The organism is Hydrogenispora ethanolica (assembly GCF_004340685.1).
GTDB classification, from domain to species: Bacteria; Bacillota; UBA4882; order UBA8346; family UBA8346; genus Hydrogenispora; species Hydrogenispora ethanolica.
This window is the reverse complement of the sequence record NZ_SLUN01000029.1, coordinates 1-57671: the sequence shown is the minus strand read 5'-3', so window position 1 is coordinate 57671 and position 57671 is coordinate 1. Positions and strand designations below refer to the sequence as shown.

At 55.6% G+C, this 57671-nt stretch carries 45 protein-coding genes (1 of these 45 running past the window's edge); 40 read left to right on the top strand and 5 right to left on the bottom strand.

Translation table 11 applies throughout. The features are described from left to right. The 7 genes from EDC14_RS19565 to EDC14_RS19535 all read left to right on the top strand — a co-directional run. On the top strand, positions 1-311 hold the final stretch of the coding sequence (locus tag EDC14_RS19565) for an energy-coupling factor ABC transporter ATP-binding protein (RefSeq protein WP_165908155.1). It extends 529 nt beyond the left edge of the window; 311 of the gene's 840 nt are visible here — the last part of the coding sequence; its start codon lies off the left edge, out of view; its stop codon occupies positions 309-311. Further along, positions 295-1083: an energy-coupling factor transporter transmembrane component T family protein gene (locus tag EDC14_RS19560; RefSeq protein WP_165908154.1), complete on the top strand. Its 789-nt coding sequence runs from the start codon at positions 295-297 to the stop codon at positions 1081-1083. Before EDC14_RS19565 ends, EDC14_RS19560 begins: the two co-directional genes overlap by 17 nt. 46 nt (positions 1084-1129) lie before the next feature. Further along, on the top strand, positions 1130-2926 hold the full coding sequence (iorA, locus tag EDC14_RS19555) for an indolepyruvate ferredoxin oxidoreductase subunit alpha (protein ID WP_132016007.1): 1797 nt from the start codon (positions 1130-1132) through the stop codon (positions 2924-2926). After that, positions 2923-3510, top strand: coding sequence for an indolepyruvate oxidoreductase subunit beta (locus EDC14_RS19550; protein WP_132016006.1), 588 nt, complete (start codon positions 2923-2925; stop codon positions 3508-3510). The genes iorA and EDC14_RS19550 overlap by 4 nt, the downstream gene beginning before the upstream one ends. Positions 3511-3851: 341 nt before the next feature. Further along, positions 3852-5159, top strand: a complete 1308-nt coding sequence (locus EDC14_RS19545; RefSeq protein WP_243663035.1) for a phenylacetate--CoA ligase family protein — start codon at positions 3852-3854, stop codon at positions 5157-5159. 724 nt (positions 5160-5883) lie between these two features. Further along, complete coding sequence (locus tag EDC14_RS19540; protein ID WP_165908153.1) at positions 5884-6210, top strand: LD-carboxypeptidase; 327 nt, start codon at positions 5884-5886, stop codon at positions 6208-6210. After that, the gene (locus EDC14_RS19535) at positions 6146-6691 is read left to right on the top strand and encodes an LD-carboxypeptidase (RefSeq protein WP_165908152.1); all 546 of its coding nucleotides are present in this window, start codon (positions 6146-6148) and stop codon (positions 6689-6691) included. Before EDC14_RS19540 ends, EDC14_RS19535 begins: the two co-directional genes overlap by 65 nt. Positions 6692-6762: 71 nt before the next feature. On the opposite strand, the gene EDC14_RS19530 is transcribed toward EDC14_RS19535, so the two are convergent. Further along, entirely contained in the window at positions 6763-6957 is a 195-nt protein-coding gene (locus EDC14_RS19530) for an aspartyl-phosphate phosphatase Spo0E family protein (RefSeq protein WP_132016003.1), read from the bottom strand. A gap of 183 nt (positions 6958-7140) precedes the next feature. Here EDC14_RS19530 and EDC14_RS19525 point away from each other — a divergent pair, with 183 nt between their 5' ends. From EDC14_RS19525 to EDC14_RS19500, 6 genes are all read left to right on the top strand, one after another. After that, positions 7141-7533 carry a helix-turn-helix domain-containing protein gene (locus EDC14_RS19525; RefSeq protein ID WP_165908151.1) on the top strand — a complete coding sequence of 131 codons (393 nt, stop codon included), beginning with the start codon at positions 7141-7143 and terminating at the stop codon, positions 7531-7533. Between the two features lie 180 nt (positions 7534-7713). After that, the gene (gene lipA / locus EDC14_RS19520; RefSeq protein ID WP_132016001.1) at positions 7714-8571 is read left to right on the top strand and encodes a lipoyl synthase; all 858 of its coding nucleotides are present in this window, start codon (positions 7714-7716) and stop codon (positions 8569-8571) included. A gap of 415 nt (positions 8572-8986) precedes the next feature. Then, positions 8987-10378, top strand: coding sequence for an argininosuccinate lyase (gene argH, locus EDC14_RS19515; RefSeq protein WP_132016000.1), 1392 nt, complete (start codon positions 8987-8989; stop codon positions 10376-10378). A 102-nt stretch (positions 10379-10480) separates the two neighbouring features. After that, positions 10481-11671 (top strand): aspartate kinase, encoded by a 1191-nt coding sequence (dapG, locus tag EDC14_RS19510; protein WP_132015999.1) that lies wholly within the window; start codon positions 10481-10483, stop codon positions 11669-11671. A gap of 104 nt (positions 11672-11775) precedes the next feature. Then, on the top strand, positions 11776-12300 hold the full coding sequence (locus tag EDC14_RS19505; protein ID WP_132015998.1) for an adenine phosphoribosyltransferase: 525 nt from the start codon (positions 11776-11778) through the stop codon (positions 12298-12300). Between the two features lie 240 nt (positions 12301-12540). After that, positions 12541-13767 (top strand): EAL and HDOD domain-containing protein, encoded by a 1227-nt coding sequence (locus EDC14_RS19500; RefSeq protein WP_132015997.1) that lies wholly within the window; start codon positions 12541-12543, stop codon positions 13765-13767. Between the two features lie 66 nt (positions 13768-13833). Here EDC14_RS19500 and EDC14_RS19495 read toward each other — a convergent pair whose 3' ends face one another. Both EDC14_RS19495 and EDC14_RS19490 read right to left on the bottom strand, forming a co-directional pair. Then, positions 13834-14676: an amidohydrolase family protein gene (locus tag EDC14_RS19495; protein WP_132015996.1), complete on the bottom strand. Its 843-nt coding sequence runs from the start codon at positions 14674-14676 to the stop codon at positions 13834-13836. 211 nt (positions 14677-14887) lie between these two features. Next, the gene (locus tag EDC14_RS19490) at positions 14888-15724 is read right to left on the bottom strand and encodes an AraC family transcriptional regulator (RefSeq protein ID WP_243663034.1); all 837 of its coding nucleotides are present in this window, start codon (positions 15722-15724) and stop codon (positions 14888-14890) included. Between the two features lie 341 nt (positions 15725-16065). Here EDC14_RS19490 and EDC14_RS19485 point away from each other — a divergent pair, with 341 nt between their 5' ends. From EDC14_RS19485 to EDC14_RS19465, 5 genes are all read left to right on the top strand, one after another. Continuing rightward, complete coding sequence (locus EDC14_RS19485; protein ID WP_132015994.1) at positions 16066-19407, top strand: DUF5107 domain-containing protein; 3342 nt, start codon at positions 16066-16068, stop codon at positions 19405-19407. A 166-nt stretch (positions 19408-19573) separates the two neighbouring features. Next, a complete protein-coding gene (locus EDC14_RS19480; RefSeq protein WP_132015993.1) occupies positions 19574-20575 on the top strand; it encodes a substrate-binding domain-containing protein in 1002 nt (333 codons plus the stop codon). 154 nt (positions 20576-20729) lie between these two features. After that, a complete protein-coding gene (araG, locus tag EDC14_RS19475) occupies positions 20730-22250 on the top strand; it encodes an L-arabinose ABC transporter ATP-binding protein AraG (RefSeq protein ID WP_132015992.1) in 1521 nt (506 codons plus the stop codon). Between the two features lie 221 nt (positions 22251-22471). Beyond that, positions 22472-23449, top strand: coding sequence for an L-arabinose ABC transporter permease AraH (gene araH / locus EDC14_RS19470; RefSeq protein WP_132015991.1), 978 nt, complete (start codon positions 22472-22474; stop codon positions 23447-23449). Positions 23450-24653: 1204 nt separating this feature from the next. Continuing rightward, complete coding sequence (locus EDC14_RS19465) at positions 24654-25322, top strand: hypothetical protein (RefSeq protein ID WP_132015990.1); 669 nt, start codon at positions 24654-24656, stop codon at positions 25320-25322. A gap of 1756 nt (positions 25323-27078) precedes the next feature. On the opposite strand, the gene EDC14_RS19460 is transcribed toward EDC14_RS19465, so the two are convergent. Both EDC14_RS19460 and EDC14_RS19455 read right to left on the bottom strand, forming a co-directional pair. Continuing rightward, positions 27079-28680 (bottom strand): response regulator, encoded by a 1602-nt coding sequence (locus EDC14_RS19460; protein ID WP_165908149.1) that lies wholly within the window; start codon positions 28678-28680, stop codon positions 27079-27081. 72 nt (positions 28681-28752) lie between these two features. Continuing rightward, a complete protein-coding gene (locus EDC14_RS19455; protein ID WP_132015988.1) occupies positions 28753-30597 on the bottom strand; it encodes a cache domain-containing sensor histidine kinase in 1845 nt (614 codons plus the stop codon). Positions 30598-30733: 136 nt separating this feature from the next. Here EDC14_RS19455 and EDC14_RS19450 point away from each other — a divergent pair, with 136 nt between their 5' ends. From EDC14_RS19450 to EDC14_RS19345, 22 genes are all read left to right on the top strand, one after another. Next, complete coding sequence (locus EDC14_RS19450) at positions 30734-32023, top strand: ABC transporter substrate-binding protein (protein WP_132015987.1); 1290 nt, start codon at positions 30734-30736, stop codon at positions 32021-32023. 87 nt (positions 32024-32110) lie between these two features. Beyond that, positions 32111-32995, top strand: coding sequence for a carbohydrate ABC transporter permease (locus EDC14_RS19445; protein ID WP_132015986.1), 885 nt, complete (start codon positions 32111-32113; stop codon positions 32993-32995). Then, a complete protein-coding gene (locus EDC14_RS19440; protein WP_132015985.1) occupies positions 32992-33828 on the top strand; it encodes a carbohydrate ABC transporter permease in 837 nt (278 codons plus the stop codon). Before EDC14_RS19445 ends, EDC14_RS19440 begins: the two co-directional genes overlap by 4 nt. A 38-nt stretch (positions 33829-33866) precedes the next feature. Beyond that, on the top strand, positions 33867-34796 hold the full coding sequence (locus tag EDC14_RS19435; RefSeq protein ID WP_132015984.1) for a dihydrodipicolinate synthase family protein: 930 nt from the start codon (positions 33867-33869) through the stop codon (positions 34794-34796). 33 nt (positions 34797-34829) lie between these two features. Then, positions 34830-37889: a glycosyl hydrolase gene (locus tag EDC14_RS19430; RefSeq protein WP_132015983.1), complete on the top strand. Its 3060-nt coding sequence runs from the start codon at positions 34830-34832 to the stop codon at positions 37887-37889. A gap of 408 nt (positions 37890-38297) precedes the next feature. Further along, positions 38298-40043, top strand: a complete 1746-nt coding sequence (locus EDC14_RS19425; protein ID WP_165908148.1) for a B12-binding domain-containing radical SAM protein — start codon at positions 38298-38300, stop codon at positions 40041-40043. Continuing rightward, positions 40040-40315 (top strand): hypothetical protein, encoded by a 276-nt coding sequence (locus tag EDC14_RS19420; protein ID WP_132015981.1) that lies wholly within the window; start codon positions 40040-40042, stop codon positions 40313-40315. Before EDC14_RS19425 ends, EDC14_RS19420 begins: the two co-directional genes overlap by 4 nt. A gap of 21 nt (positions 40316-40336) precedes the next feature. Beyond that, entirely contained in the window at positions 40337-41257 is a 921-nt protein-coding gene (locus EDC14_RS19415; protein ID WP_132015980.1) for a slipin family protein, read from the top strand. 172 nt (positions 41258-41429) lie between these two features. Continuing rightward, on the top strand, positions 41430-41705 hold the full coding sequence (locus tag EDC14_RS19410) for an FmdB family zinc ribbon protein (protein ID WP_132015979.1): 276 nt from the start codon (positions 41430-41432) through the stop codon (positions 41703-41705). A gap of 140 nt (positions 41706-41845) precedes the next feature. Then, a complete protein-coding gene (gene argS / locus EDC14_RS19405) occupies positions 41846-43522 on the top strand; it encodes an arginine--tRNA ligase (RefSeq protein ID WP_132015978.1) in 1677 nt (558 codons plus the stop codon). A gap of 93 nt (positions 43523-43615) precedes the next feature. After that, complete coding sequence (locus EDC14_RS19400; RefSeq protein ID WP_132015977.1) at positions 43616-44323, top strand: DUF624 domain-containing protein; 708 nt, start codon at positions 43616-43618, stop codon at positions 44321-44323. Between the two features lie 225 nt (positions 44324-44548). Then, positions 44549-46165: a CTP synthase gene (locus EDC14_RS19395; RefSeq protein WP_132015976.1), complete on the top strand. Its 1617-nt coding sequence runs from the start codon at positions 44549-44551 to the stop codon at positions 46163-46165. A gap of 117 nt (positions 46166-46282) precedes the next feature. Continuing rightward, positions 46283-46549 (top strand): hypothetical protein, encoded by a 267-nt coding sequence (locus EDC14_RS19390; RefSeq protein WP_165908147.1) that lies wholly within the window; start codon positions 46283-46285, stop codon positions 46547-46549. A 48-nt stretch (positions 46550-46597) separates the two neighbouring features. Then, positions 46598-47176 carry a hypothetical protein gene (locus EDC14_RS19385; RefSeq protein ID WP_132015974.1) on the top strand — a complete coding sequence of 193 codons (579 nt, stop codon included), beginning with the start codon at positions 46598-46600 and terminating at the stop codon, positions 47174-47176. Between the two features lie 275 nt (positions 47177-47451). Beyond that, positions 47452-48510: a protein-glutamate methylesterase/protein-glutamine glutaminase gene (locus EDC14_RS19380; RefSeq protein ID WP_132015973.1), complete on the top strand. Its 1059-nt coding sequence runs from the start codon at positions 47452-47454 to the stop codon at positions 48508-48510. A 262-nt stretch (positions 48511-48772) separates the two neighbouring features. Further along, positions 48773-49423, top strand: a complete 651-nt coding sequence (locus EDC14_RS19375; protein WP_132015972.1) for a hypothetical protein — start codon at positions 48773-48775, stop codon at positions 49421-49423. A gap of 761 nt (positions 49424-50184) precedes the next feature. Further along, positions 50185-51471 carry a transcription termination factor Rho gene (rho, locus tag EDC14_RS19370; protein ID WP_132015971.1) on the top strand — a complete coding sequence of 429 codons (1287 nt, stop codon included), beginning with the start codon at positions 50185-50187 and terminating at the stop codon, positions 51469-51471. 283 nt (positions 51472-51754) lie between these two features. Next, positions 51755-52636: a LysM peptidoglycan-binding domain-containing M23 family metallopeptidase gene (locus EDC14_RS19365; protein WP_132015970.1), complete on the top strand. Its 882-nt coding sequence runs from the start codon at positions 51755-51757 to the stop codon at positions 52634-52636. A gap of 234 nt (positions 52637-52870) precedes the next feature. Continuing rightward, on the top strand, positions 52871-53335 hold the full coding sequence (locus EDC14_RS19360) for a CtsR family transcriptional regulator (RefSeq protein WP_132015969.1): 465 nt from the start codon (positions 52871-52873) through the stop codon (positions 53333-53335). Between the two features lie 57 nt (positions 53336-53392). Further along, the gene (locus EDC14_RS19355; RefSeq protein ID WP_243663033.1) at positions 53393-53878 is read left to right on the top strand and encodes a UvrB/UvrC motif-containing protein; all 486 of its coding nucleotides are present in this window, start codon (positions 53393-53395) and stop codon (positions 53876-53878) included. Further along, a complete protein-coding gene (locus EDC14_RS19350) occupies positions 53878-54951 on the top strand; it encodes a protein arginine kinase (RefSeq protein WP_341540176.1) in 1074 nt (357 codons plus the stop codon). Before EDC14_RS19355 ends, EDC14_RS19350 begins: the two co-directional genes overlap by 1 nt. 72 nt (positions 54952-55023) lie before the next feature. After that, positions 55024-57486, top strand: a complete 2463-nt coding sequence (locus EDC14_RS19345; RefSeq protein WP_132015967.1) for an ATP-dependent Clp protease ATP-binding subunit — start codon at positions 55024-55026, stop codon at positions 57484-57486. Positions 57487-57671 lie beyond the last annotated feature (185 nt).

Sequence of the window (57671 nt, the reverse complement as noted above, 5' to 3'; positions counted from 1 at the left end):
TGGTCCGCCAGCTCCACGGGCACGGACACACGATTATTTTCGTGACCCACGACATGGAGTTGGTGGCCCGCTACGCCAAGCGGGTGATCGTGCTGAGCCAGGGTCGGGTGCTGCTGGACGACACCTGCCGGAATGTCTTCTATCAACCCCAAACCTTGCTGGCGACCAATCTTTTCCCGCCGCAGATCGCGCGGCTGGCCCAGAAATTCGACCGGTCGCCCCACGCTTTGCCGCCGGTGCTGAGCGTGGCCGAACTCCATGAAGCGATCCTGCGGCGCTGGGAGGGTGAGACGCATGTCGGTTGTCGCTAGCTATGTGCCCCGCGATTCCTGGGTGCACCGCCTGAATCCCCTCACGAAGCTCCTGTGGACCCTGGTGGTGATGACGCTCAGTTTCGTGGTGGAAGATCCGTTGGCGCTGGCCGGGATCTTTGTATCCATCGTCCTGGTGGCGGCCCTCGGCCGGATCCTCCGGGAGATGCTGCCGGCCTTCAAGGGGCTGCTCATTTTCGTGGGACTGTTCCTGATCTTGCAAGTCTTTTTCATCAGCGACGGAAAGACGCTGCTTACGCTGATCCCCGGCACGGACCTGCTGCGGATCACCGATCGCGGGCTCATGGGCTCCCTGGCCATGGGCGGCCGGATGCTGGTGATCGCCGCCAGTTTCCCGGTGTTCATGGGAACGACCCAGATCAAGGATCTCGTCATCACGCTGGTGGAAAAACTGAAGATCCCTTATACCTACGCCTTTATGTTTGTGACTTCGCTCCGCTTCATTCCCACCTTCATGCAGGAGATGGACCAGATCATCCAGGCGCAATGCTCCCGCGGGCACCGGCTGGACGAACGGAACGTCTGGAAGAAGTTCGCCGCCCTTTGCCCGCTGGCGATTCCGCTGATGGTAACCTCCATCAAGAAAGCGGAGGCGCTGGCGGTCTCCATGGAGACCCGGGGTTTTGGCATCGGCAAGCGGACCTATCTGCACCAAACGGCGTTCAACCGCCGCGATTGGCTGGTCTGCGCCGGATTGCTGGCCGCGGGAGCGGCGGGCGTCGTAATTTGTCTGAAAGGATTTCCGCTGTAGGTCACGAATGTATACGGGTGAATATTTCTGATTGAGGTGACCTCGGTTGGGTAAAAAACTATTGATGGGGAACGAGGCGATCGCCCGCGGCGCGGTGGAGGCCGGTTTGAACCTGGCAACCGCCTACCCCGGCACTCCTTCCTCGGAGATCATCGGAACCCTGGCTGAATGGTCAGGGGATTTTGACTATTATGTGGAATGGTCGGTCAATGAGAAGGTCGCCATGGAGGTGGCCGGCGGCGCCGCCTATGCCGGCGGCCGGGCGCTGGTCGCCATGAAGCAGGTGGGCTTGAATGTCGCCAGCGATCCCTTGATGAGCCTGGCCTATATCGGAGTCCAAGGCGCGCTGGTGGTGGTGGTGGCCGACGACCCCGGGCCGCACTCCTCCCAGACCGAACAGGATACCCGGGTCTTCGCCAAATTCGCCAAGCTCCCGGTCTTTGATCCTTCGTCGCCCGAAGAAGCGCTGGCCATGACGAAGGCCGCCTTCGAACTCTCGCACCGGTATCAACTGCCGGTCCTGCTCCGGCCGACCACCCGGGTCTGCCACGCCACCTCGGGCATTGAATTCGGCCCCAGGATCCCCAATGTGCCGGAGGGATTCGTCAAAGATCCCAAGTGGGTCATCTTCCCGCGGCTGTCCTACCAGCAACATCAGCTACTGGAAGAGACCCGTCTCCGGCTGGAGCGGGAATTCAGCGACGGCCCCTGGAACCCGCTGACACCCGGGGACCGGATCGGCATCGTGGCCGGCGGCGTTTCCTATCTCTACGCCCGGGAAGCAGTGGCCCGGCTGGGTTTGAATCCGACCATGCTCAAGGTGGGAACCCCGCATCCCTTGCCCACCGCCAAATTGGAGCAGTTTCTGAGCCGGGTCGATCGGGTCTTCGTCCTGGAGGAACTGGACCCGGTGCTCGAGGAAGGAATCATCGCCCTGGCCGGTCAGGTAGGCTTCAAAGGCCCGATCTACGGCAAGCGGTCCGGGCATTTTCCGTGGGCCGGAGAGTACAGCGCCGACCGGATCCAGAGCGTGCTGGCGCGGACCCTGGAGCTGGCCCCGGCAGCGCCCGAACCCGGCGCGCAGGATGTTCCGCCCGAATTGCCGGTCCGGCCGCCGGTCCTCTGCGCCGGTTGTCCGCACCGGGCTTCTTTCTATGCGGTCAAGCGGGGCAGCCGGGGCAGCAATGCCATTTATACCGGGGACATCGGCTGTTATACCCTGGGCAACGCGCCGCCGCTTTCGATGGTCGACACCTGCCTGTGCATGGGCGCGGGGCTGACCGTGGGCCAGGGACTGTTGCGGATGGAGCCCGGCCGGCCGGTCTTCGCCTTCATCGGCGACTCGACCTTCTTTCATACCGGCATTCCCGGCATTCTCAACGCCGTCTATAACCAGCATCCCATCAAGCTGGTGCTGCTGGACAACAGCACCACCGCCATGACCGGCCATCAGCCCCATCCCGGCATGGGCCGGACCGCCTGCGGCGGAGCAGTTCCGCAGGTCGACCCGGTGGCGGTGCTGAGGGCCTGCGGCGTGGAATGGCTGGAAGTGCTCGATCCCTTGGACCTGCCGGCGACGGAGGCGGCGGTCCGGCGCGCGCTGGAATATCCGGGAGTCGTCGCCCTGGTGCTCAAGTCGCCCTGCGTGGCGACGTTCAAGGCGACCCGGCGCTATCGGATCGATAGCGCGGCGTGCAGCAACTGCGGCCGCTGTCTTCGGGAACTGGGCTGCCCGGCTTTTTACCGCGAGGAGAAGCCGCAGATCGGCCCGTCCTGTTATGGCTGCGGCTTATGCTCCCAGATCTGTCCCAAGGGAGCCATTGGGGAGGTGGGCCGGTCATGAGGCTGGATATTGTCATTGCCGGAGTGGGCGGCCAGGGGACCGTCCTGGCCTCTCGGGTATTGGCCCAGACGGCGCTGGATGCCGGTTTCCCGGCGCGCACTTCGGAGATGATCGGAATGGCGCAACGGGAAGGCTCGGTCCAGAGCCACGTGCGAATCGGGACCGAATTCGGACCGGTCATCGGCAGCGGGGCGGCGGACATTCTGCTCGGCTTTGAGCCGGCCGAGGCCCAGCGCAGCGGCAATCTGTTGAAAAATGGCGGCATGCTCCTGGTGAACAGCCACCCCATTCATCCGGTCACGGTGGCGCTGGGGAGTTCCGCTTATCCGCTGGCCGAGATCCGGGCCTATTTAGACCGGCTGCCGGCGCGGGTGACTTGGGTCGACGGATTTGAGCTGGCATTGGCCAGCGGCAATTTTAAGACGTTAAACGCAGTGATGCTGGGAGTCCTGGCCAGCAGCGGCGCGCTGCCCTTCGGCCGCGACGCGGTGCTGCGGGTGCTCCTGGAGATGCTGCCGGAACGGGTCCGGGCCGTCAATGAACGGGCCTTCGCGCTGGGATGCCAGGTTGTAAAGGAAGGTTAACCGTTCCCGTCAAAGGTCGAAAGTCGAAGGTCCAAAGTTTTTGATAAGCGGGTCGAATGAAAACTTGGCTCCCGGTTCTGTTGCCTTTGGCTTTTGACTTTTGACCTTTAACTTTCGACTTTTCATTTTCGACTTTGAACTTTCGACTTTAAACTTTTGACTTTGAACTTTCGACTTTGAACTTTTAACTTTAAACTTTTGACTTTGAACTTTTGACTTTGAACTTTTAACTTTAAACTTTTGACTTTGAACTTTTGACTTTGAACTTTCGACTTTAAACTTTTAACTTTTGACCCTGCCTGACGATAAAGAAGAGCTAGTTTAGAGGAGGCGTAGCTGAGATGATGAACAAAGTGGTTTCCGAAGCGTTCAGCGATTTGCATAATGGAGAATATTTGCGGTTGGCCGGCCGGACCGACGAGTTTCTGGATCATTCCTTGCGCAAGCTGGTCGACCGGTTGGCCTATCACAGCCCGTTATATCAGCGGAAGTTTGCGGCGGCGGGGGTGAACCCGGCCCATTTCGGCGGTCTGTCGGACCTGGCGCGGCTGCCGTTCACCGAGAAGGAGGAGTTGCGCGAGGTCTACCCCTTGGGATTGCAGGCGGTTCCCGACCGGGAAGTGGTCCGGATCCATTCCTCCTCCGGCACCACCGGCAAGCCGGTGATCATTCCCTACACCGCCAAGGACGTGCGGGATTGGGCGGAGATGTTCGCCCGCTGTTTCGCCATGGCCGGAGTGGACCGTGAGGACCGGGTGCAGATCACCCCGGGCTACGGGCTCTGGACCGCCGGCATCGGCTTTCAGGCCGGCGTGGAGCGGCTGGGGGCCATGGCCATTCCGATGGGGCCGGGCAATACCGATAAACAACTGCAGATGATGGTCGACCTCCAGGCCACCGTGCTTTGCAGCACTTCGTCGTATGCGCTGCTGTTGGCGGAGGAGATCGAGAAGCGGAAGCTGAGAGACCAGATCAAGCTGCGGGTGGGGATCATGGGTTCCGAGCGCTGGGGCGAGAAGATGCGGGCCCGGATCGAGCGCGAGCTGGGAATCCTCAGCTACGACATTTATGGTTTGACCGAGGTGTACGGGCCGGGCATCGGCATTGACTGCCATTGCCATCAGGGGATGCATTACTGGTCCGATTTCCTTTACTTTGAGATCATCGATCCGCTGACCGGGACGGTGTTGCCCGACGGCGAGCTGGGCGAGCTGGTCATCACCACCCTATTCAAGGAAGGCGCGCCGTTGTTGCGCTACCGCACCCGCGATCTGACCCGGATCATCCCGGGCCGGTGCCCGTGCGGCAGCGTTTACCCGCGAATCGACCGGATTCTGGGCCGAAGCGACGATATGATCAAGATCAAGGGCGTCAACATCTATCCGGGCCAGATCGAGGATGTGTTGCGGGCGGTCCCCGGCGCCAGCAGCGAGTATCAGGTCCGGCTGACCCGGCACGACAGCCGCGACCGGATGCTGCTGCGGGTCGAAGGCGAGCGTGGCGCGGACCCCTGGGCGGTGGCCGAAGGAATCTGCCTGGAATTCAAGAAAAAGATCGGCGTCCTGATCGAGGCGGAGGTCCTGGCTATTGGCGAGCTGCCCCGCAGCGAGAAGAAGTCGAAGCGGGTCTTTGACGAGCGGGATATATAGTAATAAAAATTACATTTCCTCCAAAATTATTCTATGGCGTTTTGAGCGCCATGTGCCATAATAAGAAGCAGGAGCGACAATCATCAACACTCCTTTCTCAAACCCGCGACGGCGGGTTTATTTTATAGGTTCTTATCTGAAAAAGGCAGTTTCGGAAGGATCATAAAATAGATGAAGCGCCGCCGGGGGATCCGGCGGCGCCGGTCAAGGCTCGGGAAGACTTTCCGAAGCCTCCGGAAGGACTGCCGAGGCCCAAAGCGAATCGTCCGAAGCCCAAAGCGGATCGTCTGAAGCTCAAGGAGGACCGTCCCGAAGGAATGGACCAACCGCCGCAGAGTTGGGAAGGCCTGCCGAGGAGAAGAGACGACCTGGCGAAGGCTCAGGCCGGCATGACAAGGCCGGAGATTGTCTGGCGGGAAAGAAAGATTGGCGAGCGCGTTCCCGGGGAAGCGGGTTTTGAAACGGGGAGGAGGCTGACTCATGAAGGCATTGAAATTACAACGGGGGGACCGGATCGGCATCGTATCGCCCTCCAATCCGATTACAGCCGAGTTGATGCCGCAATTTGAAAAAGGAATGGCTTACTTAAAAGCCATGTGATAAAGTCTCTTTCCAATTGATTCGACTGGCAAGAAATTCCAAAACGACTTTATCACTTGCTTCTCTGAGCTTTTGTGTTCACCCTGGCCTTCGGACAGGGTTTATCACAACGCTTTTAAAAGGGTTGGGATTTGAGGTCGTCGTTGCGGAAAACGCCTTCGCCAATACGTTGGGGTATGCGGCGACTCCCGAGGAGAAGGCCGACGATCTCAACGCCATGTTCGGGGAGGCATCGATCAAAGCGATCATCTGTTCCCAGGGCGGCGCAACCGCGAATAGCTGTTTGCCGTACTTGGATTGGAAAATGATCGCCCAAAACCCCAAAATATTCATGGGGATCAGTGATATCACGGTTTTATTGAACGCTATCTATCAGCGGACCGGGGTTGATCACCTTTCACGGCAGCGATCTGATCTGGGATTTTGGCAGAGACGTCGGACCCTATGCTGAGCGTGAGCTGCTCAGCCGGCTGATGGAGGGGGTGATCGGCTTGATCCCCGGCAATGGTGAGCGAAGGACGATTCGGGGCGGGAAGGCGGAAGGGACACTCTGGGGCGGGAATTTGGAATGCCTGCTGAAATTGGCCGGAACGCCCTATTTCCCCGATTGCGCCGCGTCGCTCCTGTTTTTGGAAAGTTACGGCTTTTCGCCCGAAGGATGTTATTGCAAAGCGGTGCAATTGGAACAGATGGGTCTGTTTCGGAAGGTAAAGGGGATCATCGTTGGACACATTGAGGATGAGAATTGGGCGCAACGAACGGTTCACATGGAAGATATCCTGGTTCGCGTCACCGAGAGCTATAATCTACCAATCTTGAAAGTCAGCGATTTTGGTCACAACTGCTCCAATACTATTCTGCCGGTCGGAGTAAAGGCGAGAATGGATGCCGATCTTCGAACGCTGGAAATTTGCGAAGCATGTGTGATATAACGGGAGGGGTTGTTAACGAAAGGAATTGGAAGTTTCCAAAATCAAACTCATTATCAACCGCAAAGGAGGCATCATTTGTTTTTCAGCTTCTCGTACTCATTCAACGCTTCATCCAGTTCCACGCTGACCGCCAGAACATCCTCGTCCGTCCCGCCGCGCTCCGTATAGAGCCGTTGTAACTTATCCCGCAAGAATGCAATTCGTTGTTCCAAGATGGATACTTCATATCCTCCGGCAGTCTCCAGAATTTGGGCGACATAAACCATAATTTTATTCCTTATGGAAAAATGTTATAATGAACGAGACAAAATGAATAAAGCAAGTTCAAAGGCCGAATGAACGGCGCTTCGATTCATTTTGTCTCGTAGCGATGAAAGCCTTATATGGAATATTATTCTAATTATAATTATATATGCAATATTGGAAAATTGTCAAGGAGAAATTCAATATTGAAAGAAAAACCCGAAACCATCGGCGCCCGCTTGAAATTTGCCCGCAAGATTAAAAACCTCACCCTTCCGGAAGTCTCCCGGCGGACGGAAATTGCCCAGGGAAATCTGAGCGTCATGGAGAATGATAAAACCAAGCCCTCCGCCGACGCCCTGATTAAGCTCTCGGAACTCTATGAGGTCTCGGCGGACTGGATTTTGAAAGGCCAGACCGAGCCGACCTTCCACGGCCCTCCCGCGATATTGCCCGTCTTATCCCATAAAAAATTCAAGGCATTCCTCAGCGAGCTCGACGCCGAATGGACGCAAGGCGACATTGAGCTCAAAGGCTGGATCGTCGTGCAACTCCGCAAAGCGTTCCCGGAGATCGCCGCCAGGATTGAAAACGATTGACGATCGTCCCCCCGATTGGGAACGGATGGAGGCCCTGGCGGGGCTGCTTTTTGCCGCCGGGGCTGCTGCCCCGGGCGTCGTCCGCTTGAAAAGGCTAAAAAACCTTTCCTCTTACATCGACCGCCATTTTCCGCTATAATGAGATTCAGCACCGAATTTTTCAAAGGAGCGAGTTTCCTCATGCGCAACCGCCTGCCCGAATGGCTCCGCGGTCATTCCCCGCTGCGGGCCGCCACCAATCCCGTCCGGGAGGTCCTCGGCGACCTGCATCTGAACACCGTCTGTCTCTCCGCCCAATGCCCGAACCGGGGCCAGTGCTATGGGGAGGGCACGGCGACCTTTTTGATTCTGGGCAATGTCTGTACCCGGCGCTGCCGCTTTTGCGCGGTGGCCAAGGGCGAGGTCCGGGCGGTCGACCCCGGGGAACCGGCCCGGATTGTCACGGCCGGCCGGCGGCTGGGTTTGCGGCACATGGTGATCACCTCGGTGACCCGGGATGATCTGTCCGATGGCGGAGCGGGCTGGTTCGCGGCGGTGGTGCGCCTGATCCGGCAGGAGCTGCCGGGCGTCACGGTGGAGGTACTGACTCCCGATTTCCAAGGCATGCCCGAGGCCATCGGGACGGTGGCCGCCGCGGCGCCGGATATTTTCAATCACAACCTGGAAACCGTGGCCCGGCTGTATCCGGCGGTGCGGCCGCAGGCCGATTACCGGCGGTCGCTGGAGCTCTTGCGCCAGGTCAAGCGGATCGACCCGCAAATTCTCACCAAGTCGGGGCTGATGGTCGGCCTGGGGGAGAGCGGCGCCGAGGTCGAGCGGGCCATGGATGATCTGCGCGAGGCGGGCTGCGACTTTTTGACCATCGGCCAGTATCTGCAGCCGACCCGGGAGCATTTGCCGGTGGCCGAATATGTCCGGCCGGAGGTCTTTGAGGCGTGGGCCGAGACGGCTTACGGGAAAGGCTTCCGTTACGTAGCCGCGGGACCGCTGGTCCGGAGCTCCTTCCACGCCGGAGCTTTCCGGCAGTTGGCCCGGTAAGGAAAGATGGCCGCTTTCGCTGATGCGGTTCCGGGAAAAAGGGATTTTGCGTTTTTTGTGGAATGATCTTTCGTGGTCGTTTGATAGATAAGTTGAATTAAATTTCTAATAAGCATCATGTCCCTAAGACCGGCCATGATGGGAAATTTTAAAGGATTTAATTCAACTTATTACTGCTGTAATAGGATGAAATAAATTCCGCTTTGATTCATTTGCATTCGGCTTTAGGAATGCAAATCTTAAAAAGAAATTTATTTCATCCTATATAGATAGAGCCCTTCGTCGTTGCCGCTGCTGAAAGCTGGCGAAGCCGGCTTCGCTTTTTACTTCAGAGAATTGCAAATTGCCCGATTGTCCTTTGCCACAGTATCGGAAGGGACGGAATTTGCTATTCGTTTACTTAGGAGGATTGCCGATGAAAGCCTGGGGCGGGCGGTTTGAAAAAGAGACCGCAGCGGTCATGGATGATTTTCATTCTTCGATTCATTTTGATTGCCGGTTGGCGGAAGAGGACATCCGGGGCAGCATTGCCCATGCCCGGATGCTGGGCGACTGCGGAATTATCGGCGTGGACGAGGCCGGACAGTTGATCCGGGGGCTCCAGACCATTCTGGAGCGGGTCCGGGCCGGAGCGGTGAGCTGGGACCCCAAAGCCGAGGATATTCACATGAATGTCGAAAAGCTACTGGTGGCCGAGGTGGGCGAGGTCGGCAAGAAGCTGCACACGGCGCGCAGCCGCAATGACCAGGTGGCGCTGGACACCCGGCTGTATCTGCGGCGCGAGATCTATCACCTTCAAGGATTGATCGGCGAGCTCATCGAGATTCTGTTGGAGCGGGCCGAAGCGGAACAAGCGACGATCCTGCCCGGCTATACCCACTTGCAGCGGGCGCAGCCGGTGCTCCTGGGCCATCACCTGCTGGCCTACTTTGAGATGTTCCGCCGCGATTACCAGCGGCTGGACGATTGCTTGAAACGCACGGTCCTTTCGCCCCTGGGCTGCGGGGCGCTGGCCGGAACCGGATTCCCCATCGACCGGGACCGGGTCGCCCGGGAATTGGGCCTGGCGGGCGTGACCGGCAACAGTCTGGACGGCGTCAGCGACCGCGACTTCGCGGCCGAATTCATCTTCGACGCGTCGCTGGTGATGATGCATCTCTCCCGCTGCTGCGAGGAGCTGGTCCTCTGGTCCTCGATGGAGTTTCAGTTCGTGGAGATGGACGACGCCTACAGCACCGGATCCAGTATCATGCCGCAGAAGAAGAACCCCGACGTGGCCGAGCTGGTGCGGGGGAAGACCGGCCGGGTTTACGGCGATCTGATGGCCATCTTGACCATGATGAAAGGCCTGCCTTTGGCCTATAACAAGGATATGCAGGAAGACAAGGAAGCGCTCTTCGACGCGGTGGATACGGTGGTCGGCTCGCTCTCCATCTTCAATCCGATGGTCAAAACACTGCGCTTCAACCGCGACCGGATGCTCGCGGCGACCCGGGACGGCTTTTTGAATGCCACCGACCTGGCCGATTATCTGGCCGCCAAGGGGCTGCCGTTTCGCGAGGCTCATGCGGTGGTCGGCCGCTTGGTCCAGTACGGCATCAAGCACGGCAAACGCCTCGAAGACCTCAGCCTGGAGGAGTTCAAGGAGGCTTCGGAGCTGATCGCCGCGGATATCTATGAGACGCTGGACATGACCCGGGTGGTGAAGGTCCGCAATTCGGCCGGCGGGACCGCGCCGGAGCAAGTCCGGGAGCAGTTGGAAAGGGCCCGGGCCTGGTTCGCGACGCTGGAAGCTGCCAAGGGCTGAGCGGAGCGAAATGAGCATAAGCATAAGATTGTTTCGATCCGGGATACGGATATCGGAAATAAGCATGATCCACTCTATATTGACTTAAAGGACGGGGAACGGATGCAGATCATCGTACAGAAATTCGGCGGCACCTCGGTGGCCACGCCGGACGGCCGGGAGAAAGCGGCCGCCAAGATTATTCAGGCCAAGAATGAGGGAATGTCGGTGGTGGTGGTCGTCTCGGCGATGGGCCGCCAAGGTGAGCCGTACGCCACGGATACCCTGATCGGACTGGCCAAGGGGATCGAACCCGCCGTGGCGCCGCGGGAGATGGATCTGCTCATCGCCTGCGGCGAGATCATTTCCACCATCGTGATGGCGCAAACCTTGGAGAAACTGGGCCATCCGGCGGTGGCTCTCACCGGCGGCCAGGCCGGCATCCTGACCGATAATCATTTCGGCGAAGCCCAGATTCAGGGGATTAACCCCGACAACATCCTGCAGCACCTGGGAGAGGGCAAGATCGTGGTGGTCGCCGGATTCCAGGGAATTACCGCCGTCGGGGACATCACCACCTTGGGCCGGGGCGGCTCGGATACGACCGCCACGGCGTTGGGCGCGGCGCTCGATGCGGAAATGGTGGAGATTTACACCGATGTCGACGGGGTGATGGCCGCGGATCCGCGGATCGTGCCCGAGGCCAAGATTCTGCGGGAATTGAGCTACCAAGAGATCTGCGAAATGGCCAATCAGGGCGCCAAGGTGGTCCATCCCCGGGCGGTGGCGATCGCCCGCGACAAAAAGGTGCCGGTCAAGGTGAAAAGCACCTTCTCCGAGGACGGCGGCACGCTGATCTCGAACGGCCAAGCGTCCCGGGTGATCACCGGCATCGCCCATCAAGCCGGTTTGGGCCGGGTGCTGGTGAAGGCCAAGAGCGGCTCCCTCGAACCGGCGGAGGAGGTCAAAGTCTTCAAATTAATGGCCGAAGCGGGCATCAGTGTCGACATGAACGCCATCTCCGGCGGCCAGGTCAGCTTCGTGGTCAAGCAGGAACTGTTGGGCCAGGCCGGCGATTATCTGTTGGCCCAAGGGTTTCAGGTGGAGCTGGTGCCCCACTGCTGCAAAATCTCCTTGATCGGAGTCGGCATGACCGAGAGCACCGGCACGATGATGCGGGTGGTGGAAGCCCTGCATCATGGGCATATTAAACTGCTGCAGACGGTGGATTCGGAGATCACCATCTCCTGCCTGGTGCCGGAGGAGCAGATGGCCAATGCCATCAAAGTGCTGTACCGCGAGTTCGGATTGTAGTCCGAGATCCCGAATTGTCCGAATACCGTGTTGAAAGATGGTTTCGCAACATATATAAATAGCGGGTCCGGCAGGTTTGGACCGAATCAAAAGGGGGAATTACGATGGATCTAAAGTCATTAATCCGGGAAGTGCCGGATTTTCCGAAACCGGGAATCAGTTTCAAGGATATTACGACGCTGCTGAAGGACGGCGCGGCGTTGCGTTATGTGGTCGATCAGTTTGACGGGCATTTCCGGGCCGCCCGGCCGGATGTGATCGTCGGCGCCGAGTCCCGGGGCTTCATCCTGGGAGCGCCGCTCGCGTATCAATTGGGAGTCGGCTTCGTGCTGGTCCGCAAGCCCGGAAAATTGCCCGCGGCCAAGGAGCGGATCACCTATGACCTGGAGTACGGCCAGGATGCTTTGGAGATCCACGTCGACGCGATTCAGCCCGGCCAGAAAGTGGTGATTGTGGACGATCTGCTGGCCACCGGCGGGACCATCTCGGCCACCGCCGAATTGGTGAAACGGCTGGGCGGGGTGATCGTCGGTTTCGCTTTCATCATCGAACTGGATGCCTTAAAAGGCCGGGACCGTCTGGCCGGATATGATGTCCTGAGCCTGGTCCATTACGACGACGAGGAGTGACCGGTCCTTCCGGAGGGGAAGGATGGGGAAGCGCGTTCCCATGGTTCATTTCCGAACGAAGGTAAAAGACTGCCGGAGTGATTGCGGCGGCCTTTTATTATGCGGCGGGACCGCCGGGTCGGAACCTAGGTTTATGTATTTTTTCCTGAAAAATACTTTATGCTTTGGCGAATTTGCCGATATATCAATTAGGCGGATTAGCGGTTGAAGTTCATTACCGAAATAAGGGGAATTGGATCGATGGATGTATTCGTTGCCAGACAACCCATCTTCGACAGGCAACTCAAGGTTTACGGTTATGAACTTTTATTCCGGTCGGGGCTGGAAAATTTCTACACCGCGACGGACGGGGATCAAGCGACTTCCACGGTCATCGCCAATAGTTTCTTGCTGATCGGCATCGATAGCCTGGTCGGGAAGAAGCGGGCTTTCATCAATTTCACCCGGAACCTGTTGCTCAATGAGACCGCCACGATTCTCCCCAAAGAAACCGCTTTCATTGAAATCCTGGAGAATGTGACGCCCGATCCGGAGACGATCGCCGCCTGCCAAAGGCTGAAGCAGCTCGGCTACTCCCTGGCCATGGACGACTTTGTGTTCAAGCAGGAGATGACGCCGCTGATCGAGCTGGCCGACCTGATCAAGGTGGACTTTCTGACGACTTCGGTGGCGGAGCGCCGCGATCTGGTGCGGCGTTTCTGTTCCAAGCCATTGAAATTCCTGGCCGAAAAGGTCGAATCCCGGGCCGAATTCGAGGAAGCCCTCGACATGGGGTACGCTTATTTTCAAGGGTTCTTCCTGAGCAAGCCGGTGATCATCGCCGGAAAGGACGTGCCCGGCTACAAAGTCAACTACTTGCGGGTCCTGCACGAGCTGGGCCAAAGCTCACCCGATTTCGATCGGGTGGAATCTTTGATCAAGCAGGATATCTCGCTCACCTATAAATTGCTCAAATTCATCAATTCGGCGGCGTTCGGCTTCCGGACCCGGATCCAGTCGGTCCGCCAGGCCGTGGTGCTCCTGGGCCTGAAAGAGGCCATCAAATGGCTGTCGCTGATCGCCATCCGCGGCCTGGCCAGCGATCACCCGGACGAGCTGGTGGTGAGCTCGGTCTTTCGGGCGCGCTTCGCCGAACTCCTCGGACCCGCCGTCGGGCTGGAATCCCGTTGTTCGGAACTGTTTTTGATGGGCCTCTTCTCGATGATCGATGTGTTTCTGGGCAGGCCGATGGCGGATATCCTGGACGAACTGCCCATCACCGAAGAGGTGAAGGGAGCCCTGCTGGGAAAGGCCGGGGTCTATGGCAACGTTCTCCAGCTGGTGCAGGCCTATGAGAAAGGCGATTGGGAGCAGGTGCTTTTCCGGACCGACGCCCTGCGGATCCGGGATGCGCAACTCCCCGAACTTTTCCAGGACGCCCTGGAGCAGACCAAAGTATTCACCGCCATCAGCGCTGCCCACGCCTGATCCGCATCCGCCCCGTCCCCGTCCCCCGGAGCTTCCGTTCCCGCGCATGGAAAGATGGTGCCGCTATTACTTCCCGCTCGCGATCCCCAACAGCTCGGCGCAGTTGAGCCCCAAGATCCGCTCCCGGTCGCCGTCGCTCAGCCAATCCAGCTCCGCGAGGAGTTCCAGCTCCTGCCGGGGCGATTTCAGAGGATAATCGCTGCCGAAGAGGATCTTTTCCGTCCCGTGGCGATCGATGAGCCGCCGCAGCAGACCCCGGTCGATATACGACAGCGTGCTGGAGGTATCCAGGTAGACATCCCGCCCGGCCAGATCGGCCAGTGCCTCTTCCCAGAAACAATAGCCGCCCATATGCGCGGCGATCGCCCGCAGCTTCGGGAAACGGTCCAGAATGGCCGCCAGTTTGCGCGGGGTGCTGAAATTGGCCGCGGTCTTGACCGGATCGCCCATATGGACCATCAGCACGAAATCGGAGCAGACCTCCTCGAAGAAGGGTTCGAGCGCCGGATCGGCCAGATCGATCCCTTGAAACTCGGGATGCAGCTTGATGCCTTTGAATCCGGCCGCCCGCAGCCGGGCGATCTCCGCCGGCCAATTCGGGTCCCCGGGATGAAAGGTGCCGAAGGGGATGATCCGGGGTACCCGGGCCAAGCCGCTGAGGCGCTCCAGTTCGGCGGGGCTGAGGCGGGCGACGTCCAGAATCCAGTCATTGGCCGGCTTGACCTGTTCCGGCTTAGTGGCGGCCACCAGGAGGACGACCGCGTCCAGCCCGGCCTCGACCGCCACGCTCAGCAGATCGCCGAGTTTCCCCCCGAAGTCGGTCTGGATATGATAATAGTTGATGAGTTGGGCCACGGCTTTGTCGGCGATCTTATCCGCAAAGGCGTGGGTATGGCAATCGATGCGCATCACTTGGACCTCTTTCCCTTGTTTTCCGTTCGATTTTCAAATCTTGAAAGACTTCGACGCCGGCAAGGCCATTCCTGTCAGCCGAATCCGGCATGATGTTAAAGCGGCGTTAAAGGGATGGACACCGGCAAATGCGAACCGCCGTATACCGAATGGTCCGTACGGTGATGCAAGAAGCCGGTGAATGGAGCGATACCGCTTGCGCGACGATTTACCCCTTCTTAATTTTACGATAGGCGGAAGGGGACTGCCCCATGATTCGGTGAAATAGCCGCGAAAAATAATACGGATCTTTGAAGCCGAGTTTGGCGGCGATGGTTTCAATGTTCAAGACCGTGATGTCCAGATACTGGCAGGCCCTTTGAATCCTTAAACGCAGGAAATAATCGATGGGCGAATAACCGGTCTTGTTTTTAAACAGGTAAGAATAATGGGATACCGAAAGATTGGCGCGGGCGGCCAGTTCATGTAAAGCAAGATTTTCCGCCAAATGTTTGGCCATATATTGGATGGACTCTTCGATATCCTGATTACTGGCTTTCAATTGCAGCTGGTAATCGTGATTCATTAAAAAGATCAGGCCCAGCAAATGGGGGAGTATCTGCGAAGCGAGGATCATGTTGTCCAGAGTGAAGCCATTCTGCAGCACTTCATAAATTTCATTAAACAAGCGGACGATGTTGGGGGCTTTCTCCAGCGGGATCGGGAAGGCATGAAATTCCGGCAATAAATGCTGGAAATAGTATTCGGATTGACCGCCCAGGAAATGGAGCCAATAGATGGTCCAGGGATTGGCATCGCTGGAAGCGTAGATATGGGGCGTGCCCCTGGGGATGATCAGCAGGTTGTCCTGATGGAGCGGCTGGTTCTTGCCGTCAATGGTAAACCAGCCTTTTCCTTTCACGCAATAAATCATGATGTGCTGGTCGCAGCCTTCCAGCCGCTCGCGGTAATGAAATTGCGCCTCCGGGAAGTGGCCGATGTCGGTCGGGTAAAGCGGCCGAATCAGCGGATGTTCCGTAACTTCCTTCAGGAAATTTCGGGGCAAGACAATAATCCTTTGACCGGAAAAGCCTTCGTCTTTTCTGATAGTGTCCATGATTTAATTGTAATCGGGAAACCCGTTCTTTGCAATTGAAAATCGTAATATCGTCCAGGTTCTTAAGCGGATAGTGAATGGAGTTTTTCCTGAGCTTAAGCTATATTTAACCTATCGGAAATATGACTTTGTTCCCAAAGGGCCCTCGTCGTGGACGCGTTATATTCTGACGGTTCCTTTACCACTGCCATCGAAAAGTGTTGCGATGAACCCTGGCCGCGGGTCAGGGCGACCGCAAAAGCTTAGCGAAGCAAAAGGGATAAGGAATTCACATTCGAGGAGGACTGGGCATGAGAACAACGGATTTGGCAGTCAAAATATGGGAGGAAGATCTGGAGATACCCACTTATCCCGTAGGAAAGCCGGATAAGAACCCGATGTTTTTGGAGAAACGGGTATACCAGGGCAGTTCCGGAAAAGTTTATCCCTACCCCATCATTGATAAAATTGATGACCGGAAAGTGATTCAAAAATATCGCGCCGTGTTTCTGGAAAACCCTTATTTGTTGATCGTGATCTTACCGGAGCTCGGGGGCAGGATCCAAAGGGCGCTGGATAAGACCAATCAATATGATTTCGTTTATTACAACCGGGTCATTAAACCGGCGTTGGTGGGACTGGCCGGTCCCTGGATCTCCGGGGGGATCGAGTTCAATTGGCCCCAGCATCACCGACCCAACACCTTCGGCCCGGTCGAATATCTGTTGAAAGAAAATCCCGACGGCAGCAAAACCGTTTGGGTCAGCGAGATTGACCGGATGTACGGTACCAAGGCGACGACCGGATTTACGCTGTATCCGGATAAAGCGTATTTAGAGATTAAAACGCGGCTGTATAACAGAACGCCGGAGCCGCAAACTTTTTTGTGGTGGGCCAATCCCGCGGTGGCGGTCAATGAGCATACTCAATCGGTGTTTCCCCCGGATGTGCACGCCGTATTTGATCACGGCAAACGGGATGTTTCGCGGTTTCCCATTGCCACCGGGACGTATTATAAGATGGATTACTCGGCCGGGGTAGATATCTCCCGTTACAAAAACATTCCGGTTCCCACTTCGTATATGGCGTATCATTCCGATTACGATTTCGTCGGCGGTTACGACCACGAAAAACGGGCCGGCATTTTGCATATCGCCGATCATCATATTGCGCCGGGCAAAAAGCAATGGACCTGGGGCTGCGGCGATTTCGGCCAGTCCTGGGACCGCAACCTCACCGATGAAGACGGCCCCTATGTCGAATTAATGACCGGAGTCTATACCGATAACCAGCCCGATTTTACCTGGCTGATGCCGAACGAAGAGAAATCATTTACGCAATACTTCATGCCCTATAAAAACATCGGCATGGTGAAGAACGCCACCATCGACCTGGCGGTAAACCTGGAGACCCAAGCCGGTAAGGCGACGGTCGCCGTATATGCTACCGCCGTCCTGAAAGGGGCAGTCGTTGCGCTGCAAGGCAAGGAACAAAACTATCTTCGGACCGAGGTTAATCTTTCTCCTGAGAATTCCTGGACTCAGGAAGTGACTTTGGATCCGGCTGAACAAGAATATCATTTATCCTTAAAGGTGTTCGGGCCTAACGGCGAGTTGCTGATTGCGTATCAGCCGGCGGAACCCAAGATCGAGCGGATTCCGGACCCGGCGAAACCGGCCTTGCCTCCGGCCGCGATTCAAACTAACGAGGCCCTTTATCTACAGGCGTTGCATCTGGAACAATACCGCCATGCCACCTATGATCCGGATCCTTATTATTTGGAAGGATTAAAGCGCAATCCTGACGACATCCGTCATAACAACGGCTATGGTTCTTTGCTGCTGCGCCGGGGGCTATTTGAAGAAAGCGAAAGCTATTTCCGCAGGGCGATTGCCAGCTCCACCCGGTACAATCCCAATCCTTACGACGGCGAGCCCTATTATAATCTGGGATTGGCGCTGAAGTATCAGGGGCGGCTCGCTGAGGCGTACGACGCGTTTTATAAGTCGGTCTGGAGTGCGGCCTGGCAAGACAGCGGTTATTTTTCACTGGCCCAGATCGCCTGCGCGAAGGAAGACTACGGTAACGCTTGCGAGTTGATTGCGAAGTCGCTGGTCCGCAATGCCCATCATTACAAAGCCCGCCATCTCTATGGGGCCATCCTGCGCCAGCTGGGCCGTTATGAAGAAGCCGCCAGAATCGCCGCGGAGACCCTGGCTTTGGATCCGCTGGATTTCGGCGCCCGCCGGGAACTGCAGCTGTGCTTGGAGGCCTTAAATCAAAGCGAGCGTGCCGCGGCCATGAAACGGGAATTATTCGCTTTACTGGAAACCAATGAGCACAATGTGCTGGAGTTGGCGAGAGATTATGGCAACGCCGGATTTTTTAGCGAAGCCTGCCAGTTGCTTGAAGAAGGGATTGCCGCCCAAAAGCAGTTGGGGAAGGGTGTTTCGCCGCTTATTTATTATTACCTCGGCTACTATCTCTATCAGAAAGGGGAGACCGCCGGGGCGCTGGCTTATTTTAAAGAAGCCATGACCACCATGCCGGATTACTGTTTTCCCAACCGGCTGGAGGATATTCCAGTCCTGCAACTGGCCTGGGAACTAAATCCCGGCGATGCCAAGGCTCCTTATTATTTGGGCAACTTATGGTATGACAAAAAGCAGTCCGCTTTGGCGATAGAATGCTGGGAACAATCGCGGGCGATCGATGATACCTTCCCGACGGTCCATCGCAACCTGGCGCTCGCTTATTACAATAAACAGCATGATCCGGCCAAGGCCCGGGCCGCGCTGGAAAAAGCCTTTGCTCTCGATCCCGCCGATGCCCGGATCTTTCTGGAGCTTGATCAGCTCTATAAAAAAACCGGGGTGGAGCCGCAATTCCGGCTGGATTTGTTTAACAAGTACCGGAATCTGGTCCAATGCCGCGACGATTTGTATCTGGAGTATGTGACGCTCCATAATCAACTGGGCGATTGCGAAACTGCGCAAGAGCTCATTGCCGGCCGGCGGTTTCACCCTTGGGAAGGCGGCGAGGGAAAAGTCTCCGCCCAATATGTTTATTGTCGGGTCGAGCTCGCCAAACACTACATCCAACAAGGGGAATTTCAAAAAGCCATCGCCCAATTGCTGCAAGCGAGCCAGTATCCGGTCAATCTGGGCGAAGGCAAGCTGTATGGGGCGCAGGAAAACCACATCCATTACTATTTGGGCTGCGCCTATCAGGGATTGGGTTCCACGGAAAAGGCCAAGGAAGCTTGGGAAAAAGCGGCGGTGGGCCTCGATGAACCCGCCAACGCAATGTTTTATAATGATCAACCGGCCGACATGCTATTTTATCAGGGATTAGCCTTGGTAAAATTGGGCCGGCCGGACAAGGCCAGGAGCCGTTTTAACAAGCTGGTGGCATATGGCGAGCAACATTTGTTTGATCAAGTAACTATCGATTATTTCGCCGTTTCATTGCCGGATTTTTTGATTTTTGACGAAGATTTGACCAAAAGAAATGAAATCCACTGCCATTACTTGTTGGGCCTGGGGTATTTGGGTCTGGAACAGCGGGAACAGTCCCGCCAGGAGCTAAAACGGGTTCTGGAGCTTGATCCCAATCATTTGGGCGCCCTAACCCACTTGAAAATGGTAAACTAGCGCGCCTTTACCACTAAATTCTCATTTTTTATAAAGGGAAGTGGTTCCGGCTTTTGAGGATGACTACGTAGGAGTTTACTTGATAACTTGAAAGGGGGAATGAGCGGGAACGGAGAACGATAGTCAGCGGTGGCTTTGAATGACAAACAAAGGGGAGGAATTTGTAATGAAAAAGACCTGGTTTTCATTGCTTTTCGTTGGAGTGCTGCTCATTGCTTCGATGACAGTTCTTGCGGCTCCGGCCAGAATAAAAATCGGTTTTCTGGTCAAGCAACCGGAAGAGTCATGGTTTCAAAATGAATGGAAATTCGCCCAGAAGTTCGCCGATGAAAACAAAGTTGAACTGATTAAGATCGGTGTTTCCGACGGTGAAAAAGTGATGGCGGCGATCGATAATTTAGCGGCCCAAAAAGCGCAGGGCTTTGTAATTTGTACTCCCGACGTCCGCTTGGGACCGGCCATTATGGCGAAGGCCAATGCCAAAAAACTAAAAGTATTTACGGTCGACGATCGTTTTGTCGGAGCCGACGGCAAACCCATGACCAACGTACCTTATATGGGAATTTCCGCTACCCAGATTGGTTTTGATGTCGGGCAAGCTCTCTATGTCGAAATGAAAAAACGCGGTTGGAATGCAGCTGAAACTGCCGCAATGGCCGTCACCCATGATGAACTGGAAACCATCAAGCAACGCACCGACGGGAGCAAAAATGCCTTGATCAAAGCCGGCTTCCCCGCAGCCAAAATTTATGACGCGGTTAATAAAACGTTGGATGTTCCCGGCGCAATGGAAGGCGGGAATGTTGCCTTGACGCAGCATCCGGAGGTAAAACGCTGGTTAGTGTTTGGCGGTAATGAAGAATCGGTTATCGGCGTCATTCGCGCCATGGAAGGCCGTAACTTTAACGGTACCACCATTATCGGGATTGGCATCGGCGCCAGTATCGGCATCAGCGAATTTAAAAAGCCCGGTATGAATGGTTTCTTCGCCACCAGCGCCATTAGCCCGTACCGGCATGGCTATGAAACCACCAAACTGCTATACGGGTGGATCAAAACCGGCAAGAAACCGCCGTTATTGACTTTAACCGCAGGTTATATCGTGACTCGCGAGACTTATAAGAAGGTTATGGCTGACCTCGGGCTCGCCGATTCGATTGCAAATTGATTGAAAAGAAGTAAAAGAATCCGGGGCCGCTTCAAAGGCGCTTTGTTAGCGAAAGATAGAGAGTAGTAGCGGCATTGAGACAGCATGAACGATATCTTCGCCATGCAGGCACTTTTGGAGACGGCCCCGGATCACAAAAAAGAGGTGAGGCAGGATGCAAAGCGGTTATCTGCGGTTTGAAAACATTTCCAAGCAGTTTCCCGGGGTCAAAGCTTTGGATGGCGTAACATTCGAGGCGGACGAAGGAAGCGTTCACGCCTTAGTCGGCGAAAATGGCGCCGGAAAATCCACCTTATTAAAGATTTTGAGCGGCTTGTACCGGCCGGACGGCGGACATATTTCCCTGGGCGGAGTGGCGCAGCATTTTTCAAATACCAGCGATGCGCTTCATGCAGGGGTAGCGATTATTTATCAGGAACTCAATCTGGTACCGGACATGACGGTAGCCGAAAATTTGTTTTTAGGTCATATGCCTGCGAAAATGGGTTGGCTCGGCAAGAAGGCTTTACGGGAAAATACGCTGGAGATGCTAAAAACGCTCGAAGAAGCTATTGATCCCGATTGCAAGATTGGCAATCTTTCCATTGCCGAACGGCAAATGATTGAGATTGCCAAAGCCCTGGCGCGAAAGGCCAAGGTCATTGCCTTCGATGAGCCGACCAGCAGCCTTTCCGACCGTGAAGTGCAAAAATTATTTGCGATTATCGCTGAACTGAAACGTCAAGGGAAGGTAATACTATATGTTTCGCACCGCTTGTCAGAAATCTTTGCAATTTGTAATGCGGTTACAGTGTTCCGCGACGGTAAACATATTGAGACATTCACCGATATGTCCAAATTAACTCAGGATCAGCTCGTAACAAAGATGGTCGGCCGTTCCATTCATGATGTCTATCATTATGTCCGCCATCCCCATGGTGAAGCGGCTTTGGAAGTTGAAAACTTAATGGGCTATGGGCTGGCTGAACCTGCTACTTTAACGGTAAACCAAGGAGAAGTGGTAGGCATTTTTGGACTGGTCGGCGCCGGCCGAACCGAATTGCTTAAATTGATTTACGGCGCCACGAAAGCAAAAATGGGGAAAATCAAGGTCTTCGGCAGAGAAGTAAGGATTACCAAACCGAGTCATGCCATCCATCATGGCATCGTTTTTTGCCCGGAAGATCGCAAAAAAGAAGGCATTATTCCGATCCGTTCGGTGCGGGAAAATATCAATATCAGCGTACGCAGATTAACGGCGAAGATGGGTTTTATTCCTGAAAAACGCGATATTGAAAACGCTGAGCATTTTGTCGAGCAATTCAATATTAAAACTCCATCCATTGATAAGCTGGTCCGGGATTTATCCGGAGGGAACCAGCAGAAGGTCGTTTTAGCCCGTTGGTTATCGGAAAAAGTAAAAGTGGTTCTATTCGATGAACCAACCCGTGGAATTGATGTCGGAGCAAAAGCGGAGATTTACGGGATTATATCGAAATTGGCAGCGGAAGGCATCGGTGTTCTGATTGTATCCAGCGAGCTTCCGGAGATTCTTGGTATTTCGGATCGGATCATCGTTATGCGGCAGGGAAAACTGCAAGCGTCTTTAACTCATGATGAAGCAACTGAGGAGAAGGTGTTACGGCTGGCACTACCGGTCGTTGAAAATAAAACATCGATATATAGGATGCAATAAAATTCTTATTAAGATTTGCATTCCTAATGCAGACGACATTTAACAAAGCCGTTTGCATAGAAGGCCGAATGCAAAATGGAATTTATTTCATCCTATTACTGCGGTAATAAATTGAATTAAATTCCTTGATTTATCCATCATGGAAGGCTTACGGGACATGATGCATCGATGCATCATAGAAATTTAATTCAACTTATATAGCCTAAAAAGGAGTGAATCTGATGAGCAGCACTACTCTTGCCCCCGCCACGAAAGCCGTTACTAAACCCTTGTATAAACGAATCTGGGATCACGCCAGCATCTTGATTATTTACTTGATTATGTTTGTCATTTTGTCTCTGACGGTTCCTTATTTCTTCAGTTGGGAGAATATGGTCGGCCTGTCGCTTGCCATCTCAACCGTCGGTATTGTCGCCTGTACCATGCTGTTCTGCCTGGCTTCGGGAGATTTTGATCTTTCAGTCGAGAACATCGTAGCGACTTCAGGGGTCATCGCCGCAGTGGTGATTCGTAATACCGGTAGTGTGTGGCTTGGGATACTGGGGGGAATCCTGTCCGGCGGCATCGTCGGTTTGGTAAACGGCGTCATCATTGCCAAACTAAAAATTAACGCTTTAATCACCACCCTGGCCATGAGCCAGGTGGTCCGGGGACTCGGTTTCATTATTTCCGGAGGCGTTGCTGTGGGTATTTTAAAGCCGCAGTTTTACATCCTTGGCAACAACAACTTCCTGGGAATTCCGATTCCGGTATGGATTATGATTTTTTGCTTTATCGTTTTCAGTACCTTGCTTAACCGGACCACTTACGGCCGGAACACCATGGCCATCGGCGGAAACAGGGAAGCCGCCCGGCTCGCCGGCCTCAATGTGGATTTCATCAAAATTTTCATTTTTACAATCCAAGGCTTCATTTCGGGATTGGCCGGGGTGGTTTTGGCATCGCGGATGACCAGCGGCCAACCAAACTCTTCAGTCGGTTTCTCATTGGATGTCATTTCCGCATGCGTTCTGGGCGGCGTTTCCCTCTCCGGCGGCGTCGGCACCATGCTGGGCGTGATTGTCGGCGTAATTATCATGGGCACTGTCCAAAACGCCATGAATCTTTTGAATATTCCGACTTTCTACCAATATGTGGTCCGCGGAATCATCCTGCTGTTGGCGGTTTTGTTTGATCAGATAAAACAAAAACAAGGTTAATTTTTTACAGTGATAGAAGTTGCTGAAGTCCCGTTAGAATCGAACTATCGAACGGGACTTGTTTTTTTCCTCAGTTCATTTGGGCTCCTGGACCCCTTCCCGCTCCCGGGTCGCTTTTTGGAATTGCCGTCCGTGGCGGCGTTGCTTGCGAATGCTGCGCCGGCGACGTCAGGTGATGCGTCCCTGTATCAATTCCGCGCGTCCGGCTTCGTGCCGGACTTGGGTGGGGTCAAGTATTGCGGAATAATCAAATCCTTTTGTAGCAATGAGCGAAAGCCAGGATGAAAGAGATAAGGGGTTTTGAAGGTTCGAAAGGAAAGCAATATCGTTTCATGACAATTAGGATGACGCTTGCGGAAGCTTCCCTGAACTCCGGGGAAGCTTCCCGAAGCTTTGTCGATGCTTCCCGGAGGATTCGTCTTCTTTCCCGAAGGATTGGTCCTGCTTCCCCGAGCCTTGGTCCTTTATCCCGGAACCTTGGGGAAGCTTCCCGGAGCCTTCGGGTATCTAGGATGATCTTTCGGGAAGAAAGGATCGAAGGATCCTCTGAAAGGATCATGAGATCCCTTACAAGGATGAAGACCATCCCTGACACGGATCATGGCATCCCTTACAAGGATCGCAAGATCCCTTGAAAGGATCGAAGCGTCCCTAACACGGATCATAGCATCCCTTACAAGGATGAAGAATATCCTAGTTGGACCAAAGACCATACCTTACACGGGGGGAGAACGACTGATATATTAGGGAGGCCGGGATGGAGAAATACCAATCCAATCAGTTCTGGGATTCACGGAGATGGAAGACGGGAACCTGGGGAGAAGTAAAATATGAATCCGTGAGCCCGTTCCTTTTTTTCGGCTTACTTATATCGAGGTGATTGTTTCAAACGCTCAAATTCTGGAGGTGCTGTCAACCCTTTTGGGTTTGTTCATAACCGGCCGGAAAATCTGGCCTAAAAAGCGGAAAACAGCCCAGCACGGCTGTTCTCCAAGGTCCTCAAACCGGAGGGGGTCATAGACCCTCTCCCTTTATATTCATATTACCAAAAGTCAATTTGCCCTTGACCCCCCATCCCGCTCCTCCGGGCTGCGAGTCTCATGTTATTTTTTGATGAAATTTTTATGAGCATTACCGATAATCATCATGGAAGGGTTTTAGCTGTTCGGTGACGAATTGTGAAACCAACAAGGATGTGGATGGGATGCGGAAACACTATACTTCGATTGATCCGGTGAAAAGGGTATGGAATATGATCAGATTACTCGCTTCGCCGCTATATCAATCTTTGAAGGATGTCGTAACCAAAGGCGACCGGGGTGAAAATTCAAAACCGGAGTTCAATCCCAACGTTGAAGACGAAGCGACCTGGAGTCCGTTAGCGGAAGCGCAAGCGGAATCCGCTGTTGCAACGGATGTGACCCAGGCCCAAGAGGATGAGCGGTTACTGGATCTTTCATTCACTTCGGAAACGCGGGAGAAAGCACTTACTCTCATTGAAGTGGGGAATTGGCGGGAAGCGGAGGAAATGGTGTTTGGATGTCTGAAACAATTCGGCTCCTATGCTCGTGAGATGCTGGAAGCCCAAAAATATCGGGAGGAAGACTACTTCTTCACGTTTTTAGCCTTATATAGCAAGTTTGCCTATCTTTATGCTTTTTGTCTATCCAAACAACAAAATCCGCTGGCGCCAAAAGTAGCGTTGTTTGCACCCTATCTTCAAACGAATCCTTCAAACGATCTGATTGAAGCTTGCCAAGCCATTACCAGTCTGCGCTATGATAAAAAATTACCGGTGATGTCATTAACCATTGCGGAATGTTTTCAGGAGACGGTCAAAATCGCATTGGAGACGGGTGTTTTACCGAGTTAAATTAGTGGAGGAACCTGGCGGAATTTAAATTACCATTTTATTAGTTTAGACGGTTGAGAAAAATTGTCTATCCAACTTATATCCTGTGCTAAGATCGGCCAGGGAGTTTGGCGGCAAACCCCCTAGGCCGGTACCCCCGCCGCAAGGGGCGAGTGCCCCCTTGACCCCCAATCCCGCTCCTCCGAGTCGCGGGTCCCTCATGGAAGGAATTGCCGTCCGTGGCGGCGTTGCTTGGGGATGCTCCGACGGCGACGTCAGGTGATACGTCCGTGTATCAATTCCGCGCGTCCGGCTTCGTGCCGGATTTGGGGGTCGAATATTGAGAGGATACAGTGAAAACTTTTTGTAGAGCGAGTTGGAAAAAATCGCTTATCCAACTTATATCCTGTGCTAAGATCGGCCAGGGAGTCTGGTGGCAAACCCCCTAGGCCGGTACCCCCGCCGCAAGGGGCGAGTGCCCCCTTGACCCCCAATCCCGTTCCTCCGAGTCGCGGGTCCCTCATGGAAGGAATTGCCGTCCGTGGCGGCGTTGCTTGGGGATGCTCCGACGGCGACGTCAGGTGATACGTCCGTGTATCGATTCCGCGTCCGGCTTCGTGCCGGATTTGGGGGTCGAATATTGAGAGGATACAGTGAAAACTTTTTGTAGAGCGAGTTGGAAAAAATCGCTTATCCAACTTATATCCTGTGCTAAGATCGGCCAGGGGGTTTGGCGGCAAACCCCCTAGGCCGGTACCCCCGCCGCAAGGGGCGAGTGCCCCCTTGACCCCCAATCCCGCTCCTCCGAGTCGCGGGTCCCTTATTTTAAGGAATTGCCGTCCGTGGCGGCGTTGCTTGAGGATGCTTCGGGGGCAACGTCAGGTGATACGTCCCTGTATCGATTCCGCGCGTCCGGCTTCGTGCCGGACTTCGTGGGTCGAATACTGCGGGATACAGTAAAATCTTTTTGCAGACGGGTTTATTCAGATGGTTGAAAAACCGTCCATCCAACTTAAATCCTGTGCCAAGGTCGGCCAGGGGGTTTGACGGCAAACCCCCTAGGCCGGTACTCCCGCCGCAAGGGGCGAGTGCCCCTTGACCCCCAATCCCGCTCCTCCGAGTCGCGGGTCCCTCATGGAAGGAATTGCCGTCCGTGGCGGCGTTGCTTGGGGATGCTCCGACGGCGCGTCAGGTGATACGTCCGTGTATCAATTCCGCGCGTCCGGCTTCGTGCCAGATTTGGGGGTCGAATATTGAGAGGATACAGTGAAAACTTTTTGTAGAGCGAGTTGGAAAAAATCGCTTATCCAACTTATATCCTGTGCCAAGGTCGGCCAGGGAGTTTGGCGGCAAACCCCCTAGGCCGGTACCCCCGCCGCAAGGGGCGAGTGCCCCCTTGACCCCCAATCCCGCTCCTCCGAGTCGCGGGTCCCTCATGGAAGGAATTACCGTCCGTGGCGGCGTTGCTTGAGAATGCTTCGGGGGCGACGTCAGGTGATACATCCTTGTATCAATTCCGCGCATCCGGCGTCGTGCCGGATTTTGTGGGATTGAGGATGTGAAATCGTTTTGCGGAGTCTTTACACCGCTTTGATAACAGGATAACAAATCCGAGGCCTTGGATGAAAGAAACCCGCGATTACGGTTTTTTTTGTCTAACGGCCGATAGATACGATGGGATTGGGACCCATATGCCCCCTGCGGGCTATTTCATTTCGAATGCGGCTCGTTTGCGACGCTCCGATACTTTAAGGGTGAGTTGGTTCAAGATGACGGCTCAAATTCGCTGTTTCGACGAAGGGTCGGCCTGTTGAACCGAACGCTTGTATTCCCAGGGCGTCAAACCGGTATAGTTTTTAAAGATTCGGAAGAAATAACTGGCGTTGTTGTATCCGACCGCTTTGGAGACCTTGGTGATATTGAAAAGCGTGGTTTTGAGGATGATCTTGGCATTTTCGATGCGTACTTGATTAATGTAATCGGACAAATTCTCGCCGGTCTTTTCCTTGAAAATGTAGCTGCAATAACTGGGATTGACAAAAAACAGCGTCGCAATTTTTTGAAGGCTCAAGGCCTTGGCGTAATTCCCTTGAACATATTTTTGGATATTATCGACCAGGCTATGAGATGCGTAGTAATTCTTTTGCTGGAACCCCGCTGTGATCCGCAGACAATTCCCCAGAAACAAATCCCGCAGTTGGCCAAGTTCAATCAGGCCGGAAGAAGCCTGATGAATGTCGAAGAAGATTTCGGCATCCATGGGAATGGCTTGATTTTTGATTAGGCTCAGGATATGACTCAATAGTGAGTTGCAAATTTCCTTGACGTTTTGATAGGTCAGGTCCGGATCTTTCGCCAACATCCCGAACAGATCGGTGATATACTTGATTACCTGTCGCGGGTTGCCGGATTCGATGAAAAAGAGGAGGTAGTCCTCGTCGTCCCAATGAAACGGGGTCAAAGGGGAGGAATCGCGGCAGAAAATGAGCAGTTCCTTTTGGGCCTGCAGTTTGCGGGAGTCCAGGATCTGGCGGCATTCCAGGTATGCCTCGTGCAGTTGGTCCAAGCGCTCTTTAACGCCGCTGAGACAAAAATACAGTTGCGTTTCGGGTGCGGCTTGGGCGCAGAGCGTTTGAAAAAGCCGGGCGATGATCCCGTTCGGCGCATGGAGGGCAGTTTCGGGAGTATTGTCCCAGAAGACCAGCAGCAAGTGCTCATGGGGATAGATTAGCACCGGGATGTGCAGACAACGTTGTTCATGATCCTGCTGTTGCAGGAAGGCCGCCAGTTCGGTTTTGAGCATCGGGCTTTCGGAAACAATGGCGACCATCAGAAACCGGCCGTTCTTTCTGAGTCTGCCCAACAGCCGGTTGCCGCCGGGAGCGGCCATGATCGCGCTGAAGGGATTGGTGATGGCTTGAACCAACTGCTGTATATCCAGGTTCTTCTGATATTCCTCTTTTTCCTGAATCATGCTGTGTAACTTGGCTTGTTTGGCCTGCTCCTGCTCGATCAGGCGGATGGCCTTTTCCAGCAGTTGTTTGATCTCGTCGCGGTTGAACGGTTTGAGCAGATAGCCCACAACGTTGTTTTCGATGGCGCACTGGGTGTACTCAAAGTCCGAAAAGCCGCTGATGATAATGACTTTCTTCCCGGGATGACTGTCGTGGATGATTTTAAGCAGCCTTTTGCCGTCCAGGACCGGCAGTTTCATATCCAGCAGAATAATTTCGGGGTCCGCCTTCTGCAGCAATTGGAGGGCTTCCTCGCCATCCGCCGCTTCGCCGGCCAGCTGCAGTGCTAGAGGGGTGGCTTTGATTTTTTGAATAATCCCGCGGCGGATTAACGGTTCATCATCTACTACGATATAGGACCACATTTGCCCTTCCTCCTGTTTCATGCCGAGTGGTGGAAATAAAATCTTCCCGGTGATGATTGGCTCAGTCTTGACCTATGAGGCTTGAGCGGACCCCGGAACCAGTTCGGGGACGACGACTCGGATGCAAGTGCCTTGGCCCAGTCCGCTGGTCAGGGTTAGGCCATAGTCCGGGCCGTAATACAATTGGATTCTGGCGTTCACATTGGCGATTCCGATGCCGCGCTTATTGCGCCGCCCTAATCCTTCAAACTCGGGTTTCTCCCGTAAATCGCGGTTGATCGTGGCCAATTGTTGCGGGTCGATGCCGACGCCGCTGTCGCTGATCAGGAAGACCAGCCGCTGTTCCTCCCGATAAGCACTGATCTTCAGTTCCCCTGGGCTCTTTTTCGTTTCAAGACCGTGACAGATGGCATTTTCGACCAGCGGCTGCAGAATGAGCTTCAGGATCTTCGTGTCCAAAAGAGCTGGTTCAATCTCCAGATCCAGCCGGAACTTATCGTCATAACGGATCTTTTGGATGAGCAGGTAATCCCGGATATGTTTTAATTCCTCCGCCAAAGTCACCAGTTCGCTGTCGGTTTTGATGCTGTAGCGAAACATGTCGCCGAGCGCCTTGGTCATCACGGCGATTTTCTCGATGCCTTCGATCTCCGCGATGCTATTGATGGATTCCAGGGTATTGTATAAGAAATGGGAATTGATCTGCGACTCCAGCGCCTTCATCTCGGCGTCCATGACAATCAATTGGGTCTGGTATTTGTCTTTGATCAAATTGTTGATCCGTTCGATCAGTGATTCGAAATAGCGATACAGCGTGCCGATCTCATCACGGCGCTTACGATATTGGACGTTGACGGTCAGGTTCTGCGTATCGTGGGAGGTTTTCATCAAGTCCGCCAGTTGGACGATGGGCTTGGCGAAATAATCCGAAAACAGCATGGCGGCGGTGAATGACAACACGATGCCAATGGCAATGAAGAAGATGGTAAAGCCGATGGTCGGCTTGAATTTGTAACGTAATTCCGCGATGGGGAACTCGGCCACGATCTTCCAGTCCCGCTCGGACAACGTTTTAAAGAGGACGTATTTTTCCCGGGCCCGGTCCAGAAAGATACCGTCTTGGCGGCCCGCGATCCGCCGCGGCAAGCGGAGGCCCAAGCGTTGATTGACCGAAGTTTTGGCGGAATGATAGATCAGCCTGCCCTGCCCGTCCAACAAAAAGACGGTCGCTTTGTTGGGCGCCGGATTGCGGGTGATATTGTTGAAAATACCAAGATTGCAATCGATGAGCAACACGCCCAAGGGTTTGGTGGTATCGGGATCGAAGATCATCGTGGTAAAAAAGATGGTGGGCTCGGATGTCAACAGGAAATCATGCACCTTGACGTCACTGGCGATCAACTTGCCTTTGGCGGCGATGGTCCGATGATACCAGTCCGACTCTTCCGGGCGGTAATCATAGCGGATCTCATAGCCTTTGGAGGCCGAGAAGACCGTGCCGTTGTTGGCGAAGAAATAGATGCCGTTGATATATTTGTGGCTATACAGGAAACTTTCGATGGTGAGGTTGATCTTGCGGGTCTCGGTCAGCACTTCGTAATCATTGGGCCGCGTGTCGGGGAGCGACTGTTTTCGCAAAACCGACAACACGTTATTTTCGGCGGAAGTCTGTTGAAAGATCAAGGTCAGGCTGACCCGCCGGATCTCGGCCAGCGTATCATCCATGCCATCCTTGTAGTTATTCATCAACGTGGAGGTAAATGAGAGAATCGCATCATCCAAAAGCGTGCTGTAATTGCGGATCGCCACCAGCGTGATGATCAGGATCGGCACGATCGAAGTGAGCAGCAGCATCGTAAAGAGCCGTTTTTTGACATTAAAAAACCGTTGCAATTTGTCACCTGGATTTAATGACATTGTTATTGACACACCTAAAAATAGTATATAATTATCCCCAAACTTTGTACAGTTCCCAAGTATTATAATCAAGATATAAAGGTCGAAACCACAGCGCTGGGAGCAAACAGACGGCCTAAATCGAGGAGGTAAAAAAATGAAGCGATGGATTGCGGTTTTCTTGATTCTGCTGACGTTCGGCTCGGCATTTCCCCTGGTGATCTTCGGCGCAGCCAAGGCGCAGCCGGTGACCTTGTCGTTTATGTTTACTTCAAGGCCTAAAACGGATCAGCAGGATTTTTATCTGGACATCCTGCCGCAGTTAGTCAAGGAGAAGTTTCCCGAGATTACGCTCACGGTCGATACCTTGCCCACCGACCAGTATAAAAACACCATCAAGTCCCGGCTGGCGGCGGGCGAGGGCCCCGATGTCTTTACCTGGTGGGCTTTCGGCTTGACCGAACAGATGGTGGGCGCCGATTACTTTATGGATCTCAGCTCGGACCGCCGGGCGTTGCCGTTTCTCAAGAAGATGAAGCCGGATCTGCTGAAGGGCTTCACAGTCCATGGCAAAGTGTATGCCATTCCCCGGGGCACCACATTCTTAGGGACTTTTTACAATAAAGAGATGTTCAAAAAGGCGAAGATCGCCAAGATCCCAACGGACTGGCCGGCTTTCCTGGCTGCCTGCGAAAAGCTGAAGGCCGCCGGAATGGTTCCCATTGTCGCCTCGGATAAGGACTGGGCGAGGATCCAATATATGCTCTATAATGCGGCGGCCTCCCTCCTGTATAGCGATGATCCGGATTACGACGCCAAGCTCATCTCCGGAAAGGCGAAATTCACCGATGCCAAGTGGATCAATATGTTATCCAAGATGAAAACGCTCTACGATAAAGGCTATATCATCAAAAACAGCCTCGGCATCGGCGGAGAACAGGCTTTTCAGTTATTCAACGACGGCAAGGCGGCGATGATCTTCGACGGTACCTGGGACCTATTGAGTTTAACCAAAAAGGGCGCGGCCGATTTCGAGCGGGGCATGTTCGCGTTGCCCACCAATGAGCCGGGTAAACCGTTATACCTGCCGTTTTCGATCGATTCCGGTTTTGTCGTCAACCGCTTTACCAAAAACAAAGCCAGCGTGTTTAAGGTTTTGAACTACTTATATCGGGACGGCACTCCCTTGAACAAAGCCTTCAAACAGTCGATGACCCCCGCGCCGCCCAATTTCGGCGGCATATCGAAGGATCCTTTGTTCGGCAATTATCTGGGCCTGTACAAACACAACAAGACGCATTATTTCTGCAACGCCTACTGGCCCGATGGAGTCGCCACCACACTGTGCATGAAGTTTCAGGAGTGCCTGATCGGTTCCATTAGCGTGGAGGAGGTCGCCGCGGCGACCGAACGGAAGCTGCGCGAGATTCAGATGAATAACCCGTAACCGCGGGAACGGACCAACAGATCATTGAAAACGGGGAGCTGAGCGGCATGGCCCGGCTCCCCCAGTTTTATCGCTCGGGAGGCAGTCATGGGATATTCCAATGTATTCAGAAAGTCGCTGCTGTTTTTCTTACTGCCGGCGCTGCTATTATACCTCATGTTCTGGGTTGTTCCGGTGTTGATGACCTTTGGTTACAGCGTAACCAATTGGAACGGCATCGGGAATCATCTCAAGTTTATCGGCCTGAAAAACTTCGAATTTTTAACCGCCGACGGCACGTTAAGCAATATTTTGAAAAATACCTTTCTTTATGCGGCCTTTTCCATTGCCTACGGCAATCTGGTGGCCATCGCCATCGCCCTGATCCTCGATGAAAAATTGAAATGGGTGGGATTCTACCGGACTGCGTTTTATCTACCGACATTATACAGTTCCATCGTGATCGGGTTTGTCTGGGGTTACGTCTATATGCCCAATTACGGATTTATCGCTAAGCTCCTGGAGCTGGCGGGCCTCCATAATATGGACCCCAATTTCCTGGGCAATCCGCATACTTCCTTGCTGGCCGTGGCCTTCGTGGAGTCCTGGAAGACCATTGGTACCTATGCCATCATTTATATTGCCGGCTTGAAGAATGTCTCCGCCGAGTTGCTGGAGGCGGGGCTGATCGACGGCTGTAATTGGTGGAACATGGTCTGCCGGATCAAGTTGCCCTTGATGGCGCCGGCGATCACCATCAATCTGGTGCTGGGCTTGATTAACGGGATGAAAGCGTTTGACTACATTTATCTGTTGACCGGCGGCGGGCCGGGCGGCGCCTCGCAGACCCTGATGTTCAGCGTGTATCAGACCGCCTTCGGCGACAATCTGTTCGGCAAGGCCGCCGCCATCGCGGTGGTTGCCTTCCTGTTGATCTTCGTCCTGACGGCGCTGTTCGTCACTTACCTCCGGCGCAAAGAGGTGGCAGCATGAAAACCATGAATCGCGGCAAAAACCTGACCTTGAACGCGGCCATCCTCGCCTATCTGCTGCTGAGCCTGTCGCCGCTGTTGATCACCTTATCCAATGCCCTGCGCTCGCCGGATAACATGAAATCGCCGTTTCTGCTATTTCAGGAGATGAGTTTCCAAAGCCTGGCGATCGCCTTTCAAAAGATCGGTTTCGTGAGCGCTTTTTGTAACAGTGTCCTGATCACGACCACGGCGGTGCTTACGATCATCATCGTGGCGTCGATGGCCGCCTATCCGCTGTCCAGGCTGGATACCAGGCTGAGCCGGTTTCTGGCCTTGTTCTTCCTGGCCGGAATCATCGTCTCGGCGCAGATCGCGATCATTCCGATCTATAAGGTCTTTAAAACCATCCAGCTGAACCATTCGCGGCTGGCGCCGATCCTGATGTATGTCTCCGGTTCCATGCCGTTCAGCATTTTCCTCTATACCCAGTTCATCAGGGGCAGTATTCCGGTGGCCTTGGAGGAAGCGGCCCTAATGGACGGGGCCGGTCTATTCTCCCGGTATTGGAATGTGATTCTGCCGCTACTGCTCCCGGCGACCCTGGCCATTGTTTTCACCCAGGGCGTGGCCATCTGGAACGACTTTTTCATGCCGATGCTCTTCATCACCGAGCAGGTCAAAAAACCGTTGACCCTGGCCATGCTGGGATTCATGGGCGACGTCGAGAATCCGACCCAATGGAACGTATTATTCGCCGCTTGCTACTTATGTACTATTCCATTGCTGATTGCCTATGCGGCCCTGCAAAAATACTTCATTAGCGGGTTGGTCATCGGCGGCGTGAAAGGATAACCGGCTGCAACGACAATTCAAATGATTGGGAGGAAACGATGGAAATCATTCCGAACGGGGTCTGGCCGACGATGCTCACCCCTTTCACTGAAAACGGCCAACTGGATTGGGACGGTTTGGAGCAGTTAATCGAATGGTATATCGGGAAGAAGGCGACCGGCCTCTTTGCGGTCTGCCAATCCAGCGAGATGTTTCATTTGAGCCTGGCCGAGCGCGTAAAACTGGCCCGCGTGGTAACCCAAACGGTCAAGGGCCGGATCCCGGTGATTGCCGCGGGGCAGATCGCGGATTCGCTGGCGGAACAGAGCGAGGAGATCCGCCAGATCGCCGCCGCCGGAATCGACGCTTTTGTCGTCCTCAGCAACCGCCTGGCCCGGGCCGATGAACCCGATGCGGTGTGGCGGGAGAACGCGGAACGGATTTTAAACCGGTTCCCGGATCTGCAGTTCGGGATCTATGAAGCGCCGTACCCTTATAAGCGGCTGCTCTCGCCGGAGCTTTTAACGTGGTGCGCGGCGACCGGCAGGTTCCTGTTTCTGAAGGACACCAGCTGCGATCTCCGGCAGATGCGGGAGAAGTTGGCGGCGGTCCGCGGCACCCGTTTGAAGATCTTTAACGCCAACTCGGCGACGCTATTGTCAAGCCTGCAATCGGGCATATCCGGTTATAGCGGCGTGATGTCCAACTTCTTTCCGGATCTGTACGGATGGCTGGTCGCGAACTGGGCTCACAATCCGGCCGCGGCCGCAACGGTACAAAACTTCATCGGCGCGGCCTCCTTGGTGGAACGGCAGGCCTATCCGGTCAATGCCAAATACTACTTGCAACGGGAAGGGCTGCCCATCGCCATTCATTGCCGGGCGCGGGACGCCCGGCAATTCAGTCCGGCCGAGCGGCTGGAGGTCGAGCAACTGGCGGCGCTCTACCGGAGATTCAAGGCCAATGAGATAGCCATCAAAGACCTTTGAAACAGCGCCCCAAAAGCCTGAAAGGAGAGAACCATGGATATCATCACCCTTATGGAGCTGATCCCGGATCCGCCCCAAGCCTACCGGGGCGTGCCGTTTTGGTCCTGGAACGATCGGCTGGACGCCGCTGTCTTGCGGCGGCAGATTCAGGAGATGAAAAAGGCCGGCTTGGGCGGATTCTTTATGCATGCGCGCGGCGGCTTGCAAACCGAATACCTGAGCGACGAGTGGCTGGACTGTATCGAGGCGGGCATCGCCGAGGCCGGGCGGCAGGGGATGGCGGCCTGGTGTTACGATGAGAACGGTTGGCCGAGCGGCTTCGCCGGCGGGCTGGTCACCGGCCTGGGCGAGGCTTACCATCTGCGGTGGCTGGAGCTGGAGGAGACAGACCCCGCCGGCTCCCTCCCCCAGGATTGCCTGGGGAACTATCGCTGGGATCCCGCCAGCGGGGCTGTTGCGATGCTGCAGCCGGGAGAGGTGCCTCGCCTGGGCCCGGCGGAGCGGATCCTGACGGTCCGGGAGAAGATCAACCCATATTATAGCGATATTCTCAACCCGGAGGTGGTAAAGGCCTTCCTCGACTGCACCCATGAAACGTATTTCCGCCACTTTCAAAATGAGTTCGGCCGGACGATGCCGGGTTTCTTCACCGATGAACCCCAGTTCAAACAGGGTTGCATTCCCTGGTCTACCGTGCTGGAAACGGAATTTTACAAGCGTTACCGTTATGACGTGAAGCAGATCCTCCCGGCGCTATTTCGCGAGGTTCCGGATTATGCCAGCGCCCGTTATCACTTTTGGTCCCTGATCAGCGAGTTGTATGTGACGTCTTATGGAAAACAAGTTTATGAGTGGTGCGAAAAGCATCACTGCCAACTGACCGGGCACGTGATGCAGGAAGACAGCCTCTTTTCACAAATGGGGGCGACCGCCGGCAGCATGCCGTTTTATGAGTATATGCATATCCCGGGCATCGATTGGCTGGGCCGCCGGATCGGCGCCGATCCGGTCACCCCGAAACAGGCGGGTTCGGCCGCGGCCCAATTGGGCAAGCGCTTCGTCATCTCCGAAATGTTCGCGCTGTGCGGCTGGAACGTCAGTTTCGAGGAATTAAAATGGATCGCCGAGTGGCAATACGTCAATGGGATTAACCTGATCTGCCAGCACCTGGAGGGATATAGCCTGCGCGGCCTGCGCAAAAGGGATTATCCGCCGTCGCTTTTCATCCAGCAGCCCTGGTGGGGCGAGTATAAGGCGTTCAATGATTATTTCGCCCGGCTGGGCATGTTGCTCGCCGAGGGGAAAAGCGCGGTCAAGCTGCTCTTGATCCATCCGATGCATAGCGCCTGGATCGCTTATGATGGGACGGACAACGCGGCGCTCCGTAAACTGGACGAAGATCTGGCCTGGGCCTCCCGGACGCTGGCCGGGCTGCACGTGGATTACCATTATGGCGACGAGACCTTGCTGGCCAGGCATGGCAAGATTAGTGAATCCGGCCTGGCGGTCGGGGCATGCGTTTATCAAGCCGTGGTTCTGCCATCCCTGCTCTCGCTGGATGAGCAAACCGTGGATCTGCTGGAGCAGTGGTTGGACCGGGGTGGCCCGGTGATCAGCGTCGGCGGTTTGCCGCGGCTCTGTGGCGGCCGGGTTGACGCGCGGCTGCAACGATTGAGCGAGCGGGTAATTCACGCGGAACGGGATCGAGGACGGCTCTACCAGTTCCTGGCGGACCGGAAGTTGATCGCCATCAGCATCTCCGATCATCAGGGCGAGATCTCCGCCATCAGTTACCGGCAGATGGACTTGGGCACGGCGCAGCTGTTTTTCCTGGTCAATCACGACCAGCATCAAACCTATGACGCCACGGTTACCATTCACGGCCGGGGCGCCATGCGGCGGCTGGCATTGGAGAGCGGCCAGCCGGAACCGGTCGCTTATGAAGATACCGCTGCCGGCGTAGCAATGCGGTTGCAATTCCTGCCCATGCAATCCCATCTCCTGATCCTGGAGGAAGGAACCCAAGCCCGCGCCAAACAAGGGCGGCCGGATCCCTGGGCGACGGTAGTAACCCCCGGAGCGCAATGGCACGTCACCGCCATGGATTGGAATGCTTTGACGCTGGATGAATGCAGCTACCGGATTGATGAAGGCCCGTGGCAGGGGCCACTGCCAGTGATCAAGCTGATGGATCTGCTCTTAAACTTGCAGCGGGGTTGCCGGGTGCAATTGAAGTTCGTCTTTGACATGGCGTTGGACCCGGCTCGCCTGGAAACACTGTTTTTGGTCCTCGAAACGCCCTGGCTGTTTGAGATGGCCGTTAATGGCCGGCCGCTTGAGTATAAGGATGCCGGCTGGTGGAAGGATAGCGCTTTCAAAAAAGTCGACTTGCGCGGCCTGGTCCAGACCGGCCGGAATGAGATCCTTCTCCAAACGAATTTCTATCAAAATCCCCGGGTCTATGAGGTGCTTTTCGGGAAAGACGTCTACGAAACGGAACGGAATAAGCTCACTTATGACGTGGAACTGGAAAGCCTTTATCTGGTGGGGGATTTCGGGGTAGCGAGCCAAACCCCTTACCAAGCCACAGCCCGGAATGGACTGCATACCGATGGGCCGTTCATCATCGTCGCCCCGCCGCGTCAAGTAACGACCGGGGATCTAACGACCCAGGGCTTCTGTTTCTTCGCCGGATCCGTCACGCTGTCCCAAACTATCTTACTGGATCCGGAGCCCGGGCGGCGGATCGTTTTGCAACTGGACCGGCCGGATGCGGTAGTCGCCAAGGTCTTCATCAATGGCCGCCCGGTCCGGACGCTGCTTTGGGCGCCCTATACCGTGGACATCACTGATTTTGCGGTGTCCGGTCCCAACCAACTGGCGGTGCAGCTGTTTTCCGGCAACCGCAATTTGCTGGGCCCCCATCATCACATCGATGGCGAGCTTTACAACGTGGGCCCCGGCAGCTTCACCGGCCAATGGAGCTGGACTGAGAAGAAATTTGGAACGGTTCCCGAAACCGCGGAAGAGCACAAGAAGAACTTCTGGCGGGACGGCTACTCCTTGGTGAGATTCGGCTTGCGAAACGGCTGAAGAAGAAGAGACGGCCCTTTTTCCGACGATGCAAAAACGTTCCGGCTGAAGATAGGTTGTTGCATACCGTATAAAAGCGTTGTGATAAACCCTGTCCGAAGGCCAGGGTGAACACAAAAGCTCAGAGAAGCAAGTGATAAAGTCGTTTTGAAATCCTCTTGCCAGTCTAATCGTTTAGAAAGAGACTTTATCACATGGCTTATAAACCCAATGGCCCATTTCGAGAAAGTGGGCCATTTTTATTCGCCTGAAATCATTTTTATGGCCGGACGGTTTTCATTTTGGGAAAAACGATGTGCCCTCGGCGCGTTTCCCGGCGAATCCTCCGCCGGAGGCGGCAGGATTTTGGAGACGGATGGTAAATAATATGGCTGGAAGAAACTCATTCAAGCCATGAAAGGTTCAACCATGAAGATTCTGCTCACGACGTTAAACGCCAAGTTTGTGCATACCTCCCTGGGGTTGTGGTCCATCTATCAATATTGCCGCGGCGACTATCCGGAACTGCAGTTCCGCGAATTCAACATCAATCAGGATCTGGACTGGGTCGGCGGCGAGATCTTTCTGGAGCGGGCCGCGGTGGTCGCCTTCTCCTGCAACATCTGGAACCTGCAGCTGACGCTGAATATCAGCCGCCGCCTGAAGGCGCTGGCGCCGCAGACCTTGATTGTGCTGGGCGGGCCGGAGGTCTGGGACGACCCCGCCGGTTTGCTCTCGCGGAACCCGTGGATCGACCAGATCATCGTCGGCGAGGGCGAGCTGACCTTCAAGGAATGGCTGGCGGAGTATGCCGCGCCGGCGCCGCGCTGGGAGGGGATCCGGGGCCTGGTCTACCGGGACGCCGCCGGGAAACCGCTCCGCAATGAGGAGCGGCCGCCCCTCGCCGACCTCGACCAGTTGCCGTTTCCCTATCCCGACGATCTGCGGCCCTTCCGGGAGAAACTGGTTTATTACGAAACCTCCCGGGGCTGCCCTTATCACTGTCAGTACTGCCTCTCCGCCAATGAACGCGGCGTGCGCTTCCTGCCCATGGAGCGGGTCAAGCGGGAGCTGCTGCGGTTCATCGCGGCGGAAGTCGCCCAGATCAAGCTGGTGGACCGCTCATTCAACTGCCATCCCGGCCGGGCCAAGGAGATCTGGCGGTTTCTGCTGGAACACCCCGGCCGGACCAATTTTCATTTTGAGATCGTCGGCGACCTGCTGGACGAGGAGTCGCTGGAGATCCTGAGCCAGGCGCCGCCGGGACTGTTCCAGTTCGAGGTGGGGGTGCAGTCGACCCACCCGGAGACCCTGCGCCTGATCGAGCGGCGGATGGACTTCGACCGGCTGGCCCGGCAGTGCGGCCGCCTGGCGCGGCAGAGCAATGTCTTCATTCACCTCGATCTCATCGCCGGGCTGCCCGCCGAGGACTACCAGACCTTCGGCCGGAGCTTCGACGACAATCTGGCGATCCGCCCGCACCGGCTGCAACTGGGTTTTTTAAAACTGCTGCGCGGTTCGGGCCTGCGGAATAAAGCCGCTGAATATGGATATATATACACCGAGGAGGCCCCGTACGAAGTGTTGGCCAACCGCTGGATCGGCTACGCCGAGCTGCTGCGGCTGAAGATCATCGAGGACCTGCTGGAACGCTACTATAACTCGGGCAGGTTCCGCCTGAGCTTTGAATATCTGTTTCCCCGGTTCCCCGGCCCGTTCCGGCTCTTCGAGGCCTTCGGCGACTGGTGGAAGAGCCGGGGCTACGACCAGGTCGCCCATAAGGTCAAGGATCTCTACGGCTATTTGCTGCAGTTCGGCGCGGCGGCCCTGGGCGACGGCGCGACGCTGGCGAACACCTTGAAATACGATCTGCTGGCCCAGGAGCGACTGGTCGAGCTGCCGGAATGGGCCGGCGGCAGCGCTCCCGAGCTGCAGCGGATCGGCTACCGCTTGTGGCAGGAGGCGGCGCTCCGCGAGCGCTACATCCCGGACTGGGCCGGCCTGTCGATCCGCGAGATTCAGCGCAAGGTGGTCTTCGCCGCCTTCGACTTCGACCCGGCCGGGCTGGCGGCGGATCCGGGCCGGGAACCGGCGCGGCGGCGCTTCACCTATCTGTTCGTTTACCGGCCGCAGGGAGTGGCCGCTCACTTGCTGCCGGAGGAGATGATTCGATGAACCGACGTAGCGCCGGGGCGGCGCTCCTGATCGGCGGCGGCCTCCTCTGGTTCGGTTGGAACGCCGGCTGGCTGCCGGAGGGGAGCGACTGGGCGATCGCCCAGATCTTCGAACGATACTGGCCGGCCCTGCTGGTGCTGGCCGGGGTCCGCCTGCTCATCCAGCGCGCCCGGCCGGCCTGGGCTTTCTGGCTGGGCTGGCTGATCGTGCTGCTGGCGGGATTGGGCCTGTATTGCTGGCTGACTGCGAGTCCGCAATGGGTCATTTCATAATTTCATGAAGGGGTGGGGGCGATGGGGTTTCAATTGTTGATGCTTCTCTGGGTGGTCTTCGGCATCTGGTGGCTCCTCTACATGGGGTTGGCCCTGACCACTAAGGCGCAGGGGATCGTCCTGTTCCTGGGCGGTCTGGCCGTCCTGGTGGTCCTGGTCCAATGGGCGCTGCTCGGCTACGGGCTGCTCTTTTTCAGTTACGCCTTTTTCTTGCTGGTCTATATCTTCCTCGGCAGCATGATCCGGATCATCAGCGAGTACGAGCGGGGAGTGCTGTTCCGCTTCGGCCGCCAGATCGCGGTCCTGCAACCCGGCATGAATCTGGTCTTCCCCATGGGCATCGATTACGTCAAGAGCATGGATCTGCGCACCTTCACCATCGACGTGCCGAAGCAGGAAGTGATCACCAAGGACAATGTGCCGATCCTGGTCGACGCGGTGGTCTATTTCAACATCTTCGACCCGGTGCTGGCAGTCGTCAAAGTGGCCGACTACGTCCGCAGCACCTCGCTATTGGGGCAGACGATCCTCCGCTCGGTCCTCGGCCAGCACGACATGGATGAACTGCTCTCCAAACGGAACGAATTGAACGATCTCTTAAAAAGGTTATTGGACGAGGCCACCGACCCCTGGGGGGTCAAGGTGACGGGCGTCGAGGTCAAAGCGATCGAGCTGCCCGAGAGCATGAAACGGGCCATGGCCCGCCAGGCCGAGGCGGAACGGGAGCGCCGGGCCAAGGTGATCGCGGCCGACGGCGAGTACCAAGCCTCGGAGAAGCTGGCGGAGGCCGCCCGGGTGCTGGCCGCCGAACCGGCCTCGATCCAGCTGCGCTATTTGCAGACGCTGACCGAGATCGCAGTCGAGAAGAACTCGACCATCCTCTTCCCGCTGCCGATCGAGCTGTTCCGCTTCTTCAAGGACCGGGTTCAAGGCGGAGAATAAGGCGCGGACCGGGAGGGGTCGCGGGCGGGTTCCAGACCCCGGCCGGCGGGATGCGGGCCCTCCATCCTGGAAACGGATTTTAACGTTTTTTAGGAGAGCACTGCTTGACATTTGCAGCGGTTTCCCGTAGAATAATTGGTAGTTTAATTTCGTGCCAAAGGAGGTGTAAGCCATGCCGACGTACGAGTACTATTGTGAGAAATGCGGGGTCTTCGAGACCTTTCACAGCATCACTGCATCGCTTGATGAGTGTCCTCACTGTCACGGGCCGGTTCGCCGGTTGATAAGCCAGAACAACAACATCATCTTCAAAGGGTCTGGCTTCTACACCACGGACAACCGTTCGTCAAGTTCGCATCCGAAGAAGTCCTCCGCCGATTCCGGGAGCGGCTCCAGTACCGCCGCCAGCTCTACATCCGACTCTAAAACAGAAAGCAAAGCTTCGTAATAACGAAAGGTCACTTCGGTGACCTTTCTTCGTGATTAAAAAAACGGGACAGCGGCATGGCTGCGGGAACGGTTGCGGGCTTCATCCCCGGGATGGAGCGCGGGGGTCATGCGTTCGTCCGATGGAAAAGGTGTTTTATCATGGAGAAGATCATCACGCGCCGGGTCCGGGAGAGCCTTCGGGAAGGCCTCCGGCAAGCGGCAATGTCAGCCCGGGAACAAGGGCAGCTTCAGTTCGAGGCTTTGCCGGAGATCGTCCTGGAAGTTCCCAAAGAGAAGAGCCACGGCAGTTTCGCCTCCAATCTGGCGCTGATCCTGGCCAAGGTGGTCCGCAAAGCGCCCCGGGAGGCCGCGGCGCTCCTGCAGGCCAACTTCCCGGCCAACCATTACGTGGCCCGGATCGAAGTGGCCGGCCCCGGCTTCATCAATTTTCACCTCAACCAGAACTGGCTCGGCGAGGTGCAGGCGGCGATCCTGGAAGAAAAAACGGCCTACGGCGACAATTCCGATCTGGCCGGCACCCGGATCCAGCTCGAATTCGTCAGCGCCAACCCGGTGGGGCCGATGGTGGTGGTCAATGCCAGGGCGGCGGCGCTCGGCGATACCCTGGCCAATCTCTTCAGCGCCTGTGGCGCCGGGGTGGAACGGGAGTATTACGTCAACGACTTCGGCAACCAGGTCTACACGCTGGGCCGTTCCATTGACGCCCGCTACCGGCAGCTGCTCGGACAGACGGTGGATTTTCCGGAGGACGGCTACCAGGGGGACTACATCTATGATCTGGCCCGGCAGCTCATCACCGAACGGGGCGATTCCTATCTGGCGCTGCCCGAGGAGGAACGGATCGCCAGTTTCCGCGATTTCGGCTACCGGACCATCCTGGCCGGCCAGAAGCGCGATCTGGCCGCGTACGGCGTCGAGTACGACTGCTGGTTCAGCGAACGCTCCCTGCACGAGCAGGGCACGGTCGACCGGGTGCTCGATGAGTTGGTGGGGCGCGGACTCACCTATGAGCAGGATGGAGCGCTCTGGCTCAGGACCACCGCCTACGGTGATGACAAGGACCGGGTGCTCAAGACCGCCGACGGCCGGACCACCTATTTCATCGCGGATATCGCCTACCATCTGAACAAGTTCGAGCGCGGCTTTGACTTGGCCATCGACATCTGGGGCCCGGATCATCACGGCTATATTCCGCGGATGAAGGCGGCGCTGGCGGCCATGGGGATCGCCCCGGAACGGCTGGAAGTGCTGATCGCGCAGCAGATCAACTTGATCAAGGACGGACAGCCGTTTAAAATGTCCAAGCGGCGCGGCGATTTTATCACCATGGCCGATCTGCTGGAAGAGGTGGGGAATGACGGCGCCCGCTGGTTTCTGTTGATGCGCAGTCCCGACAGCCACCTGGATTTCGACCTCAATCTGGTCAAATCCCAGACCAACGAGAATCCGGTCTTCTATGTCCAGTACGCCCACGCCCGGATCGCCAGTATCTTCCGGCAAGCCGCGCCGGAGAACCTGCCGGCGGCGGATCTGGATCCGGCGACCTATTGGGATGAGGAAGAGGAACAACTCCTGGAGAAGCTGGCACATTTTCCCGATCTGCTCAGCGAGGCGGCCAAGCGCCGGGAGCCGCACCGCGTCACCGGGTATCTTTTGGAGCTGGCGACCATGTTCCATTCCTATTACAACCGCCGCCGCTTTATCAGCGAAGATCCGGGCCAGACCGGAACCCGCCTGATGCTGGCCCGGGCTATCGGCTACGTTTTGCAGCGCGGCCTGAAGCTGCTGGGCGTCTCCGCCCCGGAAAGAATGTAGGCGGAAGAAGCGTCCCGGAGGACCGCCTGTCAAGGCGGGCGCGCGCTCAAATTCCCGGAAGCGATTATTTTATCGGATGTGAAAGGAGGCCGCATGAACAAGCTACCGCTCTTTCCGACCCTGGGTAAAGTATTAAAGAAATCGTTTGTCGAATTTTACCAGTCCTTTGGCTTCTCACTGCTGCTCGGCCTGATCTGGATGCCCGGATACCTGGCGCTGATCTTCGTCGCCTCGCCGATCCTCTACGGGATCGCCAAACAGATGCCTTCCTTCGCCGTGCTGGGAATGCTCGGCTTGACGGTGGTGAATGCCTTGCTGACCGGGCCGGTCACCACCGCGATGTACGGTTTTTACCAGCAGCGCAAGGACGGCTATCCCAGCTTTCGCTCGTTCCTTGCCACTTTGAAGCAGGACTACTGGCGTTCCGCCGGCCTGCACGCCATCTACTGGCTGCTCATCTCGCTGCTTTTCTTCAACATCAGCCTGGCGACGGTGCCCAAGGCCAACTTTCTGTTCAAGATCGCCAGCCTGTTCTCGGTGTATTGCGTATTTTTCCTGTCCTTATTGCCGTTCTTTTTCCATCCCTTGTTGCACCTGAATCACGGCATCAAAAAGACCATCCGCAAATCGTGCATTTTATTATTGGACAACTTCGGAGTCTGCTTCTGGCTGAACCTGGTCCTGGGCCTGCTGCTAGTGGCCAGTACGCTCTTTCCGTTCCTGCTCTTCGGGTACGGCGGTCTGTTGATCTATGTGATCGACTCCGGTTTTGAGACGATCTGGAATAAATATGGTGACTAATTCGGTTGAAATAAAATTCTTACTATGACTTGCCCTCTTCATGCAATGACTTTTATAAAGTCGTTTGCACAGTTAGAAATCGAGAATTAATTTCAACTGATATGACCACGATTGATGGGATGAAAGGATGCACCGGATTGTTTCCGGCTTGGTTTGAAGGCGGGGAAATCCTGTAAATCCAATTATCCGGTGAATCCCGGTCGATATATTGTAGGAGGATTTATTATGGCTAAATTTATCTTTATCACCGGCGGAGTCGTTTCTTCGCTGGGCAAGGGGATCACCGCTGCTTCCCTGGGCTGTCTGCTGAAGAGCAGGGGCGTCAAGGTTTCGGTGGTAAAGCTCGATCCCTATATTAACGTGGACCCAGGCACCATGAGCCCGTACCAGCATGGCGAGGTCTTCGTGACCGACGACGGCGCCGAGACCGATCTGGACCTCGGCCACTACGAACGGTTCATCGATGTGAACCTCAGCAAGAGCAACAATGTCACCACCGGCAAGATTTACTGGTCGGTCATCACCAAGGAGCGCAAAGGCGATTACTTGGGCGGCACCGTTCAGGTGATCCCGCACATCACCAACGAGATCAAGGACCGGGTGGTCCGGGTCGCCAAGGAGAGCCAGGCCAACGTGGTCATCGTCGAGGTCGGCGGCACGGTGGGCGACATCGAAAGCCTGCCGTTCCTGGAAGCCATCCGCCAGCTGAAGAACGATATCGGCCGGGATGAAGTGATGTACATCCACGTAACGTTGATGCCCTTCATCGGCGCGGCCAGCGAGCTGAAGACCAAACCGACCCAGCACAGCGTGAAGGAGCTGCGGGGCATCGGGATTCAGCCCGACGTGATCGTCTGCCGTTCCCAGAAACCCATCTCCGATGAGCTCAAAAGCAAACTGGCGCTCTTCTGCGACATCAATAAAGAGGCGGTCATCCCCAACCTGGACGCCGACACCATCTATGAAGTGCCGCTCCTGCTGGAGCAGGCCGGCCTGGACGAGATCGTCATCAACCGGCTCGGCCTGGACTGCAAGGAACGGGATCTGAAGGAATGGCGGGAGATCGTCGCCAAGATCAAAGCGCCCAAGGAGAAAGTGACCATCGCCATCGTGGGCAAATACGTTTCCCTGCCCGACGCCTATTTGAGCGTGGCCGAGGCCCTGCGCCACGGGGGCATCGCCCATGACACCCAGGTCCAGATCAAATGGGTCAACTCCGAAGTGATCGAGCAGAAGAAGGATGCCGCCAAGGTCATTGGCGACGTCGACGGCGTATTGGTTCCCGGCGGCTTCGGCAACCGGGGCATCGAGGGCAAGATCGCCGCGATCCGCTGGGCGCGCGAGAACAAAGTGCCCTATCTTGGGATCTGCCTCGGCATGCAGTGCGCGGTGATCGAGTTCTCCCGCAATGTCTGCGGCATGGACCGGGCCAATTCGTCGGAATTCGATCCGGAGTCGCCGTTCAAAGTCATCGACCTGCTGCCGGAACAGAAGGAGATCGAGGATATGGGCGGAACCATGCGCCTGGGACTCGATCCGGTCCGGCTCAACCCGGATACCCTGGCCCACCAGGCCTACCAGCAGGAATTGATCTACGAGCGGCACCGCCACCGCTATGAAGTGAATAACGAATACCTGGCCAAGCTGCAGGAGTGCGGCCTCAAGATCAGCGGCCTCCTGCCCGACCGGCAGCTGGTGGAAGTGATCGAGCTGCCCGGCCATCCCTGGTTCGTGGCCACCCAGTTCCATCCCGAATTCAAGTCCCGGCCCGGGCGGCCGCAACCGCTCTTCCGGGATTTCGTCCAGGCCGCTTTGGATTATTCGAAACGGAAGGTCCGTTAAGAGATTCCGAAAGCTTTCACGATCCGGCGCTTGTGATTCGAGAATCCGAAAACGCTCCTGGAGGGAGCCGTTTTCGGATTCTTTTGTTTTGGGGGGCGGGCGGGATTTATGGGGCTAATGCGCGGACCGGCCGTTGCGCCGCTGTTCCGCCGCTCCTGGCGGGAGTTCGTCCGGGCGTGGCAGTTCTTCGCCGCCGTCCGGAAGGACCTCCGGCGGTTGCGGAAGAAGTTCCGGCGGTCCCGGAAGGAGTTCCTTTCGGCATGGCAGGAGTTCCTCCGGTCGCGGCGGACGGTCCTTTCGTTCCGGAAGGAGTTCCCGCCGCGACGGCAGGACTGCTTGGGCATCATCCGGCGCCCCGCCCCGTATTTTCTCCTCGATTTATAGGTATGATCTTCTTTCAGGACGTCAATAATGACAACGGGAGGGATTGTCATGAAGCGACGCGGATGGATTTGGGTCAGCCTGCTGCTCCTGTTGGCCGGGAAACCGGCTTTCGGCTCGGAACGGCAGTTTGTCGATTATCAGAGTAATCTCAGGGAGATTCAACGGATTCAAGCGGCTTACCGTGACAGCCGCGAGGTTTCCGGCGAGATCCTCGGGATCGACCGCAAGGAAGTGATCCTGCGCACGGCCGGAGGCATCCGCCGCTATCCCTTGGCCAGCCGGCTACAGTGCTACAGCAATGGCCGGGCCGCCTTATGGGAGGCCTTGCAGCCGGTCACCCCGTCGGCGTTCTACGAGGCCCAGGCACTGTTGGACGCCAAGAATGAAGTGGTCCTGCTGAACGGATTTTATGACGGCGGAGAGTTCGTGGTGAAGGGCCGGGCGAATGCGTCCGGCGGCTACCGGGTCACGCTGGAACCGGTGGAGGGCGGAAAAACCGCGACCTATGGCTTTAGCCCTCAAGCCGCGCTGCCGCCCGGCGAAGAGTGGTTGGCGGAAGGGCAGATCCTCTTCGTATTGTTCAATTTCGACCACGCGATCCGCGCCGTCTATCTGCCGGACGCGTAACGGAAATTCGCTGATTTCCCCGATGCTGAACCAGTCCAAGGATTGGTTCAGCTTTTTTATTGGGCCGGGACGGGGAGTGCCGCGGCATCGGGGGATGGGATATCTTGCTAATTCAGGAATATTTGATCCTGAATGCAGGAAATTCCGGTTTTGTGTCGAAATTTAACATACTAAATCATGGTAAAATCGGCCCGCTTTTCCCGGTTGCAGTTGTGCGGTTGGCCCCGGACGATTCAGAATGTAAAAATTCTTGGGTTACATATAGGAAGGTTACGATGCCGGTTCGAGTCCTGGTGGTTGACGATTCCGCGTTGATGCGTCAGATTATCAGTAGAATGTTGCGGGAAGACTCCGAACTTCAGGTAGTCGGGACCGCGTATGACGGGCAGAACGCTCTGGAAAAGATCGAACGGCTCCGGCCGGATGTCATCACCTTGGACGTGGCCATGCCGAACATGGATGGCCTGGAATGTTTGCGGCGGATCATGGACGCTCATCCGCTGCCCGTGATCATGGTAAGCTATCTGACGCTCGCCGGCGCCACGCATACCATCAAAGCTCTGGAGCTGGGCGCGGTCGATTTTGTGACCAAGAACACCACCCATGATCCGGCCGAAAACCTGGTAATGCAGAATGAGCTGATTCAGAAGGTTAAAGTAGCAGCAACGATTCGAATTTCTGAATTGCGACCGGTTGTTACTCCTTTCGCCCCTCCCGCTGCGTTTGATGATGCGCCGTCACCCGCCAAGTTCAACCAACTGGAAGTCATGGTGATCGGTTGTTCCACCGGGGGTCCCCGGGCTCTGCACCAACTGATTCCAAACCTGCCGGCGGGTTTTCCGGTCGGCCTGATCATCGCGCAACATATGCCGCGCGATTTTACCAGAGTTTTCGCACAACGGCTCAACGATCTGTCGCAGCTGGAAGTCCGCGAAGCCCAGACCGGCGATCTCGTGCAGCCGGGGCGAGTGTTGATTGCCCCTTCCGGCCGGCAGACCACGGTGCGCCGGGATGGCGAAGGCCGCCTGACGGTGGCGGTTTCCGAAGCGCCCAACTTGCTGTATAAACCGTCCATCGACCACCTGTTGCATTCGGTGGCCGCCACCTGCGGACACAGGGTATTGGGCGTGATTCTGACCGGCATGGGACTCGACGGCGCCCAGGGCCTGCGGGAGCTGCGCAATCTGGGAGCGCGCACCATTGCCGAGGCCGAAGAGTCCTGCGTGGTCTATGGCATGCCCCGCGCCGCCGCCGAATTGGGCGGTGTGGAATTCGTGGAGAGCCTGCCGCAGGTGCTGCCCAGAGTCGAACGGATCCTCCGGGAGTATAGGTGATAGATAGGATGAAATAAATTTCTTTATTAAGATTTGCATTCCTAAGGCCGAATGCAAATGGAATCAAAACGGAATTTATTTCATCCTATTACAGCAGTAATAAGTTGAATTAAATTCCTTAATTTACCCATCATGGCCGGTTTTAGGGACATGATGCATCATAGAAATTTAATTCAACTTATATAGATAACGTTTGTAGCCTTGCTTCCGGCGGTAGCTTGAGAATAGTACGGTTCCATGAGGTTGAAAGGAGGGAGAATGAATGTTAATCGTAACGGATCGAACGTTGGCGCTCCGTTGCCCGCTCTGCGGCCGGCTGGAGTTCCATCCCATCTCGTTGTTTGATTTTTCGGGACACTCATCCATGCGCTTGCGCTGCAAATGCGGTTTTGAAAAGGCGATCCTGTATACGAAGAACAGCAAAGGGTATTTCCTGCAGCTGCCTTGTCTGATCTGCGAGGAAGTCCATATCCATCATTTCACCAAGCAGGAACTGTGGGCCGATCCCCTGCTGATTCTGCGTTGCACCGAGACCGATCAGGAAGTCGGCTACCTCGGCATGGATGGCGAAGTGGAGTCCATGGTCCGCCGGAAGCGGAATGATCCGGACAGCATCTTCAACAATGTGGGTTTTGACGATTATTTCGTCAACCCCCAGGTGATGTTCGAAACCTTGAATTGTCTGCACCAGCTGGCCGAGGCCAACAAGCTCACTTGCAGATGCGGCAATGACCGGATCGAGATCGCTGTTTTCCCGGACAAATTGGAATTACGCTGCCCGGTGTGCCAGAGTCAACATACTATTCCGGCCGAAACCATCGACGATCTGAAGCTGGTCAAACAGGCGCAGCCCATCGTCTTGAATGAGAAAGGCTTCTCCGGCCTTGATTCGAGTAAAGTCCACCCGCTATAAGCCGCCGCGACAGCGCACCGCTTTGAAACGATAAATCTCGGCTTTTGGAATAATCTGTGTATATTTTTTGGTTTCGATCCAGTATAATAATAGTGGACTATCTTTTCTCCGGGTGCCTTGATTCGAAGGACGGATTTTCGAGGGAACGTGACTTCATTCGCGATATCATGTTTTGTCTTCAAAAGCCCCCCGCCAATTTCATGAGTTCAGACGATTTGCCGATTTCGACAACCACAGCAGGATCTTGCCTGGATGGATTCTGCCTTTTAAAAGCCGGGTGATAAAGTCCCCAAAGCGGAAATCATCCTTTCAATGGATTGAAATCGACTTTATCCCTTGCTTCTCTGACCTTTTGTGTTCACCCCGGCTTTCAGACGGGGTTGTCACGACGCTTTTTAAAAATATGGCCGCAATGAGATTTGCATGCGCCGGATGGCCTATTCCGGCACACCCCAAGGTTCTCCCAAGGTCATGATGCACTTCTCCATTCGCAGAGGACGAGTTGATTCCCCATTCCTCAGATCTGACGACCCAATGCAGGGCCGGTATAAGAATATAAAGGTGCGAACCGGATTGGTTTTGGTCGATCTGTTTTGCCGTACCCGGACAAACCCAAGGTGGCGGTGAGCGGGTCGTTGTGCTTCGCCAAAATTCGATGGGATGAAATCAATTTCTTAAACGAAGCTTGCATTCCGAAGACCGAATGCAAATGAAATCGACCCAAGAGAGAGCCTTTCGATAAATAAGGAGGAAATTTTTTAATGCAACTGGCTGATTTGGAAAACAAAACGCTGCAGGAACTCCAGGACATGGCGAGCGAATTGGAGATTGAGGGTTACTCCAAATTCCGCAAACGGGAGCTCATCTTCGAGCTGTTGAAGGTGCTGGCGGTCAAGGAAGGGCTGATCTTCTCCCAGGGGGTGTTGGAGATCCTTCCCGACGGTTACGGCTTTTTACGGGTCGAGGGTTACAATCCCGGACCGGAGGACATCTATGTCTCCGCCTCGCAGATTCGCCGTTTTAATATGCGGACCGGCGATCTGGTCTCCGGACAAGTGCGGCCGCCGAAGGATAATGAGAAATATTTCGCGCTCTTAAAAGTACAAGCCGTCAATATGATCGACCCCGATTTGTTGCGCAAACGGAATCATTTTGAGGAGCTGACCCCGATTTACCCCAACGAACGGATGCATTTGGAGACCGTCCCCAAAGAGATTGCCATGCGGCTGATCGATATCATGGCTCCGGTCGGCAAAGGCCAGCGCGGCATGATCGTCGCCCCTCCCAAAGCCGGTAAAACCACGTTATTAAAGAAGATTGCCAACAGCATTACCACCAACCAGCCGGAAGTGGACCTGATCGTGCTGCTCATCGATGAACGGCCGGAAGAAGTCACGGATATGTCGCGTTCGGTCAAAGGCGAGGTGGTCAGTTCCACCTTTGACCTGCCCGCCGATAATCATGTCCGCATCGCCGAATTGGTCCTGGAACGGGCCAAACGCATGGTGGAGGTCGGCCGGGACGTCGTCATCCTGCTGGATTCGATCACCCGCTTGGCGCGGGCCTACAACCTGGTCGAGCCGCCCAGCGGCCGGACGTTGTCCGGCGGCGTCGATCCCAGCGCCTTGCACAAGCCGAAGCGCTTTTTCGGGGCAGCGCGGAAGATCGAGGAAGGCGGCAGCCTGACCATCATGGCGACGGCGCTGGTGGAAACCGGTTCGCGGATGGACGAAGTCATCTTCGAAGAGTTCAAAGGCACCGGCAACATGGAACTGCATCTCGACCGGAAACTGGCGGACCGCCGGATCTTCCCCGCCATCGACATCATGCGCTCCGGAACCCGTAAGGAAGAACTGCTGTTGTCCCCGGAGGAGCTGGAATGTACCTGGGTACTGCGAAAAGTCCTCGGCACCCTGGGCGTCAACGAAACCGCCGAACTGATCATTGACCGGCTGAATCATACCAAGTCCAACAACGAATTCCAGGAACTCATCCGGACCTCATCCTTCGCCGAAAATGTCCTGAAAAAACGGAATAACGATCACTAGGATGAAATAAATTTCTTGATTAAGATTTGCATTCCTAATGCAAATGGAATCAAAACGGAATTTAATTCAACTTATATAGACCGGGCTTTTCCCGGCTGCGACTTACTCGACTTTTTATACTGGTAAATTATGCTAGAATCTCATCCTTTAGGAAGGCAACACTACCTGAAGGATTTTTTTCGCCCGAAGACGACGGGCGAATCGCAAAATGCATCACCGGATGGACGGTCGGCGGCATATGAGTATATGAGGGAGATGGTCAGTGAGTTACCGGAGTTGGTGCATGAAACGTAGTGTGGGACCGGAATTGAAACGGATGATTCTGGCGGGAATTCTGGCGTTGTCTCCGATAGCCCCGGGTTGGTTGCCGCCGTCCGCCAGCGGCTCTATCCCTTCGCCGGCGGAGCGGCTGAATATCGTAGGGCAGGAGCTGGCCCGCTGGGAATTGCTCCGGCAGTTGCCGCTGCATATCGTAGTCCGGGGTGAGACGCTCGCGGCCCTGAGCCGGTATTACTTTGTCAAGCTGCGCGATTTAACCGCGGTGAACCAAATTTTGAAACCGACGTTGCTGCCGGTCGGCCGGATTTTGCGGATTCCGCCGATCCGGCGGGACAGTGGAGTACTCCAGACGTATCGCTTTGCAAATCAAGAAACGGTTGCCGGAATTTGCAGCCGTTTCGGGTTGGACCGGCGGCAGTTCCGGCAGTTGAATCCGGATTTTGTCTCGGAAACCGTTCATCCCGGGACAGCGGTGAATCTGCCCAGACCACGGCCGGCGGCGTTGCGGCGGGACCGGATAACCCGTTTGGGCCGGCCGGTACGCGGCTCTATCAGTTCGCGTTATGGCTGGCGGTGGGGCCGGATGCATCACGGCCTGGATCTGGCCGCGCCGCGGGGAACGCCGGTATGGGCGGTGGCGGACGGCCGGGTGGCCTTCGCCGGCTGGCGGGGAAGCTATGGGTTTTTTATTCAATTGCAACACCTGGAGATGATCAGCGGTTATGGTCATTTATCTTGCATTCTGATTAAACCCGGCCAGTGGGTGCGCCGGGGTCAAACCATCGGCCGGGTGGGATCGACCGGCCGGGCTTACGGCAATCATCTCCATTTCGAACTGGAACAGCAGGGGCGTAAGGTCAATCCTCAAAAGTTTTTGACATTATAGATTTGTCATCTACCCGCGGTGCTTCTTTCGTTCCGTCTGGCGGCTGTTTTGATGCGCCGAGGAAGAGAAGTTCGAGCCAATCCTTGATACGCAGTCTAAAATCGCAATAAAAGGAGCAAAATAGAGATTATGACGAAAAATCGCTAGGTATATCAAGGGGAGAAGCTCAGTCTTCCCTTGTTTTTTCATTTGAACTGCGATACAATATGGTCAGTGAAGGTCAGAGGTGGAACGATGGGTAATTTGGCTGATTTTATCGAACAATACTTACGGCGAATGCTCGAGGCACAGAGTATCGTCGAGTTGCAGCGGCGGGAGTTGGCCAAAATGTTCCGCTGCGCCCCTTCCCAGATCAATTACGTGCTGGAAACCAGGTTTACTTTGGAACGGGGTTATCTCATCGAGAGTAAGCGGGGGGGCGGAGGGTTTATCCGGATCACGCAAGTGAAATGGGAGTCCGATGATAACCTGCCGGCAACCATCGAACAACTGATACCCGAACAAGTGGGCGCCGCCGAAGTGGAACACCTGCTGTATCGGTTGGCCGACCATCAACTGATCGGCGCCGCTGAGGCGCAGTTGGCCCAGAGCTTGATCGAGCGGAACTTTTCCGACCTGCCGCCGGAGATTGCCGGCAGTTTGCGGTCACGTTTTTTAAAAATGCTTTTGATGGTGTTAGGAAGCAAGTTTCAGAAATAAAATGAACCGAGGTGAACCGTTTTGTTTTGTCAACGTTGTCATGAAAGGCCGGCAACCGTGCATTTGACCAAAGTCATCAACCACCAGAAGACCGAGCTTCATCTCTGCGAGATCTGCGCCAAGGAAGCCGGTAGCGAACTTGGATTAATCTTTGAATCCAGCTTTTCATTCCAAAATTTGATTGCCGGCTTATTGGAGGGCGATACGGGCCATTCCCAACAGCCGAGTATCGCCGGACATGAAATTCAGTGTCAAAACTGCGGTTTGACGTTTACTGATTTTCGGCGGGGCGGTTTGCTGGGATGCGGGGAATGTTACCGGTATTTTCAGCAAGGACTGGAACCGCTTTTAAAGAAAGTTCACGGCAGTATCCGGCATACCGGAAAAGTGCCGCGGCGGAACGGCGGCAAAATCCGGATTCGCAAAGAGATCGATGATCTGCGCAACCGGCTGCAAGAATCGATTCGTCGGGAAGATTACGAAAAAGCCGCTTATTTCCGGGATGAGATTAAGCGCCGCGAAAACGAACTGGCGGGGGGCTGATGGCCATGATGAATCAGGATTATTTGAAAGATATGCCGAATTGGGTCAAAAACGGCGGTGACTCGGATGACGTGGTCATCAGCAGCCGGATTCGGCTGGCGCGAAACCTGAAAGGCATACCCTTTCCCAATTATGCCCACGAGCAGCAACTCGAAACTGTTACTCAGCAGGTTCTTCAGGCTGCTCGGGAGCGGTCGGCTTTGGGAGAATTCATTCCGCTGAAAGTGGAGGAACTGACTCCCAACGAGCGGATGGTTTTAGTAGAAAAGCATCTTTGCAGTCCCCAGTTTGTGGAGAATCCGCATCTCCGGACGCTCATCGTCGATCAGGAGCAGACGGTCAGCATCATGGTCAATGAAGAGGACCACTTGCGCGTGCAAACGCTGCTGCCGGCTTTTTCGCTGGATAGCGCCCTGGAACTCAGTAACCAGGTGGATGATTTTCTCGAGGAGAATCTGGAGTTTTGTTTCGATGAATTTCGCGGCTATTTAACCGCCTGCCCCACCAATGTGGGGACCGGCCTCCGGGCTTCGGTCATGCTGCATTTGCCCGGTTTAACCCTGGTGGATCAGGTGAAGCGGGTCCTATCGGCGCTGGCGCATATCGGAATCAATGTCCGGGGCTTTTACGGCGAGGGCACCGAGGCCTACGGCGATATTTACCAGATCTCCAACCAGGTGACCCTGGGCCAGTCCGAGGAGGAACTCACCAAGAATTTGCAGAGTATCTGCCGGCAGGTCATCGAGCAGGAACGGAATATTCGGGAGGCATTGCTCAAGGAATCCCGGACCCAGCTCGAAGATCGGGTTTGCCGCTCTTTTGGAATATTGAGTCAGGCGCGTTTAATCTCGTCCGAAGAGACGTTGAAGCTTCTGTCCGATGTGAAGTTGGGCGCCGAATTGGGCATAATAACTCAGGTGGATAAGAATCGCGTCAAAGAGCTGATGTTCATCACCCGCAGTTCCATTCTGCAGACGATCATCGGCAAAGAACTGGTTCCGGTGGAACGGGATTACTACCGGGCCATGGTCATTCGGCAGCGGCTCGGCGCTCACGGAGCGTCAGGCGTTTAATCCCGGTTGCATAGTGTGGAATGATGGATTGAACAATAAATGATGGACTGAACAATATAGGTGGTGATCCAGATGTTTGAACGATTTACCGAACGCGCTCGCAAGGTTGTTTATCTGGCCCAGCAGGAAGCCGCCCGGCTCGGCCATAATGTCGTCGGCACGGAACATTTGCTCCTCGGCCTGGTGGCGGAGGGCGACGGAGTGGCGGCCAAGGCCTTGGAGACCCTGGATATCCGGCTGGAAAAGATCCGGCTGGAGGTCGAAAAGATCATCGGCGTGGGCGAGACCAATCCCTTCGGGGAGATTCCCTTCACCCCGCGTGCCAAGCGGGTCCTGGAACTGGCGGTGGAGGAAGGCCGGCAATTGGGCCATAATTACGTGGGTACCGAGCACATCCTGTTGGGCCTGATCCGGGAAGGCGAGGGCGTGGCCGCCCAGGTCCTGAAGAATCTCGGCGCCGATCTGGAACGGGTTCGCAAGCAAGTCATGAGTCTCCTGGGCGGGGGCTCGTCGGGAATGACCTTTTCCGGGCAGGCCGGCGGCGCGGGTCCGCGCGGCGCGACCAAAACGCAGACGCTGAACCAGTTCGGCCGGGATTTGACCGAGTTGGCCAAGATTGGGAAATTGGATCCGGTGATCGGCCGGGACAATGAGATCGAGCGGGTGATCCAGGTCCTGTCGCGGCGGACCAAGAATAATCCGGTGCTCATCGGCGAACCGGGGGTCGGCAAAACCGCCATCGCCGAAGGGTTGGCCCAGAAGATCGTCAAGGGCGATGTTCCGGAAGTATTGCGCAACAAACGGGTGGTCACGCTGGATATGGGCTCGATGGTGGCCGGCTCTAAGTACCGCGGCGAGTTTGAAGAGCGCATGAAGAAAGTGATGGAAGAGATTCGCAACGCCGGCGACGTGATTCTGTTCATCGACGAGATGCACACCCTGATTGGCGCCGGAGCGGCCGAAGGTGCGATCGACGCCGCCAATATCCTGAAACCGGCCCTGGCCCGCGGCGAATTGCAGTGCATCGGCGCGACCACGCTGGATGAATACCGCAAACACGTAGAGAAGGATGCCGCCTTGGAACGGCGTTTCCAACCGATCAAAGTGGGCGAGCCGAGCAAAGAAGAGACCCGCCAGATCCTGGAGGGACTGCGCGACCGGTACGAAGCGCACCACCGGGTGAAGATCACCGACGCGGCCATCGATGCGGCGGTCACCCTTTCCGATCGTTATATCACCGACCGTTTTCTGCCCGACAAGGCCATCGACCTGATCGATGAGGCTGCTTCGCGGGTACGGCTCCGGACCACGACCACCCCGCCGGATCTGAAAGATCTGGAGGACCAGGTGAACCGGTTACAACAGGAGAAAGAGGCGGCCATTAAAAATGAAGAGTTTGAGAAGGCGGCCCAACTCCGGGACGACGAGCAGAAACTCCGCCAGCAACTGGACGGTCTGGTCAATGACTGGAAGAGCAAGCGGGGCATGGCCCAGGCGACCGTGACCGAGGAAGAGATCGCTCACGTGGTGTCCAACTGGACCGGGGTTCCAGTCGTCAAGTTGAAACAGGAAGAGACCGAGCGGCTGCTACAGATGGAACAGATCCTGCACCAGCGGGTGGTGGGCCAGGATGAAGCGGTGGAAGCGGTCTCCAAGGCGGTGCGCCGGGCGCGGGCCGGATTGAAAGATCCGAAACGGCCGATCGGTTCGTTTATCTTCCTGGGGCCGACCGGCGTCGGCAAAACCGAGCTGGCAAGGGCGCTGGCCGAGGCGCTGTTCGCCGACGAGAACGCCGTGGTGCGGATCGACATGTCCGAATACATGGAGCGGCATACGGTATCGCGGCTGGTGGGCGCACCCCCCGGTTACGTCGGATACGAGGAAGGCGGCCAGTTGACCGAGCGGGTCCGCCGCAAACCTTACTCCGTGGTGCTGTTGGATGAGATCGAGAAAGCCCACCCGGAAGTGTTCAATATCCTCCTGCAAGTGCTGGAGGACGGCCGGTTGACCGATGCCCACGGCCGGACCGTCGATTTCCGGAATACCGTGGTCATCATGACCTCCAATGTCGGCGCCAATCTGATCGAACGTTCCGGCTCCATCGGCTTCCAGGTCGGAGGCGACGAGGCGGAGGACAATTACGAGAAGATGAAAAGCAATGTCCTGGATGAGCTGAAGCGGACTTTCCGGCCGGAGTTCCTCAACCGGATCGATGAGATTATCGTTTTCCATGCTCTGAATAAGGAGCAGATCAAAGCCATCGTCGACCTGATGGTAAAGCCTGTGGCCAAACAGCTGGAGGAGAAAGGCATCAAGCTCGAACTGACTCCCGAGGCCAAAGATTTACTGGCCCAGGAGGGATACGACCCGACCTTCGGGGCACGGCCGCTCCGCCGGTCGGTGCAGCGGCTCATCGAGAATCCGCTCTCGGAGGAGCTACTCAAGGGCTCCATTGAGCCGGGCGTCACCATCCGCGCCAGGAATGAGGCGGGGCAGATCGTTTTTGAAACTGTCAAAACAGCAGATCGAGCATGATGGTTGGGGGACTTTCCTCCAACCATTTTTTCTTTCGGGGAAATTATGAGTTGTTGAATGGCGAAAGGTCAGCTATACTTTATAATAGGTCACTACTGTCCGGTTAAGAATCGAATAGAATTAACTGTTTGTCGATAGTAGGGTCTGAAATATTGAAATTGGATTTTAAAAATACTTGATTTAAC

Excerpts from the sequence above, each read along its gene's own strand:
- EDC14_RS19530 (WP_132016003.1), bottom strand. The coding sequence starts at position 6,957 with ATGGTTTATGTCGCCCAAATTCTGGAGACTGCCGGAGGATATGAAGTA.
- EDC14_RS19430 (WP_132015983.1), top strand. The coding sequence starts at position 34,830 with ATGGATATCATCACCCTTATGGAGCTGATCCCGGATCCGCCCCAAGCC.
- EDC14_RS19345 (WP_132015967.1), top strand. The coding sequence starts at position 55,024 with ATGTTTGAACGATTTACCGAACGCGCTCGCAAGGTTGTTTATCTGGCC.
- EDC14_RS19550 (WP_132016006.1), top strand. The coding sequence starts at position 2,923 with ATGAGGCTGGATATTGTCATTGCCGGAGTGGGCGGCCAGGGGACCGTC.
- EDC14_RS19460 (WP_165908149.1), bottom strand. The coding sequence starts at position 28,680 with ATGTGGTCCTATATCGTAGTAGATGATGAACCGTTAATCCGCCGCGGG.
- EDC14_RS19560 (WP_165908154.1), top strand. The coding sequence starts at position 295 with ATGTCGGTTGTCGCTAGCTATGTGCCCCGCGATTCCTGGGTGCACCGC.
- EDC14_RS19425 (WP_165908148.1), top strand. The coding sequence starts at position 38,298 with ATGAAGATTCTGCTCACGACGTTAAACGCCAAGTTTGTGCATACCTCC.
- EDC14_RS19485 (WP_132015994.1), top strand. The coding sequence starts at position 16,066 with ATGAGAACAACGGATTTGGCAGTCAAAATATGGGAGGAAGATCTGGAG.
- argS (WP_132015978.1), top strand. The coding sequence starts at position 41,846 with ATGGAGAAGATCATCACGCGCCGGGTCCGGGAGAGCCTTCGGGAAGGC.
- EDC14_RS19420 (WP_132015981.1), top strand. The coding sequence starts at position 40,040 with ATGAACCGACGTAGCGCCGGGGCGGCGCTCCTGATCGGCGGCGGCCTC.
- EDC14_RS19480 (WP_132015993.1), top strand. The coding sequence starts at position 19,574 with ATGAAAAAGACCTGGTTTTCATTGCTTTTCGTTGGAGTGCTGCTCATT.
- EDC14_RS19350 (WP_341540176.1), top strand. The coding sequence starts at position 53,878 with ATGGCCATGATGAATCAGGATTATTTGAAAGATATGCCGAATTGGGTC.
- dapG (WP_132015999.1), top strand. The coding sequence starts at position 10,481 with ATGCAGATCATCGTACAGAAATTCGGCGGCACCTCGGTGGCCACGCCG.
- araH (WP_132015991.1), top strand. The coding sequence starts at position 22,472 with ATGAGCAGCACTACTCTTGCCCCCGCCACGAAAGCCGTTACTAAACCC.
- EDC14_RS19375 (WP_132015972.1), top strand. The coding sequence starts at position 48,773 with ATGTTAATCGTAACGGATCGAACGTTGGCGCTCCGTTGCCCGCTCTGC.
- EDC14_RS19385 (WP_132015974.1), top strand. The coding sequence starts at position 46,598 with ATGAAGCGACGCGGATGGATTTGGGTCAGCCTGCTGCTCCTGTTGGCC.
- EDC14_RS19545 (WP_243663035.1), top strand. The coding sequence starts at position 3,852 with ATGATGAACAAAGTGGTTTCCGAAGCGTTCAGCGATTTGCATAATGGA.
- EDC14_RS19440 (WP_132015985.1), top strand. The coding sequence starts at position 32,992 with ATGAAAACCATGAATCGCGGCAAAAACCTGACCTTGAACGCGGCCATC.
- EDC14_RS19410 (WP_132015979.1), top strand. The coding sequence starts at position 41,430 with ATGCCGACGTACGAGTACTATTGTGAGAAATGCGGGGTCTTCGAGACC.
- EDC14_RS19400 (WP_132015977.1), top strand. The coding sequence starts at position 43,616 with ATGAACAAGCTACCGCTCTTTCCGACCCTGGGTAAAGTATTAAAGAAA.
- EDC14_RS19495 (WP_132015996.1), bottom strand. The coding sequence starts at position 14,676 with ATGCGCATCGATTGCCATACCCACGCCTTTGCGGATAAGATCGCCGAC.
- EDC14_RS19380 (WP_132015973.1), top strand. The coding sequence starts at position 47,452 with ATGCCGGTTCGAGTCCTGGTGGTTGACGATTCCGCGTTGATGCGTCAG.
- EDC14_RS19465 (WP_132015990.1), top strand. The coding sequence starts at position 24,654 with ATGCGGAAACACTATACTTCGATTGATCCGGTGAAAAGGGTATGGAAT.
- EDC14_RS19360 (WP_132015969.1), top strand. The coding sequence starts at position 52,871 with ATGGGTAATTTGGCTGATTTTATCGAACAATACTTACGGCGAATGCTC.
- EDC14_RS19390 (WP_165908147.1), top strand. The coding sequence starts at position 46,283 with ATGCGCGGACCGGCCGTTGCGCCGCTGTTCCGCCGCTCCTGGCGGGAG.
- argH (WP_132016000.1), top strand. The coding sequence starts at position 8,987 with ATGAAAGCCTGGGGCGGGCGGTTTGAAAAAGAGACCGCAGCGGTCATG.
- EDC14_RS19505 (WP_132015998.1), top strand. The coding sequence starts at position 11,776 with ATGGATCTAAAGTCATTAATCCGGGAAGTGCCGGATTTTCCGAAACCG.
- araG (WP_132015992.1), top strand. The coding sequence starts at position 20,730 with ATGCAAAGCGGTTATCTGCGGTTTGAAAACATTTCCAAGCAGTTTCCC.
- EDC14_RS19435 (WP_132015984.1), top strand. The coding sequence starts at position 33,867 with ATGGAAATCATTCCGAACGGGGTCTGGCCGACGATGCTCACCCCTTTC.
- EDC14_RS19450 (WP_132015987.1), top strand. The coding sequence starts at position 30,734 with ATGAAGCGATGGATTGCGGTTTTCTTGATTCTGCTGACGTTCGGCTCG.
- EDC14_RS19500 (WP_132015997.1), top strand. The coding sequence starts at position 12,541 with ATGGATGTATTCGTTGCCAGACAACCCATCTTCGACAGGCAACTCAAG.
- rho (WP_132015971.1), top strand. The coding sequence starts at position 50,185 with ATGCAACTGGCTGATTTGGAAAACAAAACGCTGCAGGAACTCCAGGAC.
- EDC14_RS19445 (WP_132015986.1), top strand. The coding sequence starts at position 32,111 with ATGGGATATTCCAATGTATTCAGAAAGTCGCTGCTGTTTTTCTTACTG.
- EDC14_RS19415 (WP_132015980.1), top strand. The coding sequence starts at position 40,337 with ATGGGGTTTCAATTGTTGATGCTTCTCTGGGTGGTCTTCGGCATCTGG.
- lipA (WP_132016001.1), top strand. The coding sequence starts at position 7,714 with ATGCGCAACCGCCTGCCCGAATGGCTCCGCGGTCATTCCCCGCTGCGG.
- EDC14_RS19365 (WP_132015970.1), top strand. The coding sequence starts at position 51,755 with ATGAAACGTAGTGTGGGACCGGAATTGAAACGGATGATTCTGGCGGGA.
- EDC14_RS19395 (WP_132015976.1), top strand. The coding sequence starts at position 44,549 with ATGGCTAAATTTATCTTTATCACCGGCGGAGTCGTTTCTTCGCTGGGC.
- EDC14_RS19455 (WP_132015988.1), bottom strand. The coding sequence starts at position 30,597 with ATGTCATTAAATCCAGGTGACAAATTGCAACGGTTTTTTAATGTCAAA.